Annotated in this window: 35 protein-coding genes, 1 tRNA gene and 1 pseudogene; 24 read left to right on the plus strand and 13 right to left on the minus strand. The window is 73.7% G+C overall.

What is annotated here, in order from left to right; translation table 11 throughout:
* From D476_RS0119175 to hutI, 6 genes are all read left to right on the plus strand, one after another.
* Nucleotides 1–404 (plus strand): LysR substrate-binding domain-containing protein (locus D476_RS0119175; RefSeq protein WP_017625549.1); only part of this gene is annotated, 404 nt, incomplete at its 5' end.
* Between the two features lie 83 nt (nt 405–487).
* Entirely contained in the window at nt 488–2,056 is a 1,569-nt protein-coding gene (hutH, locus tag D476_RS0119180) for a histidine ammonia-lyase (RefSeq protein WP_017625550.1), read from the plus strand.
* A 31-nt stretch (nt 2,057–2,087) separates the two neighbouring features.
* Nucleotides 2,088–3,761, plus strand: coding sequence for a urocanate hydratase (hutU, locus tag D476_RS0119185; protein ID WP_017625551.1), 1,674 nt, complete (start codon nt 2,088–2,090; stop codon nt 3,759–3,761).
* The gene (locus D476_RS0119190) at nt 3,754–4,983 is read left to right on the plus strand and encodes an allantoate amidohydrolase (protein ID WP_017625552.1); all 1,230 of its coding nucleotides are present in this window, start codon (nt 3,754–3,756) and stop codon (nt 4,981–4,983) included. The genes hutU and D476_RS0119190 overlap by 8 nt, the downstream gene beginning before the upstream one ends.
* Before the next feature lie 543 nt (nt 4,984–5,526).
* Nucleotides 5,527–6,939: a formimidoylglutamate deiminase gene (locus D476_RS0119195; protein ID WP_017625553.1), complete on the plus strand. Its 1,413-nt coding sequence runs from the start codon at nt 5,527–5,529 to the stop codon at nt 6,937–6,939.
* A gap of 70 nt (nt 6,940–7,009) precedes the next feature.
* Nucleotides 7,010–8,245: an imidazolonepropionase gene (gene hutI, locus D476_RS0119200; RefSeq protein WP_017625554.1), complete on the plus strand. Its 1,236-nt coding sequence runs from the start codon at nt 7,010–7,012 to the stop codon at nt 8,243–8,245.
* A gap of 299 nt (nt 8,246–8,544) precedes the next feature.
* Here hutI and D476_RS39940 read toward each other — a convergent pair whose 3' ends face one another.
* Both D476_RS39940 and D476_RS0119210 read right to left on the minus strand, forming a co-directional pair.
* A complete protein-coding gene (locus D476_RS39940) occupies nt 8,545–8,679 on the minus strand; it encodes a hypothetical protein (RefSeq protein WP_017625555.1) in 135 nt (44 codons plus the stop codon).
* A 252-nt stretch (nt 8,680–8,931) separates the two neighbouring features.
* Nucleotides 8,932–9,225, minus strand: coding sequence for an Lsr2 family protein (locus D476_RS0119210; protein ID WP_017625556.1), 294 nt, complete (start codon nt 9,223–9,225; stop codon nt 8,932–8,934).
* 358 nt (nt 9,226–9,583) lie between these two features.
* Between D476_RS0119210 and D476_RS0119215 the strand changes: the two genes are divergently transcribed.
* The 7 genes from D476_RS0119215 to D476_RS0119245 all read left to right on the plus strand — a co-directional run bounded on the left by D476_RS0119215 (nt 9,584) and on the right by D476_RS0119245 (nt 15,577).
* Nucleotides 9,584–10,036, plus strand: coding sequence for a DoxX family protein (locus D476_RS0119215; RefSeq protein WP_017625557.1), 453 nt, complete (start codon nt 9,584–9,586; stop codon nt 10,034–10,036).
* A 298-nt stretch (nt 10,037–10,334) separates the two neighbouring features.
* Entirely contained in the window at nt 10,335–10,742 is a 408-nt protein-coding gene (locus D476_RS0119220; RefSeq protein ID WP_017625558.1) for a DUF485 domain-containing protein, read from the plus strand.
* 8 nt (nt 10,743–10,750) lie between these two features.
* Entirely contained in the window at nt 10,751–12,433 is a 1,683-nt protein-coding gene (locus D476_RS0119225) for a solute symporter family protein (protein WP_017625559.1), read from the plus strand.
* Nucleotides 12,434–12,502: 69 nt separating this feature from the next.
* Nucleotides 12,503–13,039: a DUF1697 domain-containing protein gene (locus D476_RS0119230; protein ID WP_026123659.1), complete on the plus strand. Its 537-nt coding sequence runs from the start codon at nt 12,503–12,505 to the stop codon at nt 13,037–13,039.
* Nucleotides 13,040–13,154: 115 nt separating this feature from the next.
* Entirely contained in the window at nt 13,155–13,787 is a 633-nt protein-coding gene (locus D476_RS0119235; protein ID WP_017625561.1) for a DsbA family oxidoreductase, read from the plus strand.
* A gap of 188 nt (nt 13,788–13,975) precedes the next feature.
* Nucleotides 13,976–14,707 (plus strand): metallophosphoesterase, encoded by a 732-nt coding sequence (locus D476_RS0119240; protein ID WP_017625562.1) that lies wholly within the window; start codon nt 13,976–13,978, stop codon nt 14,705–14,707.
* Between the two features lie 3 nt (nt 14,708–14,710).
* A complete protein-coding gene (locus D476_RS0119245) occupies nt 14,711–15,577 on the plus strand; it encodes a phosphotransferase (protein ID WP_017625563.1) in 867 nt (288 codons plus the stop codon).
* A gap of 423 nt (nt 15,578–16,000) precedes the next feature.
* On the opposite strand, the gene pgl is transcribed toward D476_RS0119245, so the two are convergent.
* The 6 genes and pseudogenes from pgl to tkt all read right to left on the minus strand — a co-directional run bounded on the left by pgl (nt 16,001) and on the right by tkt (nt 24,381).
* Nucleotides 16,001–16,786 (minus strand): 6-phosphogluconolactonase, encoded by a 786-nt coding sequence (pgl, locus tag D476_RS0119250; RefSeq protein WP_017625564.1) that lies wholly within the window; start codon nt 16,784–16,786, stop codon nt 16,001–16,003.
* A complete protein-coding gene (locus D476_RS0119255) occupies nt 16,783–17,769 on the minus strand; it encodes a glucose-6-phosphate dehydrogenase assembly protein OpcA (RefSeq protein WP_017625565.1) in 987 nt (328 codons plus the stop codon). The genes pgl and D476_RS0119255 overlap by 4 nt, the downstream gene beginning before the upstream one ends.
* Before the next feature lie 37 nt (nt 17,770–17,806).
* On the minus strand, nt 17,807–19,336 hold the full coding sequence (gene zwf / locus D476_RS0119260) for a glucose-6-phosphate dehydrogenase (protein ID WP_026123660.1): 1,530 nt from the start codon (nt 19,334–19,336) through the stop codon (nt 17,807–17,809).
* Between the two features lie 53 nt (nt 19,337–19,389).
* Nucleotides 19,390–20,983 (minus strand): annotated as a pseudogene (locus D476_RS33855) (glucose-6-phosphate isomerase).
* Nucleotides 20,984–21,103: 120 nt separating this feature from the next.
* The gene (gene tal, locus D476_RS0119270; protein ID WP_017625568.1) at nt 21,104–22,210 is read right to left on the minus strand and encodes a transaldolase; all 1,107 of its coding nucleotides are present in this window, start codon (nt 22,208–22,210) and stop codon (nt 21,104–21,106) included.
* A 77-nt stretch (nt 22,211–22,287) separates the two neighbouring features.
* A complete protein-coding gene (tkt, locus tag D476_RS0119275) occupies nt 22,288–24,381 on the minus strand; it encodes a transketolase (protein ID WP_017625569.1) in 2,094 nt (697 codons plus the stop codon).
* A 429-nt stretch (nt 24,382–24,810) separates the two neighbouring features.
* On the opposite strand from tkt, the gene D476_RS0119280 reads away from it, so the two are divergent.
* Nucleotides 24,811–25,770, plus strand: coding sequence for a heme o synthase (locus D476_RS0119280; RefSeq protein ID WP_017625570.1), 960 nt, complete (start codon nt 24,811–24,813; stop codon nt 25,768–25,770).
* An 80-nt stretch (nt 25,771–25,850) separates the two neighbouring features.
* A complete protein-coding gene (locus D476_RS0119285; protein ID WP_017625571.1) occupies nt 25,851–27,203 on the plus strand; it encodes a PrsW family intramembrane metalloprotease in 1,353 nt (450 codons plus the stop codon).
* A 66-nt stretch (nt 27,204–27,269) separates the two neighbouring features.
* Here the strand turns inward: D476_RS0119285 and D476_RS0119290 are convergent, their stop codons facing one another.
* Nucleotides 27,270–27,788: a hypothetical protein gene (locus tag D476_RS0119290; RefSeq protein WP_017625572.1), complete on the minus strand. Its 519-nt coding sequence runs from the start codon at nt 27,786–27,788 to the stop codon at nt 27,270–27,272.
* On the minus strand, nt 27,788–28,123 hold the full coding sequence (locus D476_RS33860) for a PadR family transcriptional regulator (RefSeq protein ID WP_017625573.1): 336 nt from the start codon (nt 28,121–28,123) through the stop codon (nt 27,788–27,790). The genes D476_RS0119290 and D476_RS33860 overlap by 1 nt, the downstream gene beginning before the upstream one ends.
* A 219-nt stretch (nt 28,124–28,342) precedes the next feature.
* Between D476_RS33860 and D476_RS0119300 the strand changes: the two genes are divergently transcribed.
* The 4 genes from D476_RS0119300 to D476_RS0119315 all read left to right on the plus strand — a co-directional run bounded on the left by D476_RS0119300 (nt 28,343) and on the right by D476_RS0119315 (nt 32,338).
* A complete protein-coding gene (locus D476_RS0119300) occupies nt 28,343–29,410 on the plus strand; it encodes a COX15/CtaA family protein (protein WP_017625574.1) in 1,068 nt (355 codons plus the stop codon).
* Between the two features lie 266 nt (nt 29,411–29,676).
* Nucleotides 29,677–29,747, plus strand: a tRNA-Leu gene (locus tag D476_RS0119305).
* A 108-nt stretch (nt 29,748–29,855) separates the two neighbouring features.
* Nucleotides 29,856–31,427: a TROVE domain-containing protein gene (locus D476_RS0119310; RefSeq protein WP_017625575.1), complete on the plus strand. Its 1,572-nt coding sequence runs from the start codon at nt 29,856–29,858 to the stop codon at nt 31,425–31,427.
* 338 nt (nt 31,428–31,765) lie between these two features.
* Nucleotides 31,766–32,338: a DUF1062 domain-containing protein gene (locus D476_RS0119315; RefSeq protein WP_026123662.1), complete on the plus strand. Its 573-nt coding sequence runs from the start codon at nt 31,766–31,768 to the stop codon at nt 32,336–32,338.
* A gap of 79 nt (nt 32,339–32,417) precedes the next feature.
* Here the strand turns inward: D476_RS0119315 and D476_RS0119320 are convergent, their stop codons facing one another.
* Complete coding sequence (locus D476_RS0119320) at nt 32,418–33,122, minus strand: maleylpyruvate isomerase N-terminal domain-containing protein (protein ID WP_017625577.1); 705 nt, start codon at nt 33,120–33,122, stop codon at nt 32,418–32,420.
* 666 nt (nt 33,123–33,788) lie between these two features.
* Between D476_RS0119320 and D476_RS0119330 the strand changes: the two genes are divergently transcribed.
* The 3 genes from D476_RS0119330 to D476_RS0119340 all read left to right on the plus strand — a co-directional run bounded on the left by D476_RS0119330 (nt 33,789) and on the right by D476_RS0119340 (nt 36,466).
* Nucleotides 33,789–34,016, plus strand: a complete 228-nt coding sequence (locus D476_RS0119330; RefSeq protein WP_017625579.1) for a hypothetical protein — start codon at nt 33,789–33,791, stop codon at nt 34,014–34,016.
* A gap of 165 nt (nt 34,017–34,181) precedes the next feature.
* Nucleotides 34,182–35,027, plus strand: a complete 846-nt coding sequence (locus tag D476_RS0119335) for an SAM-dependent methyltransferase (RefSeq protein ID WP_017625580.1) — start codon at nt 34,182–34,184, stop codon at nt 35,025–35,027.
* Between the two features lie 140 nt (nt 35,028–35,167).
* On the plus strand, nt 35,168–36,466 hold the full coding sequence (locus D476_RS0119340) for a purple acid phosphatase family protein (protein ID WP_017625581.1): 1,299 nt from the start codon (nt 35,168–35,170) through the stop codon (nt 36,464–36,466).
* Nucleotides 36,467–36,484: 18 nt separating this feature from the next.
* Here the strand turns inward: D476_RS0119340 and D476_RS0119345 are convergent, their stop codons facing one another.
* Together D476_RS0119345 and D476_RS0119350 are read right to left on the minus strand one after the other, a co-directional pair.
* A complete protein-coding gene (locus D476_RS0119345; protein WP_017625582.1) occupies nt 36,485–37,768 on the minus strand; it encodes a hemolysin family protein in 1,284 nt (427 codons plus the stop codon).
* Between the two features lie 144 nt (nt 37,769–37,912).
* Nucleotides 37,913–39,703 (minus strand): stealth family protein, encoded by a 1,791-nt coding sequence (locus D476_RS0119350; RefSeq protein WP_017625583.1) that lies wholly within the window; start codon nt 39,701–39,703, stop codon nt 37,913–37,915.
* A 388-nt stretch (nt 39,704–40,091) separates the two neighbouring features.
* Between D476_RS0119350 and D476_RS0119355 the strand changes: the two genes are divergently transcribed.
* A complete protein-coding gene (locus D476_RS0119355) occupies nt 40,092–40,685 on the plus strand; it encodes a hypothetical protein (protein ID WP_017625584.1) in 594 nt (197 codons plus the stop codon).
* A gap of 25 nt (nt 40,686–40,710) precedes the next feature.
* On the plus strand, nt 40,711–41,204 hold a 494-nt coding region (locus D476_RS0119360; RefSeq protein WP_026123664.1), incomplete at its 3' end, for a hypothetical protein.

Below are 41,204 nucleotides of genomic sequence, written 5' to 3' on the forward strand. Positions count from 1 at the left end.
TTCCGGACGGGCACCGGCTGGCCGGGCGGGCGGCGGCGGGGGAGGCCGCGGTCGAGCTGGCCGAGGCCGCGGGGGACGACTGGATCGCCTCCAAGGACGAGTGCCACCAGGGGTGGGTGGTGCAGGCGGCCTGCTCGGCCGCGGGTTTCACCCCGCACTACACCCACCGGGTGTCGGACTGGACCGGGGTCCTGGCGCTCATCCGCGCCGGGCTCGGGGTGACCCTGGGCCCGCGGATGCTCCCGCTGCACGAGGGCGGCGGGGTGTCCCGCGTGCGCTTGGCGGGCGGGGGAGCCCCGGGGCGCAGCATCTTCACCGTCGTGCGCAGGGGCGCCGCCGACCGCCCCGCCGTGGCCCATGGCCTGGAGGCCCTGGAAAAGGTGGCCGTCGGGCTGGAGGTGTGAACCGCGGGGCGGCGTCTGAGATATCGGACAGAGCGTGCGCGGCGGTGCTGCGGCGCCCCCCTCTGAGGGCGTGGAATGGGGGTATGTCCATCACCGCTACCGGAACCGCCGCCGACGCCGCCGAAGTCGTCGTCGGCCGCTCCTCCCTCACCGCCGACGACGTCGTCGCCGTCGCCCGCGGCGGCGCGCGGGTGCGCCTCGCCGACGACGCCCTCAAGGCGCTCGCCGACGGCCGCGACCGCGTGCGCGCCCTGGCCGAGGGCGAGCGGCCCGCCTACGGCGTCAGCACCGGCTTCGGCGCCCTGGCCACCCGCCACATCGCCCCCGACCTGCGCGCCCGCCTGCAGCGCTCGCTCGTGCGCTCGCACGCCGCCGGGTCCGGCCCCGAGGTGGAGCGCGAGGTGGTGCGCGCCCTGATGCTGCTGCGGCTGCGCACCCTGGCCTCCGGCGGCACCGGCGTGGAGCCCGCCACCGCCCGCGCCCTCGCAGGGCTCCTCAACGCGGGCATCACCCCCGTCGTGCTGGAGTACGGCAGCCTCGGCTGCTCCGGCGACCTGGCCCCGCTCAGCCACGTCGCCCTGGCCCTGATGGGCGAAGGCGAGGTCCGCGACGCCTCCGGCGCGCTCCGCCCCGCCGACGACGCGCTGCGCGCCGCCGGGCTGGAGCCGGTCGAGCTCGGCGCCAAGGAGGGCCTGGCGCTGATCAACGGCACCGACGGCATGCTCGGCATGCTCCTGCTGGCCTGCCACGACCTGGAGCGGCTGCTGCGCACCGCGGACGTCACCGCCGCCATGAGCGTGGAGGCGCTGCTGGGCACCGACCGCGTGTTCGCCGCCGACCTCCAGCAGATGCGCCCGCACCCCGGCCAGGCCGACGCCGCCGCCAACATGCTCGCCCTGCTCGACGGCTCGCCCATCGTCGCCTCGCACCGCGGCCCCGACTGCACCCGCGTGCAGGACGCCTACTCGCTGCGGTGCGCCCCGCAGGTCGCCGGGGCCGCACGGGACACCCTGGCGCACGCCCGCACCGTCGCCGAGCGCGAACTCGCCGCCGTCATCGACAACCCGGTGATCACCCCGGACGGCCGCGTGGAGTCCAACGGCAATTTCCACGGCGCCCCCGTCGGCTACGTCCTCGACTTCCTCGCGATCGCCGCCGCCGACGTGGCCTCCATCGCCGAGCGCCGCACCGACCGGATGCTCGACGTGGCCCGCTCGCACGGCCTGCCCGCGTTCCTGGCCGACGACCCGGGCGTGGACTCGGGCCACATGATCGCCCAGTACACCCAGGCCGGGCTGGTCTCGGAGATGAAGCGGCTCGCCGCACCGGCCAGCGTCGACTCCATCCCCTCCTCGGCGATGCAGGAGGACCACGTCTCCATGGGCTGGGCGGCCGCCCGCAAGCTGCGCCGCGCCGTCGCCGCCCTGACCGACGTGCTCGCCGTCGAGCTGCTCACCGCCGCCCGCGCCCTGGACCTGCGCTCCCCGCTGGAGCCCGGCCCGGCCACCGGCGCCGTGCGCGACGCGGTCCGCACCCGCGTGCCCGGCCCCGGCCCCGACCGCTACCTCGCCCCGGAGATCGCCGAGGTCGCGGCCCTGATCGCCGACGGCACCGTGGTGTCGGCCGCCGGGTCCGTCACCCCCCTGCGCTGAACCCCCGCCCGCGCTGCACACAGGAGGCGTCATGGCAGGCGAATCCACGCCCCGCACCGTCCGCGCCCCGCGCGGGACCGCCCGCACCGCCAAGGGCTGGCCCCAGGAGGCCGCCCTGCGGATGCTGCACAACAACCTCGACCCGGAGGTGGCCGAGCACCCCGAGCGGCTCGTCGTCTACGGCGGCACCGGCAAGGCCGCCCGCGACTGGGCCAGCTTCGACCGGATCACCGCCTCCCTGCGCGACCTGGAGGGCGACGAGACCCTGCTCGTGCAGTCGGGCCGCCCGGTCGGCATCATGCGCACCCACGAGTGGGCGCCCCGGGTGCTCATCGCCAACTCCAACCTGGTGGGCGACTGGGCCAACTGGGAGGAGTTCCGCCGCCTGGAGGCGCTGGGCCTGACCATGTACGGCCAGATGACCGCCGGGTCCTGGATCTACATCGGCACCCAGGGCATCCTCCAGGGCACCTACGAGACCTTCGGCGCGGTCGCCGCCAAGCGCGGCGGCACCCTGGAGGGCACCATCACCCTCACCGCCGGGCTCGGCGGCATGGGCGGCGCCCAGCCGCTCGCCGTCACGATGAACGGCGGCGCGGCCATCGTCGTCGAGTGCGACCCCAGCCGCATCGACCGCCGCATCGAGCACCGGTACCTGGACGTGCGCGCCGACAGCGTCGACGAGGCGCTGCGCCTGGCCACCGAGGCCCGCGACGCCCGCCGCCCGCTGTCGGTGGGCCTGCTCGGCAACGCCGCCGAGGTGCTTCCCGAGCTGCTGCGCCGGGGCGCCCCCATCGACATCGTCACCGACCAGACCAGCGCCCACGACCCGCTGTCCTACCTCCCGGCCGGGGTGGCCTTCGAGGACTGGGCCGACTACGCGGCCGCCAAGCCCGCCGAGTTCACCTCCCGCGCCCGCGCGTCCATGGCCGCGCACGTGGAGGCCATGGTCGGGTTCCTGGACGCCGGTGCCGAGGTGTTCGACTACGGCAACTCCATCCGCGGCGAGGCCCGCGAGGCCGGGTTCGCCCGCGCCTTCGACTTCCCCGGGTTCGTGCCCGCCTACATCCGCCCGCTGTTCTGCGAGGGCAAGGGGCCGTTCCGGTGGGCGGCGCTGTCCGGCGACCCCGCCGACATCGCCCGAACCGACCGCGCCGTGCTGGACCTGTTCCCGGAGAACGACCACCTGGCCCGGTGGATCCGCATGGCCGGGCAGAAGGTCGCCTTCCAGGGCCTGCCCGCCCGCATCTGCTGGCTGGGCCAGGGCGAGCGGGCGCGGGCCGGGGAGCGGTTCAACGAACTGGTGGCCTCCGGCGAGGTGAGCGCCCCGCTGGCGATCGGCCGCGACCACCTGGACACCGGGTCGGTCGCCTCCCCCTACCGGGAGACCGAGTCGATGCGCGACGGCTCCGACGCCATCGCCGACTGGCCGCTGCTCAACGCCCTGGTCAACACCGCCTCCGGCGCCTCGTGGGTGTCGCTGCACCACGGCGGCGGGGTCGGCATGGGCCGCTCCCTGCACGCCGGGCAGGTCAGCGTCGCCGACGGCACCGGACTCGCGGCGCGGAAGCTGCGGCGGGTGCTCACCAACGACCCGGGCATGGGCGTCATCCGGCACGCCGACGCGGGCTACCCCGAGGCCGAGGCCGTCGCCGAGCGCGAGGGCCTGCGCCTGCCGATGCGGGAGGGCGGCGCCGGTGCCTGACCCCTCCGTCACCGCCGAAACCGCCGACACCGCCTTCGACCGCCTCTGGGACGAGCTGGCCCCCATCGGCCGCCACGCCGCGACCGGCGGGCAACNCCCCGAGCTGCGCGACTGGTTCCACCGGGCCGCCGCCGACGCGGGCCTGGACGTGGAGACCGACGGCAACGGCAACATGTGGGCCTGGTGGGGCGCCCCCGGCCCGGACGCCGTGGTCACCGGCTCCCACCTGGACTCGGTGCCCGACGGCGGCGCCTACGACGGCCCGCTGGGCGTGGTCAGCGCCCTGGCGGCCGTCGCCGAGCTGCGCCGCCGCGGCGTCCGCCCGCGCCGCCCCGTCGCGGTCGCCGTCTTCGCCGAGGAGGAGGGCGCCCGCTTCGGCGTGCCCTGCCTGGGCAGCCGCCTGCTCACCGGGGCCGTCACCGCGGAGTGGGCGGCCGCCCTGGCCGACCCCTCCGGCACCACCTGGGCCCACGCCATGGAGGAGGCGGGCCTGGACCCGGACCGGATGGGGCCCGACCCCGAACGGCTGTCCCGCATCGGCTGCTTCGTCGAGCTGCACGTGGAACAGGGCCGCGCCCTGGCCGACCTGGACCGCGCGGTCGGCGCCGCCCGCTCCATCTGGCCGCACGGCCGCTGGCGCTGGACCTTCACCGGCCGCGCCGACCATGCGGGCACCACGCGCCTGGAGGACCGGCGCGACCCGATGCTGCCCATGGCCCGCATGGTGCTGGCGGCCCGCGCGGCGGCGGCCGAGCACGGCGCGGTGGCCACCGTGGGCCGGGTGGAGGCCGAGCCGAACGGCACCAACGCGATCGCCTCCCGGGTGCGGGCCTGGCTGGACGCGCGTGCGCCCGGCGCCGCGAGCCTGGAGGCGGTGGTGGGCGACGTCGCCGCCGAGGTGCGCCGGGCCGCCGGGGAGCAGGGCGTCACCGCCGAGGAGCACCAGGAGTCCGACACCCCCGTGGTCGAGTTCGACGGGGGCCTGCGCGACCGGGTGGCGGCCGTGGCCGGAGGCGCGGAGGGCCCCGCGCCGGTCCTGCCGACCGGAGCGGGCCACGACGCCGGGGTGCTGGCCGGGTCGGTACCGACGGCGATGCTGTTCGTGCGGAACCCGACCGGGGTGTCCCACTCACCGGAGGAGTTCGCCGAGCGCGCCGACTGCCACGCGGGGGTGCGGGCGCTGGCCGACGTCCTGCAGGACCTGTCAGGAGAAGAGGTCTGACATCCGCGCGCGAAGAGGAGGAGAGGAGCGGTGCGGAGGCCGCCGGGGAAGGCGCGCCGACCGGCGCCTCCCCGCGCGGCGGCCGCCTCACCGTCGAGCAGAGTGGAGCCCGGCCGTGCTCGGCGGTGACGAAGGCGGGTGCGACGGGACGCGGTCGAACGGCCGCGGCAGTGGGCACCGGCACGCCGGACGGCCCCCGGGCGGGGCCGCGTCCTCTGGAGCGGTGAAGCTTTCGGCGGCCGTGGCCGCCTGCCCACAGGCATCCCGCCGGTGCGGACACCTCCGGCCCGGTTCCCCGTCGATCCCGGCGGAAGCGACGCTACGAGCGCGGTTTTCGCGGCGTTTCCCCCGAGATCGACAACGAGAGGGACAACGGAGGAATGACACCACTCCAGCGAACGCGGCCTCGGGCGGTACCGGCCCCCTACCGGCCCGTTCGCTCAATCCGAGACGGCCCGTCGGCACGTGCAGGCGGGGGCGGGGTCCACGGACCGGCCGGGCGCCCCGCCACCCCCGTCCATCCCGACAGTGAAGGAGAAGTGCGTGTCCGCCACCGACCACCGCGACGGGCTGTACTGGTGCGAATGGGCCCTCGTCGACCCCGAGCCCGGTCAGGGGGCCGACGTCGGGGCGGCCGCGCCCGGTGCCGTCATCGAGGTCCGCGACGGCCGGATCGCCTCCGTCGGCACCGGCGAGCCCGCGCCCCCGCCCGGGGCCGAGCGCCTGGACGGCCTCGCGGTGCCCGGGTTCGCCAACGCCCACTCCCACGCCTTCCACCGCGCCCTGCGCGGCCGCACCGGCGAGCACGGCGGCTCCTTCTGGACCTGGCGCGAGCTGATGTACCGCGCCGCCGAGCGCCTGACCCCCGACTCCTACCGCGCCCTCGCCGCCGGGGTGTACGCGGAGATGGCCCTGGCCGGTGTCACCTGCGTCGGCGAGTTCCACTACCTCCACCACGCCCCCGGCGGCAAGCGCTACGGCGACCCCAACGCCATGGGCGCCGCCCTCGTCGCGGCCGCCGCCGACGCCGGGATCCGCATCACCCTCCTGGACACCCTCTACCTCGCCGGGGGCCTCGACCCCGACGGCGGGCACCGCCCCCTGGAGGGCGCCCAGCTCCGCTTCGGCGACGGCGGCGCCGAGGAGTGGGCCGAGCGCGTCGCCGCCTTCCGCCCCGACGGCGGCCACGCCCGCGTGGGCACCGCCGCGCACTCGGTGCGGGCCGTCCCCGCCGACCAGCTCGCCCGCTTCGCCGCCCTGCACGGTTCCGGCGGCCTCGACTGGGCCGCCCCGCACGTCCACCTGTCCGAGCAGCCCGCCGAGAACGCGGCCTGCCGCGCCCACTACGGCCGCACCCCCACCGCCCACCTGGAGCGGGCGGGCCTGTTCGCCGACCTGAACCCGGTGGCGGTGCACGCCACCCACCTGGAGCCCGCCGACACGGCCCTGCTGCGCGAGGCCGCCGCCGGGGTGTGCCTGTGCCCGACCACCGAGCGCGACCTCGCCGACGGCCTGCCGCCGCTGGCCGACCTCGACCCCGCCCGCGTCGCCCTGTCCCTGGGCAGTGACGGCCACTCCACCATCGACCTGCTGGAGGAGGCGCGCGGGGCGGAGATGCACGAGCGGCTGCGCACCGGCCGCCGCGGCACCGTCTCCGCGTCGATGCTGCTGGACGCCCTGCACGAGGGCGGCCACACCGACGCCCTCGGATGGCACGACGCCGGGTGGATCGCCCCGGGCAAGCGCGCCGACCTGGTCGTGCTCGACCTGGGCTCGGCGCGCATGGCCGGATTCGACCCGCGCCGCGCCGCCGACGCCGCCGTGTTCGCGGCCACGGTGGCCGAGGTGCGCCACACCATGGCCGACGGCCGGTGGATCGTGCGCGACCGCGTGCACACCGCCCTGCCCGACGCCGCCGCCCGCCTGCACACCGCCATCACCGAGCTGCTGGCCTGAGGCCACTGGCACGGGCCACTGCCACGGGCCCCGCCGCCCGGACGCGGGGAACGACCACGAAGGAGCCCAGATGACCGGACCGACGCCCGACGGAACCGCCCCCGCCGATGCCGCGCCCGAGACGGTGCTCATCGACGGCATCGGCCTCCTGGCCACCAACGACCCCTCCCTCGGGGAGGGCGTCACCGGCGCCATCGCCGACGCCGCCCTGGTGATCGAGGGCGGGACCGTCGCCTGGGCCGGTCCGGCCTCCCGGGCGCCCGCCGCCGACGCCCGCGTCGGTGCCGGGGGCCGCTGTGTCGTGCCCGGCTTCGTCGACAGCCACTCGCACATCGTCTTCGCCGGGGACCGGGGCAAGGAGTTCGGTGCCCGGATGAGCGGGCGCCCCTACGAGGCCGGGGGCATCCGCACCACGGTCGCGGCCACCCGCGCCGCGACCGACGCCGACCTGCTGGACAAGGCCACCCGCCTGTTCAACGAGGCCCGCGCCCAGGGCACCACCACCCTGGAGGTCAAGTCCGGCTACGGCCTCAGCACCGCCGACGAGGAGCGGGCGCTGCGCGTCGCGGGCCGCCTCACCGAGGAGACCACCTTCCTGGGCGCGCACATCGTCCCGCCGGAGTACGCCGACGACCCGCAGGGCTACGTCGACCTGGTCACCGGCGAGATGCTCGACGCCTGCGCCCCGCACGCCCGCTGGATCGACGTGTTCTGCGAGCGCGGAGCCTTCGACGAGGAGGCCTCCCGGCGCATCCTCGAGGCGGGCATGGACCGCGGCCTGCTCGCCCGCGTGCACGGCAACCAGCTCGGCCCGGGGCCCGGGGCACGCCTGGCCGCCGAGCTCGGCGCCGCGTCGGTCGACCACTGCACCTACCTGGAGCCCGAGGACGTGGAGGCGCTGGCGGCCTCGGACACCGTCGCCACCCTGCTGCCCGGGGTCGACTTCTCCACCCGCCAGCCCTACCCGGATGCGCGCGCCCTGATCGACGCCGGCGCCACCGTCGCCCTGGCCAGCGACTGCAACCCGGGGTCCTGCTTCACCTCCAGCCTGGCGTTCTGCATCGCCCTGGCGGTGCGCGAGATGCGGATGACCCCCGAGGAGGCGCTGTGGGCGGCCACCGCGGGCGGGGCGCGGGCGCTGCGCCGCACCGACGTGGGGCACCTCGCCCCGGGGGCCCGCGCCGACCTCCTCGTGCTCGACGCGCCCGACCCGGTCTACCTGGCCTACCGCCCCGGCGTGCCGATGACGGCGGCCGTGTGGCGGGAGGGCCGACCGGTCGCGGGGGCGGAACTCACCCGGGGTTGACCCGGCCGTAGCGCGCCGGAAACCTCGGCCCTGCAGGCTGTTCGGTGACGGCGGGGCCACAAGGGTCACGGGGCCCCGCCCGAGTCCGAGGAGGTGCCGGTGCACCGAATCGGCCCTGTACCGCCTCGGGGCCGCAGGACGGCAGGGGCGCGAGTGCCGGGAGCCAGGGGTGCGCTCCCGGAACCGTGGAGGGGACCGGACGCCAGGGAATCCGGTCCCCCGCCCCCGAACCCGGGGTGTGCGGCGGTGCGGGGTGTCCCGGCGAGGCGGTGTCGGACGCCGGGGCGCCCCCGCCGCCGTCAGCGGCGCGCCGGCAGGCTCGTGCGCCGCCCGTACAGCAGGTACACCGCGATGCCGACCGCGGGCGGCACCGGCGACAGCGGGGTGCGGAACGCGCGCGGCAGGTCGGGCCGGGTGCGGCGGAGCACCACCACGCCCCGTCCCGCGACATCGCGAAGGCGACCCGGGACTGGGCCATCAGCAATACCAGGATGACCGTGGTGATGCCGACGATCCCGCCCAGCGAGATCAGCGTGCCCGCCCGGTCGGCGCCGACGGCGCGGAACGCCTCGGCCGGTGAGGCGCGGAGATCATACCGTTCGCGCAGTCCAGCGGGGTGACCGCCGGATTCGGGAAGGCGCCGCAGGGGCGTGGGCCCCCGCGGCGGACGCCGGATGCGCGGCCGGTCAGGCCTCGGCGGACTCCTCGTCGGAGGCGCCGTCGGCGGACGCGTCCGCGGCCTCGGCGGACGGGGTCTTGGCCGGTTCGGCCTTCTTGGCGGCGCGGCGCTTCTTGACCGGGCGGGAGTAGTCGACGAGCGGCTCGAAGCGGGTCTCGTGCTCCTTCTTGCACTCGTCGCAGGCGTCGATCTCGCGGACCTGGCCCTCCCAGGCGAACTGGATGACCTCAGTCGCCTCGACCTTCTCGTCGCGGACGGCGTGCTGGTCGCAATACTTGCGCGTGAAGACCTCGGTGACCACGGCGGTGGCATCCCTTCGGTTCGGGGTGGGTACGGACGCCCGAATCATACACGTGTTCGATGCCCTGGTCTCGGGGTTCGCGCGAGGCCGTCGCCGCGCGCACCCGGGCGGAGCCGCGCAGGGGGGGCGCCCGCGGGGCATGGAGAGGTTCGGGGAAAAGCCTAGTGGATCGCGTGCGGGGCCGGTCGGGCGGCGCGCGTGCGCGAGGCGGGCATGGCGGACGTCACTCCGCCTATCGTTTCTTAGGAAGATATTTTCTGGTTTGATGATGGACCGGCGTCACGGCGTCGCGCGCCGTGACCGCCACCGTCCGGAAACGAGGCCGCCGACGGGCGGCAGACAGGGAATCGACGAGACGATGAACGTACTCACCGGCCGGGCCAGTGGCCCGGCGGCGGATGCCACCGCACTCATCGCCCGTATCGCCGTGGGAATCGTGTTCATCGCGCACGGGTGGCAGAAGATCAGTGAGATGGGGCTGGGCGGCACCGCCGGAATGATGGGGAGCATGGGGATCCCCGCGCCCCAGGCCGCGGCCCTCTTCGCCATCGTCGTCGAGCTGGGCGGCGGCGTGCTGCTCCTGGTCGGCCTCCTCCAGCCGGTCGCCGGGGTGCTGCTGGCCCTGCAGATGGGCGGCGCCATCCTCTTCGTGCACGCGGGCAACGGCTTGATCGGCGAGGGCGGCTACGAGCTCCCGCTGGTCCTGGGCCTGAGCGCGCTGGCCCTCGGCTTCAACGGCGGCCGGTTCGCGCTGGACCGCCTGCTCCCCTGGGGCAGCGAGCGCCGCCCGCAGGAGGCCGCGGCGGCCTGACCCCGGCCCCCGCGATGCATCAGGGGCGGGCACGCAATTGCGTGCCCGCCCCTTGCATATGAGCCGCGCCGCCGGGGGCGGATCCGCCGCCGCGGCGGCACAGTGGCGCCCGTATCCCCATCCTTCGGGCATCCCGCACCACGATTTCGGAGTACCGCACCCGTCTGGCCTGGCGACTGCCTATCGTGGGCCACCACTGCGCGCTGCGGCACGGGGCGCGTCCTCAGGGGCGGGGGGAGAGCCGGACCCTGCGGATGCCGTGGCGCCGTTCTCGACGTTTCTCGGGGGAGGAGCAGCGTTGCGGTATCTGGAAGAGGGGGAGGCCGGTGCGGCGCCCGCTGACGAGGGGACGGGGGCGCCATCCCAGCGCGCCTCACGCCTGGCCGCGGACGCGCGCTTCGTCCGGCTGCGCCGCCGGTTCGCGGTGCAGTCGGTGCTGCTCGTGACGGTCTTCCTGGGCTGGTACATGGCCTACCTGGTGCTGTCGGTCTACGCCCGCGGCCTGATGGCGGTCCCGGTGTACGGCGCCGTCAACGTCGGCCTGCTGCTGGGGGTGGGGCAGTTCGCCACCACCTTCCTGCTGGCCTGGCTGTTCGTCTGGTACTCCGAGCACCGGCTGGACCCCCTGGCCGAGGAGATCCGCGCCGACGCCGAGCAGGCCCGCGCCGCGGCGCTGGCCCGCGAGGGACGGGTGGTGCGCCCGTGACGTCCGCAGTGCAGGAGGCCGCGCAGGGCCTCGACGCCGCCCACGCCTGGACCCTGGCGCTGTGCGGGCTGTTCATCTTCGTCACCCTCGCCATCACGGTGCGCGCCCGGCGCAGCACCAAGGGCGCCGTCGACTACTACGCCGGGGGCCGCGGCTTCAGCAGCACCCAGAACGGGCTGGCGCTGACCGGCGACTACCTGTCCGCCGCCTCCTTCCTCGGCATCGCCGGGCTCATCGCCCTGCACGGCTACGACGGCTTCCTCTACTCCATCGGGTTCCTGGTGGCCTGGCTGCTGGTGCTGCCCATGGCCCAGCTCATGCGCAACTGCGGCCGGTTCACCATGGCCGACCTGCCCGCCTTCCGCATGCGCCGGATGCGGGTACGCCTGGCCTGCACCACCTCCACCGTCACGGTGAGCGTGGTCTACCTGATCGCCCAGATGGTGGGGGCGGGCGCGCTGGTCACCATGCTGCTCGGCATCGACCGGGGCGGCACCTTCCTCGGCATGTCCGGCGAGCAGACCCGCACCGCCGCCATCGTCCTGGTCGGCGTGCTCATGGTCGTCTACATCATGTACGGCGGCATGAAGGCCGCCACGTGGCTGCAGATCATCAAGGCGGGCCTGCTGCTCACCGCCACCGGCCTGATGACCGTCATGGTGCTGGCGGTGTTCGGGTTCGACGTCAGCGCCCTGCTCACCCGCGCCGCCGACAACAGCGGCCAGGGCCAGGCGTTCCTGGAGCCGGGGCGGCTGTTCGGGGTCGAGGTGGCCGGGGACCCGCTGCAGAGCCTGTACAACAAGCTCGACCTGTTCAGCCTCGGGCTGGCGCTCGTGCTCGGCACGGCCGCCCTGCCGCACATCCTCATCCGCTTCTACACCGTGCCCGACGGGCGCGCCGCCCGCACCTCGGTCAAGCGCACCATCGTGCTGGTCGGGGTGTTCTACCTGATGACGCTGGCACTCGGCTTCGGCGCGGCGGCGCTGGTCGGGCCGGAGCGGATCGCCGCCCAGGACCCCTCCGGCAACGCGGCGGTGCCCCAGCTCGCCGCCGAGCTGGGCCGGATCGCGGCCGGGCCGGTGGGGGCGGCGCTCATGCTGGCGTTCGTGTCCGCGGTGGCGCTGGCGACGATACTCGCGGTGATCGCCAGCCTCACCCTGGCCTCGTCGTCGTCCATGGCGCACGACTTCTTCGGGCACATCCTGATGTGGGGCCGCCCCAAGGAGTCCCAGGAGGTGGGGGTCGCCCGGTTCTCGGCGGTGCTCGTCGGCGCGGTGGCGATCCTGCTGGCGGTGCGCGCCCAGCACCTCAACGTCGCCTTCCTGGTGGGGCTGGCGTTCGCGATCGCGGCCGCCGCCAACCTGCCGGTGATCGTGCTGACCATGTTCTGGCGCGGGTTCAACACCAAGGGCGTGGAGTGGGGCGTGTACGGCGGGCTGGGCTGCTCGCTGCTGCTGGTGCTGCTGTCGCCGGTGGTGTCGGGCAAGACCCACCCGCTGACGGGGGAGAACCTGTCGCTGCTTCCCTCGTGGGTGGACATCCAGGTGTTCCCGCTGGAGAACCCGGGGCTGGTGGCGATCCCGTTCGGGTTCGTCTCCGCCGTCATCGGGTCCCTGACGTCGGGGGAGAAGGACGGGGCCCGGTACCGGGAGATGCGGCTGCGCGCCCTGACGGGCCTCGGCGCGAACTGAGCGGACCGGTCCGGGCCGAGCGGCGCGGACCGGCCGCCGCCGTCGGTGCCCCGTGGCACCATCGCCCGTATGACTCGATACGCGGCGCTGTTGCGGGGCGTCAACGTCGGAGGCAGGCGCAAGGTCCCCATGGCCGACCTGCGCGAGGTGCTGGCGGGGCTCGGGCACGCCGACCCCGCCACGCTGCTGCAGAGCGGCAACGCGGTCTTCACGGCGCGCGGAGGGGCCGGCGGCGAGGCGCTCCGGGCCGAACTGGAGGGGGCGCTGGCGGACCGGTTCGGCTTCCCCGTCGAGGCGCTGTTGCGCGACGAGGCGGAGCTGTCCGCCGCCGTGGACGCCAACCCCCTGGAGGTCGGCGACCCTTCGCGGTTCCTCGTGCTCTTCCTCGACGGGCCGATCGCCCCCGCCGACCTGGCGGGGATCGACGCCGGCGCCCACGCGCCCGAGACGATGGCGGCGGGGGAGCGGGAGGTCTACCTCGCCCTCCCGGACGGCCTGCGCAATGCCAGACTTCCCGGCTTGGTCGAACGGGCGCTGCGCGGGCGCACCGCCACCGGACGCAACTGGCGCACCGTGGTGCGGCTGCTCGACATGGTGCGCGGATGATCACCCGCGGCCGGTGCGCCGCGGCCCGCCGAGGACGGAATAGCGCGCCCTGAGCCGGTGTTCCCGCTCTTCGCGGGCGCGCACGCGTCCGGCGAGCGACCACCGAGGGGAACCCGTGCGCATCGACATCTGGTCCGACATCGTCTGCCCGTGGTGCTACATCGGCAAGGCCCGCTTCGAGCGCGCCCTCGCCGGTTTCGAGCACGCCGACGAGGTGGAGGTGGAGTTCCACAGCTTCCGGCTGGACCCGTCGGCGCCGGAGGAGCCCGAGCCCGTGCTCGACGCCCTCGCCGACAAGTACGGCATGAGCGCGGACCAGGCCCGCGCAGCGGACGCGGGCGCCCGCGCCAACGCCGAAGGGGAGGGGCTCCCCTTCACCTCCGAGCGGTCGCACGCCAACACCTTCGACGCGCACCGGCTGCTCCACCTGGCCCGGGACCGGGGGGTGCAGCGCGAGGCCGTCGACACCCTCTTCCGCGCCTACTTCGGGGAGGGCGCCGACGTGTTCGGCCGCGATGCGCTCGTCGGACTCGCCGAGAAGGCCGGGCTGGACGCGGACGAGGCGCGCCGGGTGCTGGAAGGGCGCCAGTACGCCGACCACGTCGAGGACGACACGGAACAGGCCCGCGCGCTGGGGGCGACCGGGGTGCCGTTCTTCGTGATCGACGAGCGGTACGGGGTGTCCGGGGCGCAGCCCGCGGACGTGTTCACCCAGGTGCTGGAGAAGGCCTGGGAAGAGAGGGACTGAGGCCCGGGCGCGGCCGGGCCGCGCCCCACCGGCGTCCCTCCGACGGACGCCGCCCCCGCCCATCGCCGTGGCCTCAGGGTTCACCGGACGAGCCGGACCCGAGGAAGCGGTCGCCACCCCGATTGGTGCGAGAGCCCGCGACACGGGGACAATCGTGTCCACCGGCTCCGCACCCCTCAGGAGATGCCATGCCCGTTCTCGCGCACATCAGCGATACCCACTTCGACGGAGGCGAGCGCAGCGTCGAGCGCGCCCGCCGGGCAGTGGACTACATCGCGCGGATGCGGACCGTCGACGCCGTCGTGCACACCGGCGACGTCGTGGACAAGGGGGCACCGGAGGAGTACGCGCAGGCCCGCGAGACGCTCCGGTTCGACGTCCCGATGATGGTGTGCCCCGGCAACCACGACGCGCGCGAGGCGATGCGCGAGCACCTGTTCGGCGAGGCCCCGGACGGCGGACCGGTGGACGGGGTGCACCGGCTGCCCGGCGCCACCGTGATCACGTGCGACACCTCGGTCCCGGGGCAGCCGTGGGGCCGCCTGGAGGACGACACCCTGGACATGGTGGAGTCCGAGCTGCGGCGCGCCCCCGACACCGACCCGGTGCTGCTGGCCTTCCACCACCCGCCGGTGGACCTCGGGTCGGACTACACCGACCCGATCCGCCAGCGCGGCGAGCAGCGCCTGGCCGAGCTGGTGGGCCGCCGCCCCGAGGTGGTGGCGATGCTGTGCGGCCACGTGCACACCGCCTCGGTGAGCACGTTCGCGGGGCGGCCGCTGCTGGTGGCCCCGTCGGTCGCCTCCACCCTGCGCACCGACTGGGAGCCGGAGGGGGAGGAGAAGGACCCGCCGGTGATGATCGCGATCCACCACATCGACGATGACGGCCGCGTGACCACCCACTACCGGGCGGTTTGAGGCGTGCGAAGCTACGACGGCCGAGCCGACGGCCCGGACGGAACGGAGACCGCCCTGGCGGCGGGGGACGTCACCGAGGGCGTGGTGCGCGTCGGGGGGACGGTCCGCCGTCCGGCCCAGCCGCAGAGCCCCGCCGTCGCCGCCTACCTGGACCACCTGGAGTCGGAGGGGTTCGACGGCGCGCCCCGGTTCCTGGGGCGGGACGGCCAAGGGCGCGACGTGCTGACGTTCGTCCCCGGCGACGTGGCGGGAAGCCCTCCGGAGCCGTGGGCGGCCGATGCCGGGCTGCTGGCCTCGGTGGGCAGGCTGCTGCGCCGCCTGCACGACGCCTCGGAGGGGTTCCTGCGCGAGAGCGGGTTCGCCGCCCCGGACGGCGGGGTGTGGCGCCGCCACCTGGTCCCGGTCGAGGTGCCGGTTCCGGACCCGGAGCCGGAGCTGGTGTGCCACTTGGACGTGACCCCGCAGAACGTGGTGGTGCGCGACGGGCGGGCGGCGGCCCTCATCGACTTCGACCTGGCGGGTCCGGGAACGCGACTGCTGGACGTGTACAACACGGCCATGCACTGGGCGCCCTTGGGCGCGCCCGAGGACGTCTACGAGGGCTGGCCGGTCCGCGGCGCCCGGGCGCGTCTTGAGCGCGTGCGGATCCTGGCGGACGCCTACGGCCTCGGCGAGGAGGCGCGCGAGGCCATGCCCGACCTGGCCGTCTCCCGGTGCGCATCGTCCTGGCACCGGATGAAGGCGTCGGCCGAGCAACTCGGCGGCGGCTGGGCCCGCATGTGGGACGAGGGCGTGGGAGAGGTGATCCTGCGCCGTGAGGGATGGCTGAAGGAGCACCGCCAGGAGATGCTGGACGCCCTGCTGGGATGAAGGAGGAGGCGGCGACGGCATGGCGGGCCGCCGCCCTTTGCCGCCGCCGCCTTCCACCCCGCGCTCCGGTGGCCTGGGGGTCGACCGGGGCCCGTGAGCGGGGGACCAGGCCAAGCCGCTCTTCTCGACCGCGAGGGGCCCATCGCCCGGGAAGCGGGGGCGGGGAACCACCCCGCTTCCTCCGTCGCCGCTAAGAACGGTGACCACGCACACGCCTGCCGCCCGACGACGCTGCCGTAAGAGCCGTGGTCCTTTGTCGTCGCCGCCCTCTGCCTCGCACTCCGGCGGCCTGGGGCCCGGCCGGGGCCGGTGCGCGGGGGACCGGCTCCCCCGTGATCCGGTCCATGAACGCACAACGGCGGCCGGTGACCTGCAACAACGCAGGCCACCGGCCGCCGTGGCGGAATGCCGGTATTCGGGGCCCTACATCAGCCCCTGGCCGCTGATGCCCTCCGGGAGTTTTGCCGCCGCCGCCCTGTCCAGCAGGAACAGGGTCCGCGAACGGCCCCGTGCCCCGGCCGCCGGGACCTGGACCTCCCCCGCCTCGGGGGACAGGGCCAGGCGCACCGCCTCGGCCTTGCCCTCGCCCGACGCCAGGACCCACACCTCCTTCGCCGCCCGGATGGCGGGGAAGGTCAGCGACACCCGCGTCGGCGGCGGCTTGGGCGCGCCGTGCACGGCCACCACCGTGCGCTCCTCCTCGTACAGCGCGGGCTGCTCGGGGAACAGCGACGCCACGTGGGTGTCCGGGCCGATGCCCAGCAGGCACACGTCGAACGCCGGGACGTCCGCGTGGTCCTCCGGGCGGGACGCGGCGCGCAGCGCCTCGGCGTAGCGCTCGGCCCCCGGCTCGGGCACCGCCCCGTCCGGGCCGTCCGAGGCGGGCATCGCGTGCACCCGCGCCGGGTCCACGCCCACGTGGTCCAGCAGGGCCTCGCGCGCCTGGGTCTCGTTGCGCTCGGGGTCCCCGGTCGGCAGGAACCGCTCGTCGCCCCACCACACGTCCACCGCCGACCAGTCCACGGCGTCCCGCGCCGGGGCCTGGGCCAGCTCGGCCAGCACGGCGATGCCGACGCCGCCGCCGGTCAGCACGACCGACGCCGACCCGGTCGCGGCCTGGGCGTCCACCAGGCGGGTGACCAGCCGCGCCGCGGCCGCCTTGGCCAGCAGCCCGGCGTCCGGGTGCACCAGCACCGACGGCGCGCTCACTGCGCCTCCTCCGCCGACGCGCCCGCCGATTCGTCCGTCCGGGCCCGCGCCGCGCGCTGCCCCGGGGACTCGCCCCGCTCGGTCATGTCCTTCAGGAATGTCGCGGTCCTCTCGTACATCAGGTCCGGGTCCAGCCGCCGCAGCTCCTCGGCCAGGGCCTCGGAGGCGCGCCGCCGGGCCAGGGCCACCGTCTGGTCGGGCTGCCCCGGCCGGGACAGGGTGGCCACCCGCCCGTCCTGGCGGTGCAGGGCGATGTCCCCGCCGTCGGTCACCAGCCGGGTCGCGGTGATGCCCGGGCCGTTGGACACGGTCCGCACCACCTCCACGTCCAGCTGGTAGGCCAGCCAGGCCGCCAGCAGGTCGGCGCTGGGGTAGTGGGCCTCGGCGGTCACCTCGGCCGCGGTCACCCACCCCGCCGGATGGTCCATGGTGCTGGCCAGCAGGGAGCGCCACGGGGTGAGCCGGGTCCACGTCAGGTCGGTGTCGCCGGGCCGGTGGTTGCCGATCCGCCCGAGCAGGTCGGCCAGCGGGTCCGGTGCCCGCAGCGCGTCGGTGATCCGCCGGTGCGCCAGCCGCCCCACCGGGTCGGCGGCGGGCTCGGTCGGCCCGGCCCCCGGCCACCAGGCCACCACCGGCGCGTCCGGCACCAGCAGCGGGGTGATGACCGAGTCGGCGTGCTCGCCCAGCGGCCCGTACAGCCGTAGCAGCAGCGCCTCGCCCGGTCCCGAGGTGCCAGGGCGGCGGATCTCGGCGTCGATGGCCGACTCGGCGTCCTGGTCGCGCCGGATCAGCGCGATGATGCGCGAGGGGTGCTCGCGCCCGGCCTCGGTGGCCGCCCGCACCGCGTCGTAGTGGTCGGCCTCGTCGGTCACGATCACCAGGGTCAGCACCATGTTCATGGCCCCGCCGCCGATGCTGTGCCGCTCCTGGGCCAGCGCCTCGGTGATCTGCGAGGTGTCGGTGCGCGGAAGGTACATCGTCATCGGTGGTCCTCCGTCCTCGGGGGCGCCCCCGGCGCCGTCACGGGCGCCGCCACTGGCGCCCCTCCCGGGCGAGCATGGCGTCGGCCGACTCCGGCCCCCACGTCCCCGACTCGTAGGGCTCGGGCCGCCCCTCCTTGGCCCAGTGCTCCTCCACCGGGTCCAGGATCTCCCACGACAGCTCGACCTCCTGCTGGCGCGGGAACAGCGGCGGGTCGCCGATGAGCACGTCCAGGATGAGCCGCTCGTAGGCCTCCGGGCTGGCCTCGGTGAACGACTGGCCGTAGGTGAAGTCCATGGTCACGTCGCGCACCTCCATGGCCGCCCCGGGCACCTTGGACCCGAAGCGCATGGTGACGCCCTCGTCCGGCTGGATGCGCAGCACCAGCGCGTTCTGCCCCATGTCCTCGGTATCCATCTGGCTGAACACCTGGTTGGGCGTGCGGCGGAAGACGAGCGCCACCTCGGTGACCCGGCGCCCCAGCCGCTTGCCGGTGCGCAGGTAGAACGGCACCCCCGCCCACCGCCGGGTGTTGACCTCCAGGCGCAGTGCCGCGTAGGTCTCGGTGACGGAGTCGTCGGGGATGCCCTTCTCCTCCAGGTACCCGCAGACCTCGTCGCCGCCCTGCCAGCCGGGCGCGTACTGGCCGCGGGCGGTGCCCGCCGCCAGGTCCGCGGGCAGCCGCACCGCCGAGAGCACCTTCTCCTTCTCGGTGCGGATGGCGTCGGCCGAGAACGACACCGGCTCCTCCATGGCCACCAGTGCCAGCAGCTGCAGCAGGTGGTTCTGGATGACGTCGCGGGCGGCGCCGATGCCGTCGTAGTACCCGGCCCGGCCGCCCACCCCGATGTCCTCGGCCATGGTGATCTGCACGTGGTCCACCAGGTCGCGGTTCCACATCGGCTCGAAGAGCGTGTTGGCGAACCGCAGCGCCATGATGTTCTGGACGGTCTCCTTGCCCAGGTAGTGGTCGATGCGGAAGACCGACTGCGGCGGGAAGACGTCGTCCACGACGGCGTTGAGCTCCTTGGCGCTCTCCAGGTCGTGGCCGAACGGCTTCTCGATGATGACCCGCCGCCAGGCGTCCTCCCGCTGGTCGGCCAGCCCGGACCGCTTGAGCTGTTTGACCACGGTCGGGAACAGCTTGGGCGGCAGCGACAGGTAGAAGGCGTAGTTGCCGCCGGTCCCGCGGTCGGCGTCCAGCTCGCGCACCGTGTCGGCGAGCGTGTCGAACGCGTCGTCGTCGTGCAGCTCGCCCTGGACGAACCGGACGCCCTCGCTGAGCTGGCGCCACACGTCCTCGCGGAAGGGGGTGCGGGCGTGCTCGCGCACCGCCTCGTAGGCCTCCTTCGCGAAGTCCTGGTGCTCCCATTCCCGGCGGGCGAAGCCCACCAGGCCGAAGCCGGGCGGCAGCAGCCCCCGGTTGGCCAGGTCGTAGATGGCCGGCAGCAGCTTCTTGCGGGCCAGGTCGCCCGTGACCCCGAAGAGCACGAGCACGCTGGGCCCGGCGATCCTGGGCAGGCGCCGGTCCAGCTCGCTGCGCAGCGGGTTCGGGGTCGCCCCCGGCATCACCGGCTCTTTCACGTTGAACTCCCCTGTGGTCGGGCCGTGTCGTCGGGCCGTCAGGCGCGCACGCGGGCCAGCGCCCGGCGGATCTGCGCCAGTCCGCCCGCGCGGTCGAGCAGGTGCAGGCGCACGGCGGGGCGCCCGCGCGTGTCCAGGGCCCCGAAGTCGCCCAGCGCTTGGGCGAGCTGGAGCCGTCCGAAGGAGTAGGGGCGGCCGGGCACCGGCAGGTCCTCCGGGTTCTCCCCGGTGATCTGCAGGAACGCCCCCTCGGCGGGGCCGCCCTTGTGGTACTGGCCGGTGGAGTGCAGGAACCGCGGCCCCCACCCGAAGGTGGTCGGGCGCCCGGAGGCGTCGGCCAGCTCGGCGCGCAGCCCCGCCGCCGGGGCGTCGGCGACCCGGTCCAGGTAGGCCATGACCGCCAGGTACCCGCGCTCGGGAACCGCCCCCAGCAGCGCCCGCAGCACGCCCTCCAGGTCGCGGGCGCCGCCGGTGGCCAGCGCCTGGGAGGCGCGCACCTCCACCGCCCCGTCGGTGAACATCGGCGCGCCCTGCGGCAGCGGGCCCTCGGCCGCGCCGTCCAGCAGCGCCTTGGTGTTGTCCTTGGACTCCTGCACGTTGGGCTGGTCGAACGGGTCGATGCCCAGCAGGCGCCCGGCGACGGCGGTGGCGTACTCCCAGGCCAGGAACTGCGCCCCCAGCGGGCCGGTGACCTGGACCAGCGCCCCGTCGGCGGGGGCGGGCCCGGCCTCGGAGAACGAGGTGGGCAGCGCGTCGGGCGCGTCGGCGAACCCCGGGGCGTTGGTGCCCTCGGCGACCACCGGCAGCAGCCCGGTGCCCTGCTTGCCGGTGGACTCGGCCACCAGCTGCTCGATCCAGTCGCCCAGCCCCACCGGGGTGGACCCGGCCAGCACCAGCTTGTCCCGCCCGGCCGCGCCCATCGCGGCGCCCAGCAGCAGCGCGGGGTTGCCCGCGTCGCCCTTGAGCGAGGGGAGGAGCGCCTCGGCCTCGTCCAGCAGCGCCTCCACATCGACGCCGGCCAGCGCCGCGGGCACCAGGCCGAACGCCGACAGGGCGCTGTAGCGGCCGCCCACGTTCGGGTCGGCCAGGTAGGTGCGGTAGCCGCGCTCGGCGGCCAGCGCGGCCAGCGGCGAACCGGGGTCGGTGACGACCGTGATCCGCTCGGCCGGGTCGATCCCGGCCTCGGTGAAGGCCTGCTCCAGGGCGCGGCGGTGGCTGTCGGTCTCCACGGTGCCGCCGCTCTTGGAGGAGACCACGGCGGCGGTGCGGTGCAGCCGGTCGTCCAGGGCGGCCCGCACCTGCGCCGGGTCGGTGGTGTCCAGCGTGGTCAGCTCGGCCCCGCGAGTGGCGGCGATGACCTCGGGGGCCAGCGAGGAGCCGCCCATCCCGGCCAGCACCACCCGGTCCACCCCGGCGGCGCGCAGCGACCGGGCGTGCTCGGCCAGCTCCGGCAGCAGCTCCCGGGAGGTGCGCGGCAGGTCCAGCCAGCCCAGCCGGACCGAGGCCTCGTCCTGGGCGGCGGGGCCCCACAGGGTGCTGTCCTTGGCGGCCAGGGCCGCCGGCACGCCGTCCGCGGCCAGCCCCGCGACCGCCTNCGGCACCGGTCACGCGCACGGACAGCCCGGCGCTCACGGCCTCCTCGACTCGGGGTTGCGTGCTCAACTCGACGACCTCATTCCCGTGTGTTCCAGGTGTCCCTTGTCCGGGGGGAGAGAAGAAGGGCCGGGGCGCTCCCGCGCCCCGGCCCCGTGTTCACGCGGATCCGCCGAGGGCGGACCGCACCCGGTCCAGCAACTGCTCCCAGGACTTCTCGAACTTGGCGACGCCGTCGTCCTCCAGCAGGCGCAGCACGTCCGCGAAGTCGACCCCGGCCGCCTCGATGGCGTCCATGTCCGCGCGCGCGGAGGCGTACTCCCCGCGCACCGTGTCGCCGGTGATCCGCCCGTGGTCGGCGACGGCCTCCAGAGTGGCCTCCGGCATGGTGTTGACCGTGTCGGGGGCGACCAGCTCGTCGACGTAGCGGGTGTCCGGGTAGGCCGGGTCCTTCACGCCGGTGGAGGCCCACAGGGGGCGCTGGCGGCGCGCACCGGCGGCCTCCAGCTCCTTCCACGCGTCGTTGGCGAAGAACTCCTCGTAGGCCTGGTAGGCCAGGCGCGCGTTGGCGATCGCGGCCCTGCCCTTGAGGTCCGTGGCCTCGGGCGTGCCGATGGCGTCCAGGCGCTTGTCGACCTCGCTGTCCACCCGGCTGACGAAGAACGACGCCACGGAGTGGATCTTGGTCAGGTCCAGGCCGTTCTCCCGCGCGCGGGCCAGGCCGTCCTGGAAGGCCTGCATGACGGCGCGGTAGCGCTCCAGCGAGAAGATCAGCGTGACGTTGACGCTGATGCCCTCGGAGATCGCCTGCGTGATGGCGGGCAGGCCCTCCAGCGTGGCCGGGATCTTGATCATCAGGTTGGGCCGGTCGACCATCCACCACAGGGCGCGGGCCTCGGCGACGGTGCGCTCGGTGTCGTGCGCCAGCCGCGGGTCGACCTCCAGCGACACCCGGCCGCCGACGCCGTTGCTGCGCTCGTAGAGCGGGCGGAGCACGTCGGCGGCCCACCGGATGTCGTAGCCGGTCAGAAAGCGCACGGCCTCGTCGACCGAGACGCCGCGGGCGGCCAGGTCGCGCAGCTGGGCGTCGTAGGCGTCGCCCTCGCCGAGCGCCTTCTCGAAGATCGTCGGGTTGGAGGTGACCCCGACGACGCTGCGGGTCTCGATCAGGTCCTGCAGGTTGCCGGTGCGCAGGCGGTCGCGGCTGATGTCGTCCAGCCAGACCGCGACGCCCTGCCCGGAGAGGTCATTGAGCGGGTTGGTCATCGCTTCTCGTACTCCTCGAAGACTTCTGGGTGCCCGACGCGAACAACACGCGCCGGGCCGGTGGCGTTCCCTCCGGGCTAGGAGGCGTTGGCGACACTCTTCTCGGCGGCGGCGACCACGGCGTCGGCGGTCAGGCCGAAGTGCTCGTACAGCTCGCCGTACGGGGCCGAGGCGCCGAAGTGCTCCAGGCTGACGGCCTCGCCCGCGTCGCCGGTGAACTCGCGCCAGCCCAGGGCGATCCCGGCCTCCACCGAGACCCGGGCGCGCACCGAGGAGGGCAGGACGCTCTCCTTGTAGGCGGCGTCCTGCTCGCGGAACCACTCCACACACGGCATGGACACCACGCGGGTCGGCGTCCCGGCGGCCTCCAGCCGCTCGCGGGCCTGCAGGGCGATGGCGACCTCGCTGCCGGTGGCGATCAGGATGGCCTGCGGCGCACCGCCGGAGGCCTCCGCCAGCACGTAGCCGCCCTTGGCCGTGCCCTCGGCCGAGCCGAACTCCGAGCGGTCCAGGGTGGGGACGTTCTGCCGGGTCAGGGCGAGCGCCGAGGGGCGGTCGCCGTTCTCCAGCACGGTGCGCCAGGCGACCGCGGTCTCGTTGGCGTCGCCGGGGCGGATCACGTCCAGCCCGGGGATGGCGCGCAGCGACCACAGGTGCTCGACCGGCTGGTGGGTGGGGCCGTCCTCGCCCAGGCCGATGGAGTCGTGCGTCCACACGTAGGTCACCGGCAGCTTCATCAGCGCGGCCAGGCGCACCGCCGGGCGCATGTAGTCGCTGAAGACGAGGAACGTGCCGCCGTAGGGGCGGGTGGGCCCGTGCAGCGCGATGCCGTTGAGGACCGACCCCATGCCGTGCTCGCGCACGCCGAAGTGCAGCACCCGGCCGTACTCGTTGCCGGGGAACATCGCGCTGGCGGCCTTCTCCGGCAGGAAGGACGGCTGGCCCTTGGGGGTCGTGTTGTTCGACCCGGCGAGGTCGGCCGACCCGCCCCACAGCTCGGGCAGCTCAGGGGCGATGGCGCTGAGCACCTCGCCGCTGGCCTTGCGGGTGGCCACGCCCTTGGCGTCGGCGTCGAACACCGGCAGGGCCTTCTCCCAGCCCTCGGGGAGCTTGCCCGCCTCCAGGCGCTCGAACAGCTCGGCGCGCTCGCCCGCCCCGGCCTGCCAGGCCTCGAAGCGCTTCTGCCAGGCGGCGTGGGCCTCGCGGCCGCGCTCCAGGGCCGAGCGGGTGTGGTCGAGGACGTCCTGCGGCACGTCGAAGCGCGTGTCGGGGTCCAGGCCCAGCACCTGCTTGGTGGCGGCGACCTCCTCGGCGCCCATGGCGGCGCCGTGGATCGCCCCGGTGTTCTGCTTGTTGGGGGAGGGCCAGCCGATGATGGTGCGCAGGCGGATGAACGACGGCTTGCCGGTCTCCGCGCGCGCGGCCTGCACCGCCGCGTACAGCGCCTCCACGTCCTCGTGGTAGGAGCCGCCCGCGAGCCAGTCGACGGTCTGCACGTGCCAGCCGTAGGCCTCGTAGCGCGCGGCGACGTCCTCGGAGAAGGCGATGCGGGTGTCGTCCTCGATGGAGATCCGGTTGTCGTCCCAGATCAGCACCAGGTTGCCGAGCTCCTGCACGCCCGCGAGCGCGCTGGCCTCGTGGCTGACGCCCTCCTCGACGTCACCGTCGGAGCAGATGGCGTACACGTAGTGGTCGAACGGGCTCTCGCCCTCGGGGGCCTGGGGGTCGAACAGGCCGCGCTCGCGGCGGGCGGCCATCGCCATGCCCACGGCGTTGCCGACGCCCTGGCCCAGGGGGCCGGTGGTGGTCTCGACGCCGGCGGTGTGCCCGTACTCGGGGTGGCCGGGGGTGAGGCTGCCCCACTGGCGCAGCCGCTTGAGGTCGTCCAGCTCCAGGCCGAACCCGGCCAGGTAGAGCTGGATGTACTGGGTCAGGCTGGAGTGGCCGGCGGAGAGCACGAAGCGGTCCCGCCCGACCCAGTCGGGGCGGGCCGGGTCGTGGCGCATGACCTTCTGGTACAGAAGGTAGGCCGCGGGCGCCAGACTCATCGCGGTGCCGGGGTGCCCGGAGCCGGCCTCTTCGACGGCGTCCATGGCCAGCGCACGGACCACATCGACGGAGCGGCGGTCGAGGTCCGACCACTCAAGGGAATTCGAGCTGCCGATGTTCACGCGGGCTCAGGGCTCCTTTCGCGCGTTCGCGCATTCGACGGGCGCCCGGCCACCGGGGAAGCCGGGGTGCGGCGAATGTGAGGTTGTGCATGCCGTATGCGGCCTCCCGCCGCCGCGCCCCGCGTGGCCCCGGGGCCGGTCATGGCAGGTTTGACCGCCTACGAGCCTATCGCCCCGGGCAGGGCCCGGGCGCGCCGCCACACGCGCCACGTCACGTGGCCCTCGTCGCCTTCCCGAACGGGAACGCCCGGTGACGCGCCGCAGGGGGCGCCCCGGTCAAGCACGCGCCCGCGGGAGTACTACAGTAAGTCGTCGACGGGGTTTTACCGGGTCTTGGCGGGTGCCGGAGAACGGTTCGGACCCCGCAGTGGCGAGCAGAAACATCCCGATCTTTCTCCGAGGTTCAGCGTGTCGTTGTCCGTAGAGCGGATGTCCCCCGCGCCGTCGTCCCCCACCGGCGGCGAGAGCGGCGACGGGCCGGGGCGCCGCGCCTCCGTGGGCGCCTACGTGCGGGCCTACGTCGCGCTGTCCAAGCCCCGGGTCATCGAGCTGCTGCTGATCACCACCATCCCGGTCATGTTCGTGGCCGCCCAGGGGGTGCCCCCGCTGTGGACCGCGGCGGCCACCCTGGTCTTCGGCACCATGTCGGCGGCCAGCGCCAACGCGCTCAACTGCTACATCGACCGGGACATCGACAAGGAGATGCGCCGCACCCGGCGCCGCCCGGTGGCCATGCACCAGGTCACCCCGCGCGGCACGCTGGTCTACGGCCTCGTGCTGGCGGCGGGCTCCACCGCCGGGTTCGCCCTGGCGGTGAACTGGCTGTCGGCCGCGCTGTCGGTGTTCGCGATCCTGTTCTACATCTTCGTCTACACGCTGCTGCTCAAGCGGCGCACCGCGCAGAACGTGGTGTGGGGCGGCATCGCCGGGTGCATGCCGGTGCTCATCGGCTGGGCCGCCATCACCGAGCGCCTGGACTGGGCGCCGTTCGTGCTGTTCCTCGTGGTGTTCTTCTGGACGCCGCCGCACACCTGGGCGCTGGCCATGCGCTACCGGGAGGACTACGCGGCCGCGCAGGTGCCGATGCTGCCGGTCGTGGCCGGCGACCGGCGGGTGCTGCTGGAGTGCGTGCTCTACAGCTGGGCCACCGTGGTCACCTCGGTGCTGCTGTGGCCGGTCGCCGGGACCACGCTGTTCTACCTGGCGGTCGCGGTGGTCCTGGGCGGGCTGCTGCTGGTCCAGGCGCACCGCCTGCTGGCGCGGTCGCGCGCCGGGGTGTCCGGGGCCCAACTCAAGACCATGGGGTTCTTCCACCTGTCCAACGCCTACCTGGCGCTGCTGTTCACCGCGGTGACCGTCGACCCGCTGCTGGCGGGCTGGCTCGCCTGACCCCCGCCCCCCGGCCCGGGGGCGACTTCCCTGAGGTCAACGCGCGAACGGCGGCCGGGTAACCGCTACGATCGGGCACCATGTCGGGTCTGGACACCAAAGCCATCCTGGAAGGCCGCCGCCCGGGCAGGCGCTCGATCGGCCTGTTCGTGGGCATCTTCGTCAGCGTGCTGTGCACCCTGGCCATGCTCGGGTACCTGCTGCTGGCCGGGCTGGCCACCGGCGGCGTGGTCGGGGTGGCGGGGTTCCTGATCGCCCTCTTGGCCGCCGTCATCCCGGTGGCGTTCCTGGTGCCGCTGATCCTCATGCTGGACCGGCTCGAACCCGAGCCGCGGTCCATGATGCTCTTCGCGTTCGTGTGGGGCGCCGGGGTCGCGGTGGGGGCCTCCTTCATCCTCAACACCGCCGGGATGGAGATGTGGGCGGTGCCGCTGTTCGGCGCCGACATGGGCGAGGTCATCACCACCACCGCGGTGGCCCCGATCGTGGAGGAGAGCGCCAAGGGGCTGGTCCTGCTCGTGCTGCTGTGGCGGCGCCGGTACGAGATCGACTCCTACACCGACGGCGTCACCTACGCGGCCATGGTGGCCACCGGCTTCGCGTTCACCGAGAACGTGCTGTACTTCCTGACGTCCTACTTCGAGCAGGGCTTCTTCGGGCTGGCGTTCACCTTCGTGCTGCGCGGACTCATCGGCCCCTTCGGGCACCCGCTGTACACCGCGATGATCGGTATCGGCGTGGCCTACGCCGCCATGCACCGCGGCGCCGGGCGGTTCTTCGCCCCGGTCGCCGGGTGGGTCGGCGCGGTCCTGCTGCACGCGCTGTGGAACGGCTCCACCGTGTTCGGCTGGGCCGTGGTGGGGGCCGCCTACGGGATCCTCTTCATCGTCCTGGTGGCGATCATCGCCATCGCGGTGCAGGACCGGCGGCGCCAGGTCGGGGCGATCTCCTACTACCTGCCGCAGTACGTGCCCACCGGGCTGGTGACCCCCGCCGACATCCGCATGCTCAGCACCATCAAGGGGCGCCGGGCCGCACGCGGATGGGCCCAGCGCAACGCCGGCGGGCGCGGCAAGGCGGCGATGAAGGACTACCAGCTCGCCGCCACCGAACTGGCGCTGCTGCACCAGCGGCTCGACCGGGGCGTGGCGCGCCCGGAGTGGGAGCAGCGGCGGGACGGGTTCCTGGCACTGATGCACGTGGCGCGGGAGGCCTTCCTCGGCCGGGTGGCCCGCCCCGCGGCCCCGGCATGGGCGCCGTCCCCGACCGACTCGGGCTTCCTCAAGCGCGCGGACTTCCAGCACGTGATCACCCAGGCCCAGGCCAAGCGCGGCTTCAGCGACCGCCCGGGCCAGCCGCCCCAGGCCCCGCCGCCGGGGCCTGCCCAGGGGCCCTTCCCACCCCCGGGGCCGCCAGGCCCGCCGGGGCGCTGAGACGGAGGCGCGATCAAGGCGGCGGGAGCTAGGGCACGATCGAGCTCCCGCGCGGCCGTGGCCGGTCTACTCTCCGCGATGGCGACTGTCCTCCGGGCGTTGGTGGTGCCGGAACTCCGGCACATCGCTTTTGAAGTACCCGGTTCCGAGCGTGTACTTCTGGGGCGGCAGGTCCCTCGGGCTCGTCACCAGATAAGCGAGTATGCTCTGGATCCTGGACGCCTCTGAGGCGAGCGGCCGGACGGGCACGTCCGCCGCCTTTCCCCTGCTCTCTGGTGTCGAAGCCAGGAGCGCGGCACCGGTTCGGGCCGCTCCGCGGATGGTGCTGATCGCGAACCGTACGCCCTTGAGCAACCGTGTGATCGGCACGGCATCGTCCCCGTGCAAGTACTGGTGAAGCTCGCCGGACCATTCGCGGTGCATGTCTTCGCGGCCGTGCTCGGGGACCCGCTGTGCGGCCAGACGGAGCAGGGCTTCGGGGACGCGATCGAGCCGTCCCCGTACTTCCTCTCCGAGCAGGTCGGAGAGGACACCGAGGGCGACACCGCCGAGGAAGACGGCGATGGTCCATGCCAGCGCGGTCATCAGGTCCCCTCCTGGGGCTTCAGAGAGCGGGGGAAGGCACCCGGCCAGATCTGGGCGTGCAACTCGGCGAGGCCGGTGCGGGCCGCGGCGGCGCCGTCGCGGGTGAGGGTGTAGTAGCGGCGTGCGGGTCGGCCTTCGGCCTCTTCGTCGATGTCCTCGAACTCGGCTTCGAGCCAGCCCGCAGTGCGCAGGCGGGCGAGGATGGGGTAGAGGCTTCCGCTGGCGAGCCCGGTGTCCTTCATCAGGCCGTAGCCGAACCGTCTTTGCCGGGGGTCGTCGAGGAAGGCGCGGAGCACCTTCGCGACGCTGGGGGTGATCTTCAGGTCATCGACCATGTAGCAAGTCTACATAGGGGGCCGGGTTCGGGCAGGTCCTCATACGGATCCATGTCGTACCGGACGTTCCGGCCGGGGTAGGGAGAGGAGCCGGGGGATGGTGCGCACGGCACGTGCCACCTGATCGGCGCGGAGCCTCGCCGTCGTGTTCAGCCGCAGGTCATCGATCATGCGTGACCCGGTTTCGGGCCACAGAGCGCCAGTACTACATTGTGTCGTATGCATGTTGAGCCTGGTCCGGCGGCGCTGGCGGCCGATGACATCGAGATCCTCTCCCTGCCCCTGTGGGCCTGGCAGGTGGCCTTCGCCGTCGCCGGGGTGGTCGCGCTCGTGCTGCTCGCGCGCACCATCTGGCACCCCACCACGCGCACCCTGCGGTGGTGGGCGCTGGGCAACGTGATCGTCAACGCCGGGATCGCCGTCACCGGCGCCACGGTGCGCGTCACCTCCTCCGGGCTGGGGTGCTCGGAGTGGCCGCGCTGTACCGAGGACAGCTTCGTCCCGGTGGACACCGGGCACACCGCCTGGCAGGCCGCCATCGAGTTCGGCAACCGCACGCTCACCTTCCTGGTGCTGGCGGTCGGCGTCATCGTTCTGGTGGCCGTGCTGCGCATGCGGCCGCGGCGCCGCGACCTCACGGCCCTGGCCGTCGCCATTCCGCTGGGGGTCATGGGCCAGGCCGTCGTCGGCGGCATCACCGTGTGGAGCGGGCTGCACCCGGCCTCCGTGGCCGCGCACTTCCTGCTGTCCATGGTGGTCGTCGTGCTCACCATGGCCTTCTACGTGCGCTGCCGCGAGCCGCAGGGGGTCCTGCGGCCCACCGTCACGCCCGCCGCGCGGCTGCTGGCCACCGCCCTGGTCCCGATGGGGTTCGTGCTCCTGATCGCCGGGACCGTGGTCACCGGGACCGGCCCGCACGGCGGCGACATCGACGCGCCGCGCTGGGGGTTCGACATGGTGGCCGTGGCCCGCACCCACTCGCTGCTGGCCTGGGCGACCAGCATCGGCGCCATTGCGATGGCCGTGCTGACTCGCCACGGGCCCGCCGCCGCCCGGCGGCAGAGCCTCCTGCTGATCGCCGCGATCGTGGCCCAGGGCACGATCGGGTACGTCCAGTACTTCACCGGCCTGCCCGAGTGGCTGGTGGTGCTGCACGTCCTGGGCTCGGCGGTGGTGTGGATCGCGATCCTGCGCCTGTACTTCGCCACCGCTGAACGCGTCGCCGCCGAGGGGGAGGCGGAGAAGGGGAAGGCCGCCGGGCCCGACACGGCCGCCGCGAAGGCCTGACCCGGGCACGGTGCCGAGGGCCGGGAGGAAGAAGGTGCTCGGATCCGCCGGTACGGGGAACGGAATCGACGCCGACGAACGGTGCCTGGAGAAAACCGTTTTCTCCGCGTAGGGGGGCGCTGTTAGCTTCTGAGGGCACCTCCCGGTGCGAAGGCGGCGGATACTTCTGGTGAAATCACGCGGGCCTACGGCGCCTGAGAACTCGCCTCACGGCGGGGAAGCCGTCGTCACCATCGATCTCGGGAGGGCCTCATTTCAGAAGGGGCGCCCGGTGCGCAGACGGCGGTTACTTCGACTGAGGATCGAGTGGTTGCAGGTTCGAGTCCTGTCACCGGCTCAGCCGGTGTAGCTCAATCGGTAGAGCGCTTCATGTGCCCGCCGTCGACCTCGACCTCGGGCGTCCCTTCTGAATACGGCTCCTCCCGGTGCGGAAGGAGCCTTCTCCATGTCAAAGTTCAACCGGACCGGTGCCCACCCCTCCGGGCGCGGCCCCATCACCTCAGAACAGGTCCCCTCAGGCCTCACCTACGAGGGCGCCCCCGGCTACGCCCGTGACGCCCGCAGTGAGCTGTTCCTGCTGGCCGTGTCCAACATGGTCGGCGAGCAGACCTTCTACGAGGACGCCGATGAGCGCGACGCCCGGTACCGGGGCCTGGTGCATCGCCTCGCGGTCGACGACCCCGACTGGTTCACCGGCTTCGTGCGCTGGCTGCGCACCGAGGCCAACATGCGCAGCGCCGCCTTGGTGGCCGCCCTCGAAGGCGCTCGGGCGCGCGTCGGGGCAGGGGAGTACGGATACTCCCGCCAGATGGTCGACGCCGCGATGGCGCGCGCCGACGAGCCCGGGGAGGCGCTGGCCTACTGGACGGGCCGCTACGGCCGCGCCGTGCCCAAGCCCGTCAAGCGCGGCATCGCCGACGCCGCCGCCCGTCTGTACACCGAGCGCTCCCTGCTCAAGTACGACACCGCCTCCAAGGGGTTCCGCTTCGGCGACGTGCTTGAGCTGGTCCACGCCTCTCCGGCCGCCGACAAGCCCTGGCAGGGCGCGTTGTTCAAGCACGCCATCGACCGGCGCCACCGCGTGGACGCCCCGATCCCCGAGGGCCTGGGCGTCCTGACCCGCGGTGCCGCCCTGCGGAGCCGGGCCGACACCGACCCGGCGGCGCTGCTCGACCCCGAGGCGCTGCGCAGGGCCGGGATGACGTGGGAGAACGCGCTGTCGATGGCCGGTGACCGGGTCGACAAGGCGAAGCTGTGGGAGGCACTCATCCCCTCCATGGGGTACATGGCCCTGCTGCGGAACCTGCGCAACTTCGACGAGGCCGGTGTCTCGGACGACGTCGCCGAACGCGTCGCCGCCAGGCTCGCCGACCCCGACGAGGTGGCCCGGTCCCGCCAGCTGCCCATGCGGTTCCTGTCCGCCTACAAGGCGGCCCCGTCCCTGCGGTGGGGCCACGCCCTGGAGAAGGCGCTCGGGCACTGCCTGGAGAACGTGCCGCACCTGGACGGGCGCACGCTCGTCCTGGTCGACCAGTCCGGATCCATGGGCGCACGCCTCTCGGCGCGCTCGGACCTGTCGAGGGCCGCGGCCGCGCAGATCTTCGGCGCGGCCCTGGCACTGCGCTGTGCCGAGGCCGACCTCGTCCAGTTCGACACCAACAGCGAACCCGTGCCCGTCCGGCGCGGGGACGCCCTGCTGAAGGTCGTCGAACGTTTCTGGGGCGCGCGCGGCGGCACCCAGACCGCCAAGGCGGTGCGGGACGGCTTCCACGGGCACGACAGGGTCGTCATCGTCACCGACGAGCAGGCGTGGGCCGGGCGCAGGGGCGCCGAGCCCACCAAGGCGGTCCCGCCGGAGGTTCCCGTCTACACCTGGAACCTCGCGGGCTACAAGTACGGCCACGGCCCGAGCGGGGAGGCACACCGCCACACCTTCGGCGGGCTGTCGGACGCGGCCTTCCGTATGGTCCCGCTGATCGAGGCGGGCCGCTCGGCCGACTGGCCGTGGGTGGGGTAGCCGCCGAAGGCGGAGGACCCGGCGCGACGCCGGGCCCTCCGCCGTGCGCTCCACGCGTCCGCTCCGGCGCCGGGGGCGACCGGGGAGGCGCCGACGAAGGGCGCGGAAAACCACTTGCCCCTGACGTCCCGCCTCCCCTACCTTCTCTGCGGCCCAGTCACACCGAGGACGAAGGACATAGCGCTTGACCCCGCCTGCTCTGTAGACCTGACACCTTTTACCGCTCACCTGTAAGCCGACGCTCTTCCGTCGGCTCTGCCGGGCTGCCTTCGCGCGCCCGGTGACGCAGCGTTCGAGGCCGCGCGTAATCGGCCTCGTGTCAGGTCTTAGAGAGCTCTATGTCTTCACACCTCAATATCGTGCTGCCCTGGGTCGTCCGCCGGACCGGGCTGCCCCTGCTGTCGATGCGGTGCCCGGACTGCCGCTCGGAGTCGGCCACCACCGGCGACGGCAGGTTCCGCGTCAACGCCAACGGCAAGCTGCTGGACGTGTGGCTGCTGGTGCGCTGCACCTCCTGCGACCGGACCCACAAGCTCACCGTGCACGACCGTGCGCCGGTCAGGACCCTCGACCCGGCTGACCTCGACGGCTACCACACCAGTGACCCGGAGCTGGTGGCGTCCACACTGCTGGATCCGCAACTCGCCCGGCGCAACCGCTTCACCCTCGACTGGACGGGGGCCTGGCGGCTGGACGTGCTTTCGCCCTGGCTCGACGAGCCCTGGCCGGTCGACGTGGACGTGGTGTTCGAGGCCCCGGTGCCGGTGCGCCCGGAACGGCTCATCGCCCAAGGGCTCGGCCTCAGCAGGAGCGAGGTCCTGCGCCGGGTCAAGAGCGATGTCCCGCTGCGGCGCCCGACGAGCACCGGGTTCGCCTTCACCGTGATGCCGACCATGACGGCGAAGGAGTAGGCGCTCCCTGCTGAGTGCGGGGTCTGCGGCCCACCGCTCCGTCCGAAGACGGCGGCGGGCCGCAGACCCCGGCCCGCCCCTAAGGCCGAGGAGGCCGAGGGGTGCCGTCCCAGCGCCATTCGGTCCGACGCGGCCGCCCGGGCAAGTCGGCCCGGCCGGTCGCCCACAACAGCGCCGCCCAGGGGCCGGAATCGGAGTCCTCCTCCGAGCCGTCCTCAGGCACCGGCACGTCGGGGAACAGACGCGCGAGCACCCGGGCGCACAGGTCCGCCGGGGGCTCCCACTCCAGCCCGAGCCCCTGCGCCAGGTCGTGCGTGTGTACCAGGGTCTCCACGACCCCCATGGCGGCGAAGCCCTCCGGGTCCGAGACGCCGAAGGGGTGGTAGGCGCGTGTCCGGGGAGAGGCCGTGCGCACCATGGCGGCCAGCAGCGCGCCGCTCGCCTCCAAGGTCTGCAGCAGGCCCGCGGGACCGGCCTCCCTATCGGCGTGGACGGCGTTGTGGGGACCGCCGGACCTGCGGCTCTCCCATACGAACGGCACCTCGCCCTCAAGGGGCGGGTTCCTGGGGCCGAGCTGGACGGCGTAGGCGAACAGGTCGTCGCCGAGGTGTTCGCAGGTCTCCCAGCAGGACCAATCCAGCGCACCGGCCTTGCCGTCCCACCCGTCGTCGGGAGCCCCGTGGAGCGCGTCCACGGCGAGCCGGACGGCGCGGTCGAGGTCGTCGGCGGTGACGGGGCCGGGGGAGGCGGGGGAGCCGGGTGAGTCTGCAGTCGTTCCGGGCATCGCACGAATGTACCGCGCGGGAGAACCGGCGCACCCGTCGGTTTCCGGCCGTTCTCCGGCCGCGACGGCGGGCGGCCCGGGAACGGTCACGGCGCCAGAACCCGCTCCGGGGTGTCCACCCACAGGGTCTGGGCGCCGTCGGCGCCGACCGTCAGCCCGAGCCGCTCCCGCCCCGGGCGCCCCGCCCGCTGCCAAGCTGTGCGTGCGCGGCCGATCTCCGCGCACAGGTTCCGAGGACCGCGAAACGGTGGGCTTCGAGATCATCGCCATCGGGTGTGAATTCCACCAAGGTCCGAGAGCCTGCACGGTCGGACAGTCGCTCGACCAGCGTGACTCGCCTCTGATCGAACGTCGTCACGTGCCGGTCTTCTCTCCGCCGCCGCTGTGGGGGGAGGGGTGCTGGGAGCCGTTGTCCTTGGGGTCGCCTCGTCGGTCCTGGGGCTGGTCGGGGTTGCCGTGCTTGCCCATGGACGGCCCCTTCCCTGGCCAGGGGGTCATGATCACGGTAACCCGGTGATCGCCCTGCGTCCTGATCATGGCCGAATCCGGTCGGTGGGCTGCGAAAACCCGGAAAACCCGGTGTGCAGGCGGCAACCTCTCCCCGGCCGCCCCTCGTCTTCCCAAGCACAGATCCTCGCCGAAGGTCCCGTCCTCCGGAGGTGCGGCATGTCCGTCGAGCCCTATTCGGTCCAGCTGGACGCGGGCAACGGCCACTGGGTGATCAAGTCCGGCACCCGCAGCCTCGTCCCCCGGCCGCGCGGGGCCCCGCGGTACGAGTACGCCCCGACGGTGACCCTGAGATGCTGCAACTGCACCTGGGAGCACCGGGACGTCCCGCACGACCTGGCCGAGGACCTCTTCGACCGGCACGCGGAGGACGTGGCCGAGGCCTGAGCGCCCCTTGCCCGCGCTGCTCGTGCCCCGCGCTCGTGCGTGCGTCCCGCGGGCCATGGCCGGAGTCGGCCGCCTCAGAGGGCCGAACGTCCCATCCGCCGACCGTCGGGAGTCCCTAGGCTGCCCGGGGCCGCCGTCATGGCCCCGACCGGAACGGACCCCCTCATGACCGACGTTCCCGCGTGGATGAAGCCCGACTCCGACACCGTCGGCACGCCGGGCCGCGTCCCGGCCGGGATCGACACCTCCGTCTCGCACCCGGCCCGCATCTGGGACTACTGGCTCGGCGGCAAGGACAACTTCGCCGCCGACCGGGAGACGGGCGACCAGGTCCTGGAGGCCATCCCGGACATGGCGGCCAACGCCCGCGCCGACCGGGCGTTCCTCGCGCGCGCCGTGCGCTGCATGGCGGCCGAGCACGGCGTCGGCCAGTTCCTCGACATCGGTACGGGGATCCCCGGGCCCGGCAACACGCACGAGATCGCCCGCCAGGCCGACCCGGACGCGCGCGTGGTCTACGTCGACAACGACCCGGTGGTGCTGGCCCACGCCACCGCCCTCATGGCCGACGGCGCCCCGGGGGCCACCGACTACGTCCATGCCGACCTGCGTGAGCCGGGAAGGGTGCTGGACGGGGCGCGCCGCACGCTGGACCTGGACCGCCCCGTCGGGGTGATGTTCCTGGCGGTACTGGAGTTCGTCCCCGACAACGAGCAGGCCATGGAGATCATCGACGCGGTCATGGCCGCCGTGCCCGCGGGAAGCCTCCTGGCGCTGTCCCTGAGCACGACCGAGGTGCGCAAGGAGAACGCCGAGGAGGGCGCCCGCATCTGGAACGAGAGCGGTTCCACGCCGCTGCTGCTGCGCACGGCCGCCGACATCGAGGCGATGTTCGCGGGGCTGGAACTGCTCGACCCCGGTGTGGTGTCCTGCACCGACTGGCGGCCCGAGGGGATCGTCCGCCCGTCGGACCGGGTGGCCCAGTACTGCGGTCTGGCCCGCAAGGCCTGACGGGCACGCCGGGGCGGTCCGGCCCCCTGGCCCGACCGCCCCGGCGAGGAATCCGCCCCGTACCCGACTATTCACCACACGTTACCCATGGTTCCTTATCGTCACGGACGACCGCACCGCCCCCGTGTGGATGAGGAGCCATGGCCAGATCCCCCTTCCCCCGTGCCCGTCGCGCGCCCGGGGCCGCCGTGCGCCGCGGAGCCGCCGCCGCGGCCCTGACCTTCGCGTTCGCCGCCGCGGCCGCGCCCGCCCAGGCGGCCGCCGCACCCGAGCGCACCACCCTGTCGCCCACCGCCGACCCCTCCACCTCCCAGACCGTCACCTGGCGGGCCGCCGACGACTACGCGCCCGTCCTGGAGATCGCCCCCGCCTCGGCCCCCGACCAGGTGCGGCGCGTCGAGGGCGAGCGCACCGGCACCACCGACGGCGTCCACTACCGCGCCACCGCCGACGGCCTCGAACCCGGCACCGACTACCGCTACCGGGTCGGCTCCGCCGACGGCGGGGCGTTCGGCGACTGGCTGGCCTTCGGGACCGCCGCCGACGGGCCCGAGCCGTTCCGCTTCCTCTACTTCGGCGACGTGCAGAACGACATCACCGGCGGCGCCGCCCCCACCATCGAGGCCGCGCTGGCCGACGCCCCGGACGCCGAGCTGGCCGTGCACGCCGGGGACCTGGTCAACTCCGGCGGGTCCGACGCCGAGTGGGGCGAGTGGTTCGACGCGTTCGGCCAGGACGCCACCGGAACCGTGAACCAGGTCGCCGCCCCCGGCAACCACGAGTACTCCGGGTGGAGCATCACCGACCACTGGGGCCTGCAGTTCCCGGGCGCGGGCAACGGACCCGATGACGACGACCTGGAGGACACCGTCTACTACACCGACCACCAGGGCGTGCGGTTCGTGGTGCTCAACTCCAACTACCGCAACGCCCCGTGGTTCGACACGAAGGACTGGCTGGAGGACCAGCAGTACTGGTTGCGCGGAGTGCTGGAGGACAACCCCAACCCGTGGACCGTGGTCACCTTCCACCACCCGGTCTTCTCCAACTCGCCGACCCGGGACAACGGGCGGTTGCGCGACATGTGGCTGGAGGTCTTCGAGGAGTACGACGTCGACCTGGTGCTCCAGGGCCACGACCACGGCTACGGCCGCGGCAACCTGGTCGCCAACCGCACCGGCGACCCCGACGTGCAGACCGGCCCGGTCTACGCGGTCGCGGTGACCGGCCCGAAGATGTACGGGGTCAGCGAGGCCAACTGGACCGACAACGGCGCCGAGGCGCGGGTCCAGCGCGAGGAGACGCAGACCTACCAGGTCGTCGAGGTCGACGGGGCGCGCCTGGACTACGTCTCCAAGACCCGCGGGGGAGAGGTCGTCGACCGCTTCCACATCACCAAGGACGCGGACGGCAAGCGGGTCACCGACGACCTGCCGTAGCGGCCGCGGCCGTCCCGCTCAGGCCCGCCCCGGACCGGGACCGCGCACCTCGACGAGGAGGGTGCGGTTGCCGCTCATCCGGACGACGCGAAGGACGCACCCGTCCACCGTCACCGAGTCGCCCTCTCGGGGGATCCGCCCCAGGCGGTGCATGACCAGCCCGCCCAGCGTCTCGTACGGCCCGTACGGCAGGCGGAGGCCCGTCTGCTCGGCAAACTCCTCCAGGCGCAGACCCGCCTCATAGGTCCCCGAGCCGCCCTCCGCCCCGGCGGGCGGCTCGGGGGCGTCGTGCTCGTCCTGGATCTCGCCGACCAGCTCCTCGACGAGGTCCTCCAGGGTGACGATGCCGTCGGTGCCCCCGTACTCGTTGACCACCACCGCGATGTGGGTCCGCTCGTCCCGCATCAGGCCCAGCGCCGTCAGGGCGCGGTTGGTCGCGGGCAGGGCCACGATCGGCCGCATGATGTCGCGGAGGCGCCCGCCGCGGCCCATGTTCACGAAGAGGTCGCGGATGTGGAGGAATCCGACGACGTCGTCGACGTCCTCGCCCCTGAGCGGGTAGCGGGAGTACGGCAGGTCGGCCACCCGGGCGGCCGCATCGGCGGTGTCCATGTCGGCCTCGAGGAACTCCACCTCCACCCGCGGCCGCATCACCGCGTGTACCGTTCGGTCCGCCGCCTGGAAGACGTCGGCCACGATCTCCCGCTCGTCCCTGGACAGGTCGGCGCTGTTCGTCACCATCTCACGCAGCTCCTCGCGGCTGACGTGCTCGCCCTTGGCGGACGGGTCGCCGCCGAAGAGCCGGACCACCGCGTCGGTGGAGACCGACAGCAGCCAGATGACCGGGCGCATCGCGGTGGCGAACTTGTCCAGGGGCGGCGCCACGACCAGCGAGATCCCGGCCGCCCGCTGCAGGGCGAACCGCTTGGGCACCAGCTCGCCCAGCACCAGGGACAGGTAGGCGACGAACAGGGTGAGCACGACGAGCGCGATCCCGTCGGCGAGCGGCTCGGCCAGACCGGCCCCCACCAGCAGCGGGGCGAAGTCCGGGGCCAGCGTCGAGGCCCCGTAGGCCGCCGAGAAGAAACCGGTGACGGTGACGCCGATCTGCACGGCGGACAGGAACCGGTTGGGGTCGCGGGCCAGCGCCGCGACCTCGGCGCCCCGCCGTCCGCGCTTCTCCAGTCGGCGGATCTGGCTCTCCCGCAGCGAGACCAGCGCCAGCTCGGTCCCGGCGAAGACGCCTCCCAGCAGGACGAACGTCAGTACCAGACCGAGATTGACCAGTGTGTCGATGTCCATCGGTGCAGCCCGCCCTGGCCCGGTGTGGGGTCGTCGTCCCAGACTAAGGCGGCGCTCCCCGCCCCGGGCCGCCAGGCGCCGTTGGCGTGTCGGCGGCCCACGGCGGCGCGCGGCCGGTCAGGAGGGGCGCCGTAGGCCGGTGTCCTAGGCCCCCTCCTTCTCCCAGGGGGAGGGGAAGGGGAAGTACTCCGCCAGGAAGCCGCCCACCATGGCGTCGACCTCCTCCTTGCGCTCCGGCGGCGTGTCCACGTCGTTGAGGCAGAAGAAGTCGTGGGAGCGCCGCGTGCGCAGCTCCTCCAGGCGCTCCCGGGCGTCGTCGGTCGCCACGTCGACGTAGCGCAGCCGGTACTCGGCGGGGACGCCGCGCCCGGTCAGCAGCGCGTGGTGGTGGTGCAGGGTCGCGCCCATCCCGATGTCGTCCGTCGACCGGAACCGCGAGGCCGCGGTCGCCTCGACCGCCTCGGCGAACGTCTTCTCCAGCTCCTCCATCACCTCCCTGATCTGGGGGTGCGGGACATGCTTGAACTTGTTGGTGATGAACCGCCCGTGCTCGGCCTCGATGAGCCTGCGCACGTTCTTGCCCGCCGAGTTGGGCGCGGGCTCCTGGGGGTGCGGCTCCCCGAGCCCGAACTGGAAGGGGGAGAAGGGGAGACGGGCGATGCCGTTGGCGTGGAAGAAGTCCTCGGCGGCGGCCGGGCGGCCGAAGAAGACGTCGTCGTTCAGGTACAGGTACCGGTCGCTGAGCCCGGCGATGTGGTGGAGCTGCGTGCCGATGGCGTGCGAGTTGAACACCGGCAGGACCCAGGGGTCGGTGAAGATGTCCCGGTGGTCGACGACGGTCACCCCGCTCGCCGACGTGTCCAGCCAGCGCGGCGTCTGGCGGTCGGTGACGATGTAGACGTGCCTGATGAACGGCGCGTAGGTGTGCAGTGACCGCAGCGCGTACCGGAGTTCGTCGCGGTCGGTGTACCGGGAGGCGCCGGTCTCGCGGGCCGCGATCTCGCCGGTGCCCCCGCGGTGGCGCTCGCGCTCGGCCGCCAGCACGGGGTCGTCGCCGTCCACCCAGGTGAAGACCGCGTCGACGGGGAAGTCGACCCGGTCGGGGCGCGGGCGGGTGAACGGCGCGAAGGTGGGGTGCTCGCGTCCGTCCACCAGCGCGGTCGCCGGGACGCGCTGGTCGGCGGGCAGGACGTCGGCGACCTGGTTGCGGCGCGGGGCGACCCAGGAGGCGGCGAGCACCTCCTCGGGCGCCTGGACACGCAGCCGGGCGTACTTGTCCGCGTAGGCCTCGTCGGCCAGGAGCGACTCGCCCTCGCGCCAGAACTCCACGTCGCACCCGTGCTCCAGGCCCGAGAGGAGCTGGCCGTCCGGGCCGAGGAGGTGGCGGCCGAAGCGGATCACGGCGCTCTTCTTGACTTCGGAGGGCAGGGCGCCCTCGGCATAGAGCGCGGGCCCGGCGGCGAGCGCGCCGCCCGGCGCGGGCGTGGCGGCATAGACGGAGCTCGCTCCGTACAGCGCGCGCATGGCCTCCAGGAATGCCTTCTTGTCGGCGCGGCGCAGGCCCACCACGTGGCGGGTGCGCGAGCGGCCGGGCACGAGGAAGTAGTCGGCGCCGGCGTGCACGGCGGCCTCGGTGACCAGGCGGAGGTTGTGCGCGGAGGCATCGCGGGAGGTGAAGGAGTCGGCGAGGCGGCCGACGAGCTCCTGGCCGTCCGGGCCGGTGAAGGGGCGGAGGCGCTTGTCGGAGGCGAGCAGGGCCCGGCGCTTGAGGACGATGCGCTCGGCGCGGTCGCGCTCTTCGGCGGCCTTGCGCTCGGCCCGCTTACGCTCCGCAGCGGCTTCGCGCTCGCGGCGGCGCTCCTCTTCGACGCGTGTCCGGACGGTGGGCGGGAGGAGGTGCTTCCCCGCTCTTCTGATACGCGCTTTGACGCCCATGCGACGGTCCTTCCGGAGGCGGAGCGGGGGACGCCTCGACGTTTCACCTGTTCACCCGGAATCCGGGCACGACTGTTGTGGCCTGCGAAGATGCGGCCTACTGGACGGTACGCCGCGAAAGTAAAGAGGACATAACAGACATAACAACGCGATTGCGGGCGTGGCCGGACACGGACACGGGATCCCCGGGAGACTCCCGGAAAACCTGAACAGATTCTCAGGTTTGCAGCTCAAGGGGCTACGTAAAGTCAGGAAAGAAACCTTTGTGATCTATAGCACGCATTGCGGCGGATGGGGAGACCGCTTACGTTGATCCGCGTTTTACGCACGGCCTGCCGCACCCGCTCCAGGTGGGCTCATCCCCCGACCCTGAGACAGGTGTGTCCGAATGCCGTCCGGAAAGCCTGCGGGGGCCGCATCGGCCTCGCTGGGCCTGCTGCTGACCGCATCCCTGCTGGCCGCCCCGGCCGCGGCCGAGCCGAGCGACCACTCCCCGGAGGAGGAGGCCGCCGGGCAGGCCGCCGCCTCGGGCGAGCGCGTGGAGATCGAGTCCTTCACCGACGAGACCACGCAGGTCTTCGCCGAACCCGACGGCTCCTTCACCATGGAGACCTCCCCGGTCCCGCAGCGCGTCCGCGCCGACGACGGGTGGGCCCCGGTCGACACCGACCTGGTCGCCGCCGGTGACGGAACGGTGCGCCCCAAGGCGTCGGCGGCCGAGGTCGCCTTCTCCGGCGGCGGCGATCAGGCACCGATGGCCCGCGTGGGGATCGGCTCCAACGCCGTCGAACTGGACTGGCCGGGCAGCCTGCCCGAACCAGAGCTGGAGGGCGCGCAGGCCACCTACCCGGAGGTGCTGCCGGGCGTGGACCTGGTGCTCACCGCCTCGGTGGACGGGTTCACCCAGGTGCTCGCCGTCAAGACCCGCGAGGCCGCAGAGCCTGTGGCTGGACTCCATCACCCACCCCGGCCACACCGGTAGCGGCGACCCGCAGGCCTACCCCTCGGTGACCTTCGGCGGCACCCCGATGGTCAACCGGGTCGACGCCACCACCGACGGCCTGGCCGAGATGTACAAGTGGCGCGTCACCGCCATCTACACCGAGACCGGCGGCCAGGTCGACGTCTCCTACTCGCAACCGGAGTGCACGGCCGGCGAGACACCGAAGCCGCACGAGAACACCAAGCGCTGCTACCCGGTGATCTGGACCCCCGAAGGAGAGGAAGAGCTCACCGACTGGTTCCACAAGTACACCGTCACCCAGGTCGCCGAGATCGACCTGGTCGGCGACCAGCCCGACGTCATCACCTCCTATGAGTACGAGGGCGGCGCGGCCTGGGCGCACGCGAAGCCCGACGGCATCACCCCCGAGGAGAACCAGACCTGGTCCGTCTTCCGCGGCTATGGGACCGTCAAGGTCCGCACCGGCCATCAGGACGCGACGCAGACCGAGGAGGAGTACCTCTACTACCGGGGCATGGACGGCGACGAGCTGCCCGA

Origin of the sequence: Nocardiopsis chromatogenes YIM 90109 (genome assembly GCF_000341185.1) — a bacterium.
GTDB lineage: Bacteria > Actinomycetota > Actinomycetes > Streptosporangiales > Streptosporangiaceae > Nocardiopsis_A > Nocardiopsis_A chromatogenes.

Bases quoted from the DNA above. Each gene is read 5' to 3' on its own strand.
- hutH (WP_017625550.1), top strand. From the start codon at position 488: ATGTCCATCACCGCTACCGGAACCGCCGCCGACGCCGCCGAAGTCGTC.
- hutU (WP_017625551.1), top strand. From the start codon at position 2,088: ATGGCAGGCGAATCCACGCCCCGCACCGTCCGCGCCCCGCGCGGGACC.
- hutI (WP_017625554.1), top strand. From the start codon at position 7,010: ATGACCGGACCGACGCCCGACGGAACCGCCCCCGCCGATGCCGCGCCC.
- D476_RS0119215 (WP_017625557.1), top strand. From the start codon at position 9,584: ATGAACGTACTCACCGGCCGGGCCAGTGGCCCGGCGGCGGATGCCACC.
- D476_RS0119230 (WP_026123659.1), top strand. From the start codon at position 12,503: ATGACTCGATACGCGGCGCTGTTGCGGGGCGTCAACGTCGGAGGCAGG.
- D476_RS0119240 (WP_017625562.1), top strand. From the start codon at position 13,976: ATGCCCGTTCTCGCGCACATCAGCGATACCCACTTCGACGGAGGCGAG.
- D476_RS0119255 (WP_017625565.1), bottom strand. From the start codon at position 17,769: ATGACGATGTACCTTCCGCGCACCGACACCTCGCAGATCACCGAGGCG.
- zwf (WP_026123660.1), bottom strand. From the start codon at position 19,336: ATGCCGGGGGCGACCCCGAACCCGCTGCGCAGCGAGCTGGACCGGCGC.
- tal (WP_017625568.1), bottom strand. From the start codon at position 22,210: ATGACCAACCCGCTCAATGACCTCTCCGGGCAGGGCGTCGCGGTCTGG.
- D476_RS0119280 (WP_017625570.1), top strand. From the start codon at position 24,811: ATGTCCCCCGCGCCGTCGTCCCCCACCGGCGGCGAGAGCGGCGACGGG.
- D476_RS0119285 (WP_017625571.1), top strand. From the start codon at position 25,851: ATGTCGGGTCTGGACACCAAAGCCATCCTGGAAGGCCGCCGCCCGGGC.
- D476_RS0119290 (WP_017625572.1), bottom strand. From the start codon at position 27,788: ATGACCGCGCTGGCATGGACCATCGCCGTCTTCCTCGGCGGTGTCGCC.
- D476_RS33860 (WP_017625573.1), bottom strand. From the start codon at position 28,123: ATGGTCGATGACCTGAAGATCACCCCCAGCGTCGCGAAGGTGCTCCGC.
- D476_RS0119300 (WP_017625574.1), top strand. From the start codon at position 28,343: ATGCATGTTGAGCCTGGTCCGGCGGCGCTGGCGGCCGATGACATCGAG.
- D476_RS0119310 (WP_017625575.1), top strand. From the start codon at position 29,856: ATGTCAAAGTTCAACCGGACCGGTGCCCACCCCTCCGGGCGCGGCCCC.
- D476_RS0119315 (WP_026123662.1), top strand. From the start codon at position 31,766: ATGTCTTCACACCTCAATATCGTGCTGCCCTGGGTCGTCCGCCGGACC.
- D476_RS0119320 (WP_017625577.1), bottom strand. From the start codon at position 33,122: ATGCCCGGAACGACTGCAGACTCACCCGGCTCCCCCGCCTCCCCCGGC.
- D476_RS0119330 (WP_017625579.1), top strand. From the start codon at position 33,789: ATGTCCGTCGAGCCCTATTCGGTCCAGCTGGACGCGGGCAACGGCCAC.
- D476_RS0119335 (WP_017625580.1), top strand. From the start codon at position 34,182: ATGACCGACGTTCCCGCGTGGATGAAGCCCGACTCCGACACCGTCGGC.
- D476_RS0119340 (WP_017625581.1), top strand. From the start codon at position 35,168: ATGGCCAGATCCCCCTTCCCCCGTGCCCGTCGCGCGCCCGGGGCCGCC.
- D476_RS0119345 (WP_017625582.1), bottom strand. From the start codon at position 37,768: ATGGACATCGACACACTGGTCAATCTCGGTCTGGTACTGACGTTCGTC.
- D476_RS0119350 (WP_017625583.1), bottom strand. From the start codon at position 39,703: ATGGGCGTCAAAGCGCGTATCAGAAGAGCGGGGAAGCACCTCCTCCCG.
- D476_RS0119355 (WP_017625584.1), top strand. From the start codon at position 40,092: ATGCCGTCCGGAAAGCCTGCGGGGGCCGCATCGGCCTCGCTGGGCCTG.